The organism is Zobellella denitrificans (assembly GCF_002407485.1).
GTDB classification, from domain to species: Bacteria; Pseudomonadota; Gammaproteobacteria; order Enterobacterales; family Aeromonadaceae; genus Oceanimonas; species Oceanimonas denitrificans.
This window is the reverse complement of record NZ_CP012621.1, coordinates 2,894,420-2,949,113: the sequence shown is the minus strand read 5'-3', so window position 1 is coordinate 2,949,113 and position 54,694 is coordinate 2,894,420. Positions and strand designations below refer to the sequence as shown.

The following is a 54,694-nucleotide window of genomic DNA, read 5'->3' as shown; positions in this document are numbered from 1 at the left end:
TCGCCGTGGGAGATGTCGCGCAGGGCCCGCACCGTGTCGCCCACCGGGTGCAGTATGCTGCGGATCAGGGCCACCGCCACCAGCACCGCCAGGGCGCCGAGCCCCAGCACCACCAGCAGCACCTTGGTGGCGGTGGCCACCAGTTGCTCGTGCACGTCGTCGATATAGATGCCGGTGCCGATGATCCAGCCCCAGGGCGCGAACAGCTCGACGTAGGACACCTTTTCCACCGGCTCGGTCAGGCCCGGCTTGGGCCACAGATAGTGCACGAAGCCGGCGCCGCCGGCCCTGACCTGTTCCACCATGTCGAGGAACAGCGCCTTGCCGTTGGGATCCTTGAAGCCGCTCAGATCCTCGCCGTTGAGCCTGGGCTGCATCGGGTGCAGTATCATGCGCGGCTGGCTGTCGTTGATCCAGAAATAGTCGTTGTTGCCGTAGCGCAGCTCGGCGATGGCGGCCAGGGCCGCCTGGCGGGCCTCGGCCTCGGACAGCAGCCCCTGTTGCTGGCGCTGATGGTAGAAGCCGGCCAGGCTGACCACCGACTGCACCTGGCGCATGGCCTGGGTGCGTTTTTCGTCCACCAGGCTGTGGTAGAACAGCCACAGCATCAGCAGGGTAATCGCCAGAATACCGATGGAGAGCAGCAACAGGTTGAGATAGAGACGTTTGGCAATGGAGAGCGAGCGCAACAGTTTCACGTCCTGGGTTCCTCTGTGAATGACCTCGGCCCTGAGGCGGATGATTGCCCATACTAAAGCAATGGGGAAGGCGTTGCGGCTGACCTGTATCAAAAGTGAGATCTTCCCGGTTAATCCTTTAGTCTAATGGCGGGCCGCCGGCGGGCCCGCGGCAATAAAAAGTTGTAACGCTGGTCAAGAATGGGCGCTATCTCTATAATGCGACCATTGTTTGCTCGTCATCCGGCCAAGGCCGGCACCAGGGCCGGGGCGCGTCGAGGGGGCACCGCCTGCCGGGTACCATGGCGGACGACGGTGGCCAACTTGTCTCGAAAGCCAACATCCAAAGGTTCTGTTTATGTCCAACAAATTCGTCGTCACCTGGGATTCATTTCAGCGCGAAGCGCGCAAGTTGGCCCAGCGTCAGCTTCCCGCCAGCCAGTGGAAGGGCATCATCGCGGTGAGCCGCGGTGGCCTGGTGCCGGCCGCCATCATGGCCCGGGAGCTGGGTATCCGCCATGTCGATACCCTCTGCATTTCCAGCTACGAGCACGACCAGCAGCGCACCGATCTGCAGGTGCTCAAGCAGGTATCCGGTGACGGCGAAGGCTTCCTGATCGTCGACGACCTGGTGGATACCGGCAATACCGCCCGGGTGATCCGCGAGCTCTACCCCAAGGCCAAGTTCATCACCGTCTTCGCCAAGCCCAAGGGCGAGCCGCTGGTCGACGACTTCGAGGTGCGGGTCGGCCAGGACACCTGGATTGAGCAGCCCTGGGACATGAGCGTCACCTTTGTGCCGCCGCTGTGTGAACAGGACAACGGCTGATAAGAAACAAAAAGGCTCCCCAGGGAGCCTTTTTGTTTCTTATCGGTATGTTGAGGATTCAGTCATGGCGGAACAGGACCAGACATTGAGCGAACGTCTGTTCACCCAGGTGGAGCAGGTACAGGAAACCTCCACCATTTCCTTTGCGGGCAGGCGCAGCGAGGCCCCGGTGCAGATCGCTCCCTATGTGGACGGCGCCCACCTGCCCGGTTTCTACCGGCTGCAAAAGCGCGCCTTCTGGCGCTGGCAGGGCACCGACAGCATCGAGATCGAGTCCACCCTGGCCCGTATCGCGGTGGCTGCCGGGCCGCGCAGCGTGGAGCAGTGGCTGGACACGGTGAGCGAGTACAAGAGCGGCAACTGGGTATTCGAGTGGAGCCAGCTGGGGGCCGAGGCCTACCAGGCGGGCATGGCCCTGCTGGCCGCCGAGCCGGCCCTGGCCCGGCAAAAGCTGCTGGCGGCGGCCCGCTATTTTTCCCTGGCGAGCTACCCGCACCTCAAGGGCGACGTGCTCAGCCTGCAGGCCCAGTTGCTGGCCAACAAGGCCTATCGCCAGGCCGGGCAACTGCTGCCGGTACCGCTCAAGGAGCTGCGCATCCCCTACAACGGCAAGGAGGTGCAGGGCTATCTGCACCTGCCGCGCCAGGACAAGGTACTGCCCCTGGTGATCGTCAGCGGCAGCCTGGACAGCCTGCAGCTCGATTTCTGGCGCTTCTACGAGGAGTACCTGGCGCCGGCGGACATCGCCATGCTGACGGTGGACATGCCGGGCATCGGCTATTCCTCCCACTGGCCCCTGGTGCAGGACAGCAGCCGGCTGCACCAGGCGGTGCTGGATTATGTGCCCCAAATTCCCTGGGTGGACGAGCGCCGGGTCGGGCTGGTGGGGGTGCGCATGGGCGGCAACGTGGCGGCCCGGCTGGCCTTTCTCGAGCCGTTCAAGCTGCGCACCGCAGTCAGCATCGCCGGGGCCGCCAACCTGTTCTTCACCGACCGCGACCGTTTCATGCAGACCCCGGCCATGCTCAGGGATACCATCGCCAATCGCATGGGGGTGCGCAGCAACGACTGGGAACAGCTCTATCACCACTGCCGGGGATTCTCCCTGAAGACCCAGGGCCTGATGGGCCACAGGACCACGGTGCCGCTGCTCAGCATCGGCCACAAGCGGGACTTCATTTGTCCGGAATCGGACATCCAGGCCCTGGCGGCCTCCAGCCGGGGCGGCCAGGCCCTGGTGCTGGACAAGCTGCCGCTGTTCGAGGTTTACGGCCAGGCCCTGGCCAAGGCGCGGGACTGGTTGCTGGTCCATTTATAGCGCGGAAAGCGGCCGGCCGGTGTTTTTTCAGGCCAGGTCCCGGGCCGGCCTTTACCCTGGAACGAAAAAACGTTACATATAGGCAAGTTAACAGGGAGGCTGCATGACCACAGACAAGGTTACCCATCACAAGTTGATACGCAAGTTCGCCGCCATAGGTCCCTATTTGCGGGAGCCCCTGTCGAGCGAGGCGGAGTATTTCTTCGATTGCCTGGCGGTCTGTGCCAGCGCCAAGGCGGCGCCGGAGAAACGCGAGTTTTGGGGCTGGTGGCTGACCTTGACCACCGAGGATCAGCAGCTCTTCGAGTTTTATTACCAGCTCGGCTTCTATGATGCGGCCGGGCAATGGCAGCCCCAGGCGCTGCCGAAAAAACACGAAGAAGAAGTGGTGCGTACCCTGCGGGATTTCTACGACAAGCTGGGGCTGTGCATGGAAAGTCTTTCGCTCAGTATCCGACCTTCCCCCTCCCTGGGAGAAAAGCATCTGCTGAGCGCGGCCTGAGGGGCGCGCCATCATGACGGTCCTTGCCTCCGGGCAAGGGCCGGGTTTTCATCCCTTTTCATTATTCTGCCGGCGCTGCCGGCATTGCTGTTACTAAGGAGCCGCAGGGCGTTCCATGAAAGGCAAGACCATAGTCGTAAAACTGGGCACCAGCGTGCTGACCGGCGGTACCCGCCATCTGGACAGGGCGCACATGGTGGAGCTGGTGCGCCAGTGCGCCAGCCTGCACCGGGCCGGCCACCAGATCATCGTGGTCACCTCGGCGGCCATCGCCGCCGGCCGCGAGCACCTGGGCTTTCCCGAGCTGGCCGGCACCATGGCCAACAAGCAGATGCTGGCGGCGGTGGGCCAGACCCAGCTGATCCAGAGCTGGCAGTCCCTGTTCAATATCTACGGCCTGCACGTGGGGCAGATACTGCTGACCCGGGCCGATCTGGAAGACCGCGAGCGCTATCTCAACGCCCGCGACACCCTGCGCGCCCTGCTGGCGCATCGCATCATACCGGTGATCAACGAAAACGACGCCGTGGCCACCAACGAGATCAAGGTGGGCGACAACGACAACCTGTCGGCCCGGGCCGCCATCCTGGCGGAGGCGGATTTGCTGATCCTGCTGACCGATCAGAAGGGCCTGTTCACCGCCGATCCGCGCCATGATCCCAAGGCCCAGCTGATCGAGGAAGTGCAGACCATCGACGACACCCTGCGCAAACTGGCCGGCGGCAGCATCAGCGGCCTGGGTACCGGCGGCATGGCCACCAAGCTGCAGGCGGCGGACGTGGCCCGGCGGGCCGGCATCGACGTGGTGATCGCCACCGGCCAGATGCCGGAGGTGATCGGCCGCCTGGCCGAGGGCGATCGCATCGGTACCCGTTTTCCGGCCCTGGCCACCCCGCTCGAGAGCCGCAAGCGCTGGATACTGGCGGGGCCCCCGCCCCACGGCGAGATCCATATCGACGCCGGCGCGGTCAAGGCGGTCAAGGACAAGGGCTCCAGCCTGCTGCCCAAGGGCATAGTGCGGGTGGAAGGACGCTTTCGCCGGGGCGAGGCGGTGCGCATCGTCAACCCCGAAGGCCGCGAACTGGCCCGGGGCATCTGCCGCTACGACGCCCTCGACCTGAACAAGATCAAAGGACAACACTCGGAGCAAATTGAATCCCTTTTGGGCTATGGCTACGGCAGCGTGGCCATCCATCGGGACGATCTGGTGCTCTTGTAGGAGAAATGACATGAATCTGGAACAAATGGGCCGGGCGGCCCGCGACGCCGCCTTTATCCTGGCCGAGACCCCGACCGCGGCCAAGAACGCCGCCCTGCTGGCCATGGCCGAGGCCCTGGAAGCCAGCGCCGACGCCATACTGGCGGCCAACGAAAAGGATCTGCAGGCCGCCCGGGAAAGCGGCATCGGTGAGGCCATGCTGGACCGGCTGATGCTGAACCCGGCCCGGCTCAAGGCCATCGCCGACGACGTGCGCAACGTGGTGTCCCTGCCGGATCCGGTGGGTGCCGAGCTGGACTCCCGGGTGCTGGAAAACGGCATGCGACTGTCGCGCCGGCGGGTGCCGCTCGGGGTGGTGGGGGTGATTTACGAGGCCCGGCCCAATGTCACCATCGACATCGCCGCCCTCTGCCTCAAGACCGGCAACGCCAGCATACTGCGCGGCGGCCGGGAGACCTTCCACACCAACCAGGAGCTGGTCAAGGTGATCCGCCAGGCGCTGGCGGTAAGCCGGTTGCCGGAAGGCTGCGTGCAGTACATCGGCGAGCCGGGCCGGGAGTGGGTGAGCGGCCTGCTCCGGCTCGACCAGTATGTGGACATGATCATCCCCCGCGGCGGCCCCGGGCTGCACCAGCTGTGCAAGGAGCAGTCCACCATACCGGTGATCATCGGCGGCTTCGGCATCAGCCACACCTTCGTGGACGAGAGCGCCGACCTGGTGCGCGCCATCGAGGTGATCGACAACGCCAAGACCCACAGGCCGAGCGCCTGCAATGCCCTGGACACCCTGCTGGTGCACCGGGCGGTGGCGGCCGGGCTGCTGCCTCGCCTGAGCGAGCGCATGGCGGCGAAAGGGGTGGAGCTGGTGGCCGATGAGGACGCCCTGGCCCTGCTGCAGACCGGCCCGGCCCGGGTGCGGCCTGTCGCCGAAGGGGATTTCGACACCGAGTGGCTGGGCCTGACCCTGGGGGTCAAGCTGGTGAGCGATGTGGGCGAGGCGCTGGCGCACCTGCGCGCCTACAACGCCAGCCATTCCGACGCCATCCTCACCAACAGCCTGGCCAGCGCCGAGCGCTTTATCAACGGCGCGCCCTCGGCGGCGGTGTACGTGAACGCCTCCACCCGCTTTACCGACGGCGCCCAGTTCGGCCTGGGCGCGGAGGTGGCGGTGTCCACCCAGAAGCTGCACGCCCGCGGCCCCATGGGACTGGAAGAGCTGACCAGCTACAAGTGGATCGGTCAGGCGGATTACCTGATCCGCCAGTAACGGCTGCCCCGGCCCGGCCGGGGCGAGATTGAGAGGGGGATGTTATGCCATCCAAGCTGCTGGATGCCCTGCTGCTGGCGATGCCGCTGTCGCCGACGCTGGAGTCGTGGCGACAGCACCTGAAAACCCGTCTGTCCTACCCGGTGCGGGGGGCGCAGACGCTGTTTATCGGTGAGCCGACCCTGGCCATCGTTTCCTTTCAGCACGACAGGGCGGAAGTACTGCTACCGGCCATGGAATGGCGCCATCACGATATCCACACCGCCAAGCCCCGCTCCCAGGGAGTGGTGGAGGAGCATAACGGCAGCCTGGAGCAATTGCTGGCGCTGGTGGAGGACACCATAGCGCTGCGGCTCAAGTCGTTCCGGGAGTGCAGCAGTTGCGGCAAGCACTGTGCGCCCGAAATGCTCGGTTCCCTGCAGGGCGAGCCGGTGTGCCGGGACTGCATCAAGGGCCGGCGGGTCCTGTTTTAAGCGCGGGGGCCTGGGATGTTATTCTTCCCAGCTTCCAGCCTGACTCTTGGTCACAAGTCCGACTGTCTGATTTGACGCAGATAAGAGGCAACAGGGCCACCTCCGCCGACACGCTGTGAATACATCCCTGTACGCTCGCACCTGCCATCCCTGGCAGGTGACGGTCGGCGGAGGCCATCCCTGTTGCCTCTTAGCCCCGCTGCCGCCTGAAGGTGGTGCCAACAGGTGGCTGCGGGGCGACAGGGAGGGCAAAGGGCGCAGCTCCGCCGGCCCTCCGCGCCAGGGAGGGCGCGGCGGAGCCTCCAGGGACGGATTCACGGCGTGCCGGAGGAGCTGTGCGCTTTGGCCGATGTTTTGTCTGATCGAAAGTCAATAGAAACTTGTGACCAAGAGCCAGGCTTCCAGCTTCCAGTCCCTAATCCCGGCCAAGGCGTGCCAGCCACAGCCGCAGGTACATGCCCGGCAGGGTGGTAAAGCCGGTGGTGGCATACTTGAGTTCCCCTTTGGTTGCCACCAGCAGGGTGGGGGTGACCTGGATGCCGAGCCGGCGGGCCAGGATGTTATGCTCGTCGTTGACCACCGCAAAGTCGTAACCGTGGTGGGCCAGGTAGCCTGCCACCCGGGCGTCCGGGCCCGAGGCGATGGCGATGCTGACCACGGGCGCGCCCACCAGGTTGACCATGGGGGAGACGAACCGGCAGACCCCGCACCAGCTGGCCCATACATAGATCAGCACCGGCTCTTCCCGGCTGAGTTCGGCCAGATCCACTTCCTCTCCCTCCAGGGTGGCCAGGGGGCCGAGCACCGCCAGCGCCGTCGGCATGTCCCGGCTGCGCCACAGATCCACTGCCGTCACCACCACCGCCAGCAACAGCAAATAGCCGATGGCGGAGCGCAGCCGCTTTCGCCAAGGCCGGCTCATTGCCGCGCCTCGGCGAGGGCGTCCATCACCTGGTTGGTGGTGAGCAGCACCTCCAGCTCCCGTCCCCGGGGTAGGCCGGGGCCGAATACCTGGTTGAAGGGGATGCCGGCCCGGCCGTGCTGGCGCAGGTAGTCGGTGATCATGCCGTCGGGACGGGTCCAGTCGCCGCGCATCAGCACCATGTCTTCCTGCTGCAGGGCACCATAGACCGGCTCCCGCAGCAAGACTCCTATCTTGTTGGCCTGGCAGGTGATACACCAGTCGGCGGTGATGTCCACGAACACCCGCCTGCCCGCCGCCACTTCCTGCGCGATGCGGGCGGGATCCAGCGGCTGCCAGGCCAGCTCATCCTTGACCGGGCTGACCCAGCGGGACTGGGTGACCAGGGCCAGGCTGCCGCCCAGGGCACCGAGCAGCAGCAGGCCGGCCAGCCCGAAGACGAGCCCCCGGGCGCCGTGGCGGCGCAGCAGGGAGCCCAGCGCCAGCAGCGCCAGCAGCACCAGCAGTGCCAGGCTGGCGGGGGTGCCGATGGCGGGTCTGAGCAGGGACAGCAGCCACAGGCTGGTGGCCAGCAGCATCAGCCCGAACAGCCACTTCACCCTCAGCATCCAGGGGCCTGGCCTGGGCAGCAGCCGGATAAAGCCGGGGAACAGGGCCAGCAGCAGCCAGGGCAGGGCCATGCCCACTCCCAGACCGGTGAAGATGGCGATCAGCACCAGGGGCGAGGAGGCCAGGGCCACCGCCACCGCCGTGCCCAGGAAGGGCGCGCTGCAGGGGGTGGCGAGCAGGGTGGCGAACATGCCTTGCAGCAGGTGGCCGCCGTGGCCATGGCCGGGGCGGGTTGCCAGCCAGGTGTTCATGGTGGCGGGCAGGCGCAGCTCGAACAGGCCGAACAGGTTGAGGGAGAACAGGGCGGTGACCAGCAGCATAAAGCCGATAAAGCCGGGCTGCTGGAATTGGATGCCCCAGCCGAGCTGGGCGCCGGACCAGGTCAGGGCCAGCATAAAGGCGGCCAGCAGCCAGAACGACAGCAGTATGCCGGCGGCGGACAGCAGCAGCGGGCGGCGCACGTCGGCCCGGGAGCGGTGGCCCAGCAACAGGCCGTTGAGCTTGAGTCCCAGCACCGGCAGCACGCAGGGCATGATGTTGAGCACCAGGCCGCCGAGCAGGGCGTAGAGCAAGACCAGGGGCAGGGGAGCCCGGGCGGCGGCGGGCGGCAGCACGCCGGCTTCGATCTGCCCGGCCAGCTCTTCCGCCAGGCCCTCGTCGGTGGCGGTGATCACCACCACCTGGCCATCCAGGTCCAGCGCCGGATCCCAGCTGCCGACCCTGAAGCGGGCTTCCAGCCGTTCGCCCTCGACCTTGAGCCGGGGCTGGCTGAAGATGCCGTTGTCCAGCTCGTCCACGAACACCGCCGGCCGTTGCCAGCCGCGGGGGTTGTGCAGGCTGACCGCCAACTGTTGTTGTGCCTTGTCCCACACCAGCTGCCGTACCTGTACCAGGCTGGCGGGCCTGGGCACCCGGGACACCGCCTGCTGATAGCGGTGGTAGAGGGTTTCGTCGGCAACGACAGCATCCGGATCCAGATCCAGCTGCAGGTGATAGTCGGTGAGCACACAGATGGTGGTGCAGCTCGGCAGGGTGAGGGTAGCGTCGAGTCGCACCGGCAGGGTGCCATCGGCCGGCGTCAGCTGCAGGGGGAAATCCACGTCATGCTGGTAGCCCTGGGTCTCCACCCCGAGCAGGGTGAAGCGTTCGGGCAGGGGCCACTGCCAGTCGAGGCCGAGCAGGTTGCCGGACGACTGCCAGTCCAGCCGGGGGGCGATGCCGCCTTCGCCGGGGGAACGCCAGTAGGTTTTCCAGTCGTCGGCCAGGCGGACCTGCAGCAGGGCCGGGTAGTGAGCGGCGGCGGCATCGAAGGGGCCGGTCTGCACCAGCCGCACCTGCACCGGCGGGTGTTCGGGGGCCTGCAGCCAGCCGGTGTCGGCGGCGAGCAGCGGGGGCTGCGGCAGGAGCAGCAGCAACAGCAAGGCAAGGATTCTGTTCACTAAGGGTCTCCGGTCGGTTAACGCAAGCTTACAAAATAGCGGCGTCAATCGCTATTCCCGACACAGCTAAATAACTGATCCTAATAGTGCTACATCGACCGGGCCCCGCACACAGACACGCCGTGAAGACACGCCACTCACTGTTTCAGCCTGCTGCGAACATTCACTGGATGTTCGGTCAGGCTGAAATAGCTCGTCCTGGCGAGACAAGCTCGCCCCTGGGGGCTCCGCCGCGCCATCCCTGGCGCGGAGGGTCTGCTTAGCAGCACCCGGCCGTTGCCGGCAGTGATTTACTGTTCGGAACAGTTAATGACAACAGGGCCAGCGGCTGTTTCCGCGTCAACCGGCCGCCAGCCACAGGGCCACGCCCAGCATCAGGGAGCCGGCGATGCGGTTCATCAACTGCACCTTGCCTTTCTGCATCAATACCCGGCTCAGGGTCCGGCCGCCGCTGGCGTAGAGCAGCAGGCAGAGGAACTCCAGCAGCAGTATGATGGCCACCAGGGTGACCAGCTGGCCGGCCAGGGGCGCCTGGTTGTTGATAAAAGGCGGCAGCAGGGCAATGAAGAAGGCCCAGCCCTTGGGATTGGCGATGGCGGTGATAAAGCCCTGGCTGACCAGGGTGGGGATTGGGATATGGCGCGGGCCGGCATCCACCGGGCTCAGGGCCAGCTTGCCCTTGGAGCGCCACAGCTGGATGCCGAGCCAGGCCAGGTAGAGGCCGCCGCCATACTTGAGCAGCAGGAACAGCTGGGGATATTGCAGCATCAGGGCGGCCACCCCGATCACCGCCAGGCAGGCCACCAGGCCCACCCCGACCAGCTCGCCCAGCATCATCCACAGCGCCCGCCGCACGCCCACCGTCATGCCGAGCGACAGGGCCAGGGTCATGCACATGCCGGGGGTCACCGACACGAAGAAAAAGGTGGGGATAAACACCATTAATACTGCAGTATTGATAGGACACCTGCCTGTGTATCTTTATCGACTGCCCATAATGTACGCCATTTTGGGAGAAAGACCAGAGATCGGGCTGTGGAAAATCCTGCCAGTCCAGCAACCAGCTAGTCGCTGAAGCGGGGGCTGAACACCAGCCGGCCGGGCTGGATGTCCATGGCCACCGGCACCGTCTTCAGCCAGCCGTAGCGGCTGTCGTCGAGCCGGTAGACCGGCTGGTTCTCGAGCACGGCGCGCACCAGCTGCATCATGCCGGCGGAAGCGGCGGCCATGTCGCCCTGGTAGCCGAAGGCATCCACCTTGCTCTGCAGCAGGTTGAGATCGCGGATAAAGATGGCGTTCTGCTGGCGGTCGTACACCGGCCGGCCCTCTATCGCCAGATCGAGCTGGGCGGGGAAGCGGGCCACCAGGGCGTTGAGGGCGGTTTCCCCCTTGAGGTTCAGGCGCACCACCTGGCGGTTGTCGGGGCCTATCTGCAGATCCAGGTTGTCGACCCGGGTCTGCACCAGGCCCTGGGTAAAGCGCGGCGCCTGCTCTTCCAGCAGGGTGTAGAGGGATCTTTCTATCTCGCTCTCCGCCACGCTGTACTGGCTGATGCCGGCGCAGGCACTCAGCAGCAGGGAAAAGAGGACAACAAGGGGCTTGAACATGGTACATCTCCAGGAGGTTCGGGGTCGGCAGTGTAAGCCCGGCCGGCGAGCGACACAGCCGGCCGGGCGCGGCCTTCAGGCAATTACTGGCGCAGCAGTTGATCCAGTTGGTTGGCGAAGGCCTGGCGGTCGGCGGGGCTCAGGCTGGGCGGGCCGCCGGTCTGGACCCCGCTGGCACGCAGGGTCTCCATAAAATCGCGCATGGTCAGCTTTGCCCTGATGGTGCCCGGGTCGAAGCGCTCGCCGCGCGGGCTCAGCACCCGGGCGCCCTTGTCCAGGGCCTCGGCGGCCAGCGGGATGTCGCTGGTAATGAGGATATCGCCGGGCTCGAGCCGGGCCACGATTTCGTTGTCGGCGATATCGAAGCCCTTGGCCACCTGTACCTGCCTGACCAGCCGGGAGGCGGGCAGGGGCAGGGGGTGGTTGGCCACCAGGATGAGCGGGGTTTGGGTGCGCTCGGCGGCGCGGAACAGAATGTCGCGGATGACCCTGGGGCAGGCGTCCGCATCGACCCAGAGCTGCATCAGTTGCGCCGCCCCAATGCCTGCTTGCGCTCGATGGCCTCTTTCAGCTCGTAGGGGTCGACCACCACCCCGGTGGCGTCGGCGGTGGGGAACACCGCCACCAGCAGTTCGTCCTCTTCCATGCCGGGTACCCAGCGGGCCAGCCACACCTGGAGGCTGATGGCCTCGGGCTTGCACTGGCTCCAGTCGTCCACCGCCCAGTCCCGGGCGTAGTCGGGGTGGGGCCAGACCGGGATGCAGTCCTCGTCGTCGTCCGAGGTCAGCATCATGCAGCCGTGCTCGTCGGTGAGGATCCACAGTTCCTGGTGTTCGCACACCCGGGCCACGAAATGGTTGAAGCGTTCATCGTCCCGCATGGTCTGGGCGGCCGCCTTGTCGGCGGCGCTGAGGGTATAGCTCATGGTGCTGTCTCGTCCGGTGTTTTTCCCGCATGTTCACACCCCAAGGCCCTGGTTGTCCAGCTGAAAGCGGCGACGGCGGCCGAATTTGCTCCACGCCTTTTCATGGAAGAAGTAGGCGACGGTGTTGACCATGGGCTCGACCAGGGCGATGAGGCCGCCGACCAGCACATCGCCGGACAGCAGCCAGGCCACGGTGAAGGCAACGGTAAAGTGCACAAGGGCAAAGGTGATGGTCTTGTACATGATGGCGTTCTCCGGCTGGAATATTATTTAAATGATAATGATTATCAGTATTTTATCCAGAGGTTCTTCGCTATCGAATTTATCGGCCATTCCTATCAGACAATTGGCCTCTGCGGGCAATCGGGCGTTTACAGCCGGCCCTTGCTCGGGATAGATTGAATTCAGTCTTTTCCGATAACAACGAGCGCTGGCTCGACCAAAGCAATCAGGGTTGCCCATGCATTTTCAAACCGACGATATCCGCATCAACGAGATCAAAGAACTGCTGCCGCCGATAGCGGTGCTGGAGAAATACCCGGCCACCGATACCGCCTCGACCACGGTGTTCGAATCCCGCCAGGCCATTCACCGCATCCTCACCGGCGAGGACGACCGCCTGCTGGTGGTGATCGGGCCCTGCTCCATCCACGATCCGGCGGCGGCGGTGGAATACGGCAAGCGCCTCAAGCCGCTGCGCGACAAGTACGCCGACCGGCTCGAAATCGTGATGCGGGTCTATTTCGAGAAACCGCGCACCACGGTGGGCTGGAAGGGGCTGATCAACGACCCCTACCTGGACAACAGCTTCCAGATCAACGACGGCCTGCGCATCGGCCGCAAGTTGCTGCTGGATCTGAACGATCTGGGCCTGCCCACCGCCAGCGAGTTCCTCGACATGATCACGCCCCAGTACGTGGCGGATCTGATGAGCTGGGGCGCCATCGGCGCGCGCACCACCGAGTCCCAGGTGCACCGGGAGCTGGCCTCCGGCCTGTCCTGTCCAGTGGGCTTCAAGAACGGTACCGACGGCACCATCAAGGTGGCGGTGGACGCCATCGGCGCCGCCAGCGCTTCGCATCACTTCCTGTCGGTGACCAAGTACGGCCACTCCGCCATCGTCGCCACCGCCGGCAACCCGGACTGCCATATCATACTGCGGGGCGGCAAGGAGCCGAACTACAGTGCCGAGCATGTGGCGGCGGTGTGCGATGGGCTGGCCAAGGCCGGCCTGCCGCAGAAACTGATGATCGACTTCAGCCACGCCAACAGCAGCAAGCAGTACCAGCGCCAGATGGTGGTGTGCGAGGACGTCTGTGGTCAGTTGGCCGCCGGCCAGCAGGCCATCATGGGGGTGATGGTGGAAAGTCACCTGGTGGCCGGACGCCAGGATCTGGAGGAAGGCAAGCCGTTGACCTTCGGCCAGAGCATCACCGACGCCTGTATCGGCTGGGAAGATACCGAGGCCCTGCTGGCCCAACTGGCGGAGGCGGTCACCGCCCGCCGCCAGGCCTGAGCCGATAGTTGCACATTAAAAAAGGAGCCGAAAGGCTCCTTTTTGTTGCCACTCCTGATTACCGTCGGGAGCAATAAAATCGGCCCAAGGACCTCCTCTTTGGCACTAATGTTGTTTGCCACCAGACATAAAAAGCAAGCGAGTCCCATGCCAAAACAGGCGGACCGAGGGAACGGCTCCGCCGGCCCTCCGCGCCAGGGCCGGAAAATGCTCCTGCCGTTCCGGCATTCCCGCCATCCCTGGCGGTCAGAAGCGCGGCGGAGCCCCCATGGATGGGTTTACGGCGTGCCGGTGGAGTCGGCCCTCTGGCCGCCTCTCCGGGGAGAATCAGACCACATCGATACTAAAAAGGAGCCTTTCGGCTCCTTTGTTGTCGTCAGGCTGGAGGCGATACCCCCTCGCTCCTCACGTATTTATTTCACTTCCACGCCCTGGGCTTGCAGATCCGCGTGGTAGGAAGAGCGGACGAAGGGGCCGCAGGCGGCGTGGCTGAAGCCGATGCTGTCGGCCACGGCTTTCAGTTCGTCGAACTCGGCGGGCGGCACGTAGCGCTTCACCGGCAGGTGGTGGCGGCTCGGCTGCAGGTACTGGCCCAGGGTCAGCATGGTCACGTTGTGCGCACGCAGATCCTTGAGCACCTCCACGATTTCCTCGTTGGTTTCGCCCAGGCCCATCATCAGGCCGGACTTGGTGGCCACCTGGGGATGCATTTCCTTGAACCGGCGCAGCAGCTCCAGCGACCACTTGTAGTCGGCGCCGGGGCGAGCCACCCGGTACAGGCGCGGCGCGGTTTCCAGGTTGTGGTTGAACACGTCCGGCGGGGTGTCCTTGAGGATCTCCAGCGCGGTGTCCATGCGGCCGCGAAAGTCCGGGGTCAGGATCTCGATCTTAGTGTTGGGGCTCTGCTCGCGGATGGCGCGGATGCAGTCGGCGAAGTGCTGGGCGCCGCCGTCACGCAGATCGTCCCGATCCACCGAGGTGATCACCACGTATTTCAGGCCCAGCTCCTTGATGGTCTTGGCCAGCTTGGCCGGCTCTTCCGGATCCGGCGCCAGCGGGCGGCCGTGGGCCACGTCGCAGAAGGGACAGCGACGGGTACAGATGGCGCCCAGGATCATAAAGGTGGCGGTGCCGTGGTTGAAGCACTCGGGCAGGTTGGGGCAGGAGGCTTCCTCGCACACCGAGTGCAGCTTGTTCTCGCGCATGATGTTTTTGAGCCCCTGTATGCGCTGGTTGCTGGGAGGAAGCTTGATCTTCATCCACTCCGGCTTGCGCAGCACTTCCTCTTCCGCTTCCGGCATGTACTTGACCGGGATCAGGGCCATCTTGTCGGCGTCACGCAATTTTACGCCGGGCTCGACGCGTACAGGTTTGCTCATAATTTCAGTTTCTCTGTGGTGTAGTAGAGATGTTGATAGCCAAGCTGCTCTGCCAGCAAGGGTACCAGCCGGGATTGGGCTTCTTCAAGGCTCTGGGGACCGCCGAGGGCGCAGCACTGGGTCATGGCCATGCCCGCGTAACCGCAGGGGTTGATGCGCAGGAAGGGCGTCAGATCCATGTTGACGTTGAGGGCCAGGCCATGAAAGGAGCAGCCGCGCCGTACCCGCAGGCCCAGCGAGGCGATCTTGCTCTCGCCCACGTAGACGCCGGGGGCGTCGGGCTTGGCATAGGCGTCTATCTGGTAGAGGGCCAGCAGCTTGACGATGGAGCTTTCCATGGCGGTGACCAGGTTGCGCACGCCCAGCTTCTTGCGGCGCACGTCCAGCAGCAGGTAGAGCACCAGCTGGCCGGGACCGTGGTAGGTGACCTGGCCGCCCCTGTCGGTCTGGACCAGGGGGATGTCGCCCGGGTTCAGGATATGTTCGGGTTTGCCGGCCTGGCCCTGAGTGAAGACCGGCAGGTGTTCCACCAGCCAGAATTCATCCTCGGTGTGTTCATCCCGGCGGTCGGTAAAGAGCCGCATGGTATGCCAGACATGCTCGTAAGAGGCCTGCCCCCAGTGTCTGACGGTGAGATGATCCTGCTGCATGGCGGCGTCCTAGAGTACGTATTTGACCAGGTCCAGTTTGCCCAGCTCCTGATAGAGCAGCTCGACATGCTCCTTGCTGTGTACCGTGACGTGCACGGTCACCGCATGGTAGTTGCCCTTGCTGCTGGGACGGATCTGGGGACTGTAATCGCCGGGAGCATGCTGCTGCAGGACTTCCACCACCATGTCGGGCAGGCGGGCATCGGCCAGGCCCAGTACCTTGAACGGAAAACGGCAGGGGAATTCGAGCAACTCATCAAATTTGGTGTTCATGGCAACCTTTACAACGTGCGGTGTTCGATGGGCGGAGGAAAGCATTTCCACAACCTGTGTCGCATTTTTATCACAAAACCGGTTGTTCTAAAACCGGCAAGTTGCAGGGTCATGGCGCCAGGGCCAGAAGCAAAAAGCCGGAAGACCTGCGTCTTCCGGCTCTCGGCGTGAAAGTGAGGGCTCAACTCAGCTGAACAGCCCCTGGATCAGCAGCTTGATATAGTCGACGAGGCGGCTGAACAGCCCGCCCTGCTCCACCTCTTCCAGCGCCACCAGGGGCAGGGTGACCACGTCTTCCCCGGCCAGCTTGAGGTGCAGGGTGCCCACCTGCTCGCCCTTGGCCAGGGGCGCCTTCAGCGCCTGGTCGAGGGTAAAGTCGGCCTGCAGGTTCTGGGCCTGGCCGCGGGGAATGGTCACCGCCACCGCCTTGTCCACGCCCAGGGCGACGCTGTTTTTGTCACCCATCCAGATGCGCTGGTCGAGCAGCTTGGTGCCGGCCTGGTAGGGAGTCAGGGTCTGGTAGAAGCGAAAACCGTAGGTCAGCAGCTTCTTGCTTTCGGCGGCCCTTACCCGCTCGTTGGCCGCCCCCATCACCACGGCGATCAGGCGCATGTCGTCCTTGGTGGCGGAAGACACCAGGTTGTAGCCCACCTGGCTGACGTGGCCGGTCTTGATGCCGTCCACGTTCAATGACTGATCCCACAGCAGGGAGTTGCGGTTGTGCTGGGTGATGCCGTTGAAGCTGAAAGACTTCTCGGCATAGATGGCATATTCCTCCGGCACGTCGCGGATCAGCGCCTGGCCGAGCAGCGCCATGTCGTAGGCGGTGGTGAGCATCTCGTCGCTGTGCAGGCCGTGGGGGGTGACGAAGTGGCTGTCCTTCATGCCCAGGCGGGCGGCCCAGGAGTTCATCAGATCGGCGAAGGAGTTGACGCTGCCGGCCAGGTGCTCGGCCACGGCGATGGTGGCGTCGTTGCCGGACTGGATGATGATGCCCCGGTTGAGATCATCGATGCTGACCTGTTTGCCCACCTCCAGGAACATCACCGAGGAACCGGGAAAGTTCTGGGCCCAGGCGGCTTCGCTGACGGTCACCATGTCTTCCCGCTTGACCTTACCTTCCTGCAGCGCCTGGCCGAGGATATAGGAGGTCATCATCTTGGTCAGGCTGGCCGGTGGCAGCTGCTCATGGGCGTTCTGGGACACCAGTACCTGGCCGCTGGCGTAGTCCATCAGCACGTAGGACTTGGCGGCGATGGCCGGCGGCTCGGGGATCATGGGGGCTACCGTCTGGGCCTGTGCCGAGAACGACACCAGGCCGGCCAGAAACAAAGAGGGGAGAGTGTTAACCATGCGCATAACGTCTGTCGGTTCCCTGTTTTTATGGGCAGTATCTGCCGTCTAGGATAAAAAAAGCTCTGTCAGTTCAGGAAATAGGCCTGGGAATAGCCGGCGGCGATCAGCCTGGCCAGGGTGTCCTCGGTCTTGTTGGCCGGTATCGGGCCCATCTGGAGTCGGTACCACTCCGAACGGCGCTCCACCCGGGCGGGGAAACCATACTCCTTGCTCAGGCGGGCGGCAAGCTCCTTGGCGGTATCGGCGGAGCGGGTGGCCAGCAACTGGATATGGCGGCCGCCATGGGCCTGGGCCAGCCGGGTCTCCTGGCCGCTGGGCGCCACCTTGATCAGTTCCACCTTCACCGGCGCCGTGCCGGTCTCCAGCATGCCGAGCTTGTAGGCGGCGGCATAGGACAGGTCGATAACGCGTCCCTCATGAAAGGGACCCCGGTCGTTGACCCGCACCACCACCTGCTTGCCGTTGCTGGTGTTGGTCACCCGCACGAAGGAAGGCAGCGGCAGGTGCTTGTGGGCCGCGGTCATGGTGTACATGTCGTACACTTCGCCGTTGGAGGTATGGTAGCCGTGGAACTTGGAGCCGTACCAGGAGGCCAGGCCTTCGTCCTTGTAGTTTTCCACGTCCCGCCATACCACATAATCCTGGCCCCAGACGTTGTAGTCCTTGTTGCCCTGGCGGCTGTAGGGCTCGTAGCGGGGCACGGCGTCCTTGACATGATCCAGGTTGGGCGGCGCCTTGGGTGCCTTGTCCTGGCGCAGGGCATAACGGCCGCCGGCGGTTTCCTTGTCCCAGGCGGCGTCCTTGCCCTGGTGTTGTTGCGGCTGGCTGCTGCAGGCCGCCAGCAAAAGGGCGGCCAGGGGAACCAGGTGTTTAGTGAGATTGTTCATAAGCCTGCTTGATCTGCTCACTCAGTTGGTAAACCGCCATGGCGTACAAAGGACTGCGATTATAGCGGGTAATGACGTAAAAGTTATGCCTGACCACCCAGTATTCGGGGCCTTCCACGCCGTCCAGCTTGATCAGCTTGACCGGGGTGCCGGCATCCAGCTCCGGCTCGATCAGCACGCCGGCGGCGACCAGCTCGGCCCAGCTGTGCTTGAGCTCCAGGGCCGGGTCCAGCAGCGCCTCGGCGGCGTCGGGCTGGGTGACCATGGCCGGGTAGGCGACATCCTCGCCCCATTGCCAGCGGTGTTCGTGGAAATAGTTGGCCACGCTGCCGATGGCATCGGTCGCCTCGAACAGGTTGATGTGGCCGTCGCCGTCGAAGTCGACGGCGTAGTGGCGGTAGCTGGAGGAGATGAACTGGCCCATGCCCATGGCACCGGCATAGGAGCCCTTGGGTTCATCCAGCGTCCAGCCCTGCTCCTTGGCCAGTTGCAGGTAGTGGCCGAACTCGGAGCGGAAGAAGAGGCCGCGGGGCGGATAATGGAAACCCAGGGTATAGAGGGCGTCGAGCACCTTGTGGCCGCCCATGTGGGCGCCGTAGAAGGTTTCCACCCCGATGATGGCGGCGATGATCTGGGCCGGCACCTGCAGCTCCCGCTCGGCCCGCTCCAGCAGCTCCCGGTGCTCCTGCCAGAAGGCCACCCCTTGCTGCAGCCGTTTCTCGGTGAGGAAGATGGGCCGGTACTGGTGCCAGGGCTTGGCTTCCGCCGGCCGGGTCATGGCATCGATGATGCCCTGCTGGTAGTTGGCCTGGCTCATGGCCTGGGTCAGCTCGGCCAGGGGCAGCTCGAACTTGCCGGAAAGCTCCTCAAGCCATTGCTGCTGCTCGCCGTTGGGCTCGGTGGCGTGAATGGAAGAAGTCAGGAGGACGGCCGCGGAAAAAAGGGCAAGGCGCATTCGGTAATCCTTTTATTTCGCCAACAGGCGCTTATGGGTATGAACGGACATGAGAATGCCAAATCCGGCCATCAGTGTCACCATGGAGGTACCCCCGTAGCTGATCAGCGGCAGGGGCACGCCCACCACCGGCAACAGGCCACTGACCATGCCGATGTTGACGAACACATAGACAAAAAACGTCAGGGTCAGGGCCCCGCCCAGCAAGCGGGCGAAGGCACCCTGGGCCTGGACCGAGATATAGAGGCCGCGGCCGATGATAAAGAGGTACAGCAGCATCAGCAGGCTGACCCCGACCAGGCCGAATTCCTCGCTCAGCACCGCGAAAATGAAATCGGTGTGCCGCTCGGGCAGGAATTCCAGCTGGGACTGGGTGCCCTGCAGCCAGCCCTTGCCCCAGGTGCCGCCGGAGCCGATGGCAATCTTGGACTGGATGATATGATAACCGGCGCCCAGGGGATCGCTCTCGGGGTTGAGCAGGGTCAGAACCCGTCGCTTCTGGTAGTCGTGCATCAGGAAGAACCAGAGCGCGGGCAGAAAGGCGGCCATGGCCGCCGCCGCCGCCAGGATCAGCCGCCAGGACATGCCCGCCAGGAAGATCACGAAAAAGCCCGAGGCGGCCACCAGCAGGGAGGTGCCCAGGTCCGGCTGCTTGGCGATCAGCAGGGTGGGAAACACCACCAGCCCCAGGGCCAGGAACAGGTGCAGCAGGTTGGGCGGCAGCGGATAGCGGCTGATGTAGGCCGCTATCATCATCGGCATCACCAGCTTCATGATCTCCGAGGGCTGGAAGCGGAAAGAGCCCACCTCCAGCCAGCGCTGGGCGCCCTTGCCGATGTCGCCCACCAGCAGCACCAGTACCAGCAGCAGCACCCCCAGGGCGAACACCGGTGGAGCCCAGCGGGCGTAGAAGCCGGGCGGCAGCTGGGCCAGCACCAGCATCACCACCAGGGACAGGCCGATGCGCATGCCCTGACGGGTAACGGCGTCGAGATCCTCACCGGTGGCGGAATAGAGGATGGCCATGCTGGCGCCCAGCAGGAGCAGCAGGGCCAGCAGCAGCGGCCAGTCCAGGTGCAGCAGCTCCCACAGCGGGCGGCGGCGGTGTTTATTCATCTTTGCTGGGCTCCTCGTTCTGCGCCAGGGCGGGCAGCATATAGAGATCGAGCAGGGCGCGGGCCACCGGGGCGGCGTTGGAACTGCCCCCGCCGGCGTTTTCCAGCACCACCGACACCACCACCTCGGGGTGTTCGTAAGGGGCAAAGGCCACGAACAGGGCGTTGTCGCGCAGGTGCTCCTTGGTGTTGTCGTGATCGTACTGCTGGTTCTCCGCCAGGCTGAACACCTGGGCGGTGCCGGATTTGCCGCCGGCCTTGTAGGGGCTGTCGAGGAAGGCCCGGCGGGCGGTGCCCTCGCTGCCGTGCACCACCCGGAACATGCCGGCCAGGCCCACGTCCCAGAAGCTGTCCTGCTTGAGCAGGATGGGCTCGCCCTTGCTGATCGGCATGGGGATCATGCCGTCCGGCCCCTTGATGCCGTGCAGCAGGCGGGGATGCACCGTCTCGCCCCTGTCCACCATGATGGCGGTGGCCCGGGCCAGCTGCAGCGGGGTGGCGGTCCAGTAGCCCTGGCCGATGCCCACCGAAATGGTGTCACCCTGGTACCAGGGCTGCTTGTGGCGGGCCTGTTTCCAGCCCCGGGACGGCATGATGCCGCTGGCTTCCTCGTGCAGGTCGATGCCGGAGAACTGGCCGAAGCCGAAGCGGGTCATGTAGTCGTGCAGGGTGTCTATTCCCAGCCGGTAGGCCAGATCGTAGTAGAAGGTGTCGGCCGAGATCTCGATGGCCCGGTACACGTCCATCCAGCCGTGGCCCCAGCGGCGCCAGTCGCGGAACTTGCGGCTGGTGTTGGGGATCTGGAAGTGGGGCCCGCCGAAGAAACGGGTGCCGGCGGTGAAGGCGCCCTCGTTCAGCCCCATCACCGACAGCATGGGCTTGACGGTGGAGGCGGGAGCGTAGATGCCCTGGCTGGCCCTGTTGATCAGGGGACGGTTGGGATCGTTGAGCAGGGCCCGGTATTCGGGGCCGCTGATGCCGTGCACGAAGGGGTTGGGATCGTAGCTGGGGCTGGACACCAGGGCCAGCACCTTGCCGTCCTGGGGGGTCATGATCACCGCCGCGCCACGCCGGTCGGCCATCAGCTTCTGGGCCTTCTGCTGCAGGCCGATGTCGATGTTCAGGTAGATGTCGCTGCCGGGGACGGGCGGCTGGTACTTGAGGGTGCGGATCACCCGGCCCCGGTTGTTGACCTCCACTTCCTGGTAGCCGGCCTGGCCGTGCAGCAGGTCTTCGTAGTAGCGCTCGACCCCCAGCTTGCCGATGTCCCGGGTGGCGGCGTAGTTGGCCAGCTTGTTTTCTTCCCGCAGCCGCTCCACGTCCCTGTCGTTGATGCGGGCGACATAGCCGATGACGTGGGTGAAGGTGGCGCCATAGGGGTAGAAACGCTTCAGGTAGGCTTCTATCGAGGCGCCCGGAAACTTGTGCTGGTTGATGCTGAACAGGGCCACCTGCGCTTCGGTCAGGCGGCTGACCAGCACTATGGGGTTGAAGCGGCGCTGGCGGCGCACGTCGGCCAGAAAGCGCTCCTTGATCTCCGGATCCAGCTCCAGCAGGGCGATCAGGCTGTCGACGGTACCTTCCAGATCCCGGGCCTGTTCGGGAGTGATTTCCAGGCTGTAGATGGGACGGTTTTCCGCCAGCAGCACCCCGTTGCGATCGTAGATAAGGCCGCGGGTGGGGGCGATGGGCACCACCTTGATGCGGTTGTCGTTGGAGCGGGTCTGATAGGTCTGGTGCTCGTTGACCTGCAGGTGATAGAGGTTGGCGAGCAACACCCCCATCAGCAGCACTATGCCCATGAAGGAGATCAACGCCCGGCGCCAGAACAGGGAGGATTCGGCGCCGTGATCGCGCATCTTTACCCGGCCTTTTGCCATTCTTATTCTCGGTGGTAGGGATGGTTGTTATTGATGCTCCAGGCCCGGTACAGGCTCTCGGCCGCGACCACCCGCACCAGGGGATGGGGCAGGGTCAGTGGCGACAGCGACCAGGACTGTTCGGCGGTGGCCTTGCAGGCCGGCGCCAGGCCTTCGGGGCCGCCGATCAGAATGGCCACGTCCCGGCCGTCGAGTTGCCAGCGGGTCAGTTGTTCGGCCAGTTGCTCGGTGCTCCAGGGCCGGCCCGGAATGTCCAGGGTGACGACGCGGGCCGACTTGCCCACGGCAGCCAGCATCTGCTCCCCTTCCTTGTGCAGGATGCGGTCGATATCGGCATTCTTGCCCCGCTTGCCGGCCGGGATCTCGACCAGCTCCAGTGGCAGATCTCGGGGAAAGCGGCGTTGATACTCCTGAAAACCGTCGGATACCCAGGCCGGCATCCTGGTGCCGACCGCCACCAACTGCAATTTCATCAGGCCAGGGCCCCGACGGCGCTGCCACCCCAGAGTTTTTCAAGCTGGTAGAAGTCGCGGGTTTCTTCCTGCATCACGTGCACTATGGCTTCACCCAGATCGACCAGCACCCACTCGCCGGCGCCCTTGCCTTCCACCCCCAGGGTGTGCAGGCCGGCATGCTTGGCTTCGGTGGCCAGGTGCTCGGCGATGGCGTTGACATGGCGGCTGGAGTTGCCGGAGCAGATGATCATGCAATCGGTGATGGTGGACTTTCCGCTGACGTCCAGGACCTGGATGTCCCGGGCTTTGAGATCGTCGAGCTTGTCGACGATAAAGGCATGCAATTCGTGACCTTGCAAAGGGGTTTTCTCCTCGATTCCAATTGGCGGCGGATTATAACACGGGCCCTTGGTAGAGTCCCTTATCTCGAATATAGACCGCTACCGGATCAGGCAACAAATATTGCGGATTGTTCCCGGCGCGCAGCAGTTCGCGGATCTGGGTGGAGGACACCTCCAGCCGGGGATTGTCCATCAGGTAGATGCAACCGGCCGGGCGGCGGTGCAGCAGCTCCGCGTCCCGGGTGCCGTGGGTCCGGTAGAGGGCGGCGATGTCGTCATTGAAATCGGGCTCCCAGCCGGGCCTGTGGCTGACCACCAGGTGGGTGTGGTCGAGCAGCTCCCGCCAGCGATGCCAGCTGTTGAGCGAACAGAGCGAGTCCATGCCCATCAGGAAGCACAAGGGCGTGGCGGGCAGCTCCCGGCGCAGTTCGATCAACGTCTCTATGGTGTAGGAGGGACGGTCTCGCCTGAGTTCGCGATCGTCCACCACCAGGCCCGGGGTCTGGGTCGCCGCCAGCCGGGCCATGGCCAGGCGGTGCGCGGGGGCGCTGTCCGGAGTGGTCCGGTGCGGCGGGATATAGTTGGGCAGCAGCCGCACCTCCTTCAGCCCCAGCCGCTCCAGCGCGCTGATGGCCGGGCGCAGGTGGCCGATGTGGATGGGATCGAAGGTGCCGCCCAGCAGGCCGATGGGTTTGCTCATGGTGAAATGACCAGGGGGTGATCGTCGAGAAAGCCGACGCAGACAGCGTACAGCCAGCGCCAGGCTTCGTCGTCATCGAAGGCGGCCACGGCCTGGTCGGCGGCGGCCAGCATGACCTGCAGCTGATGCAGCTTGGACGGCGGCAGCCGCCCCAGGGCGGCCTGCAGCAGCGGCTGCCGGCTGGACCAGACATGCAGGGCGGCGGCAGCCTGGTGGAAGGACTGGCCCGCCTGCAGGCCCAGTTGCAACTGCTGCAGCTGATCCAGCTCCCGCGCCAGCAGGTGGCACAACATGCCGGCTTCCACCCCTTCCTGGCGCAGTTGCAGCAGGATGCGGCAGGCGCGCTTTATCTTGCCCTGCAACAGGGGATCGAACAGCTGGAAGGGGTTGAAGTGATGGTGGGGCTGGACCTGCTGCTGCAGCGCCGCCAGGGTCAGCGGCTGGGGCAGGGCGAGCAGGCTCAGTTTTTCAATCTCCCCGGCCAGGGCCAGCAGGTTGCCCTCGAAGGCGTAGGCCAGCCAGTGCAGGGCGTCGGGTTCGGCCTGCAGGCCATGCCGGTGCAGCCGCTGGCCCAGCCAACGGGGCAGGTGGCGGGCATCGGGGGTGGTTACCGGCACCAGGGGGCCGGCCTCGGCCAGGGCCTTGAACCAGGCGGCTTTCTGCTGCTGCTGGTTGAGCCGGGGGCCCGCGATCAGCAGCATCAGATCCGGGTGGCTCTGGCGCAGCAGTTCCCGCAGCCGCTCCGAGGCGGTCTTGTCGAGCTTGTCCGGCAGGTGGAGTTCGATGATCTGGCGGGCACTGAACAGGCTCAGGGACTGGCTGGCATCGAACACGAGGTCCCAGTCCAGGCCCTCGTCGGCGTCGAAACGGTGGCGCTCGTCGAAGCCCTGCTCCCGGGCCGTCCGCCGCAGTTGGTCGAGCGCCTCCATCTTCAGCAGGGGTTCGTCACCGTAGATGAAATAGCAGGGCGCGAGCCCGCCCTTGAGATGCTGCGGCAACTGCTCGGGGTAGAGGCGCATCAGAACGACAGGCGGTTCAGCTGGCGCAGTATCTGCTCGGCGGCCTCGCGCTCCATCTGATCCTGCAACTGCTGCCGCTCACGGCTGGAGGCCAGCGCCTGGTCGGACTTGTCCAGGAAGCTGCGGTTGAAGGCGACGTTGAACACCTGGCGCGGCTCGCCGGGCATGTCCAGGGTAAAGCGGGTACCGAAGCGCATGGCGTATTCCAGGGTATCGGCCCGGGCGTTGACCGAGGCGACGGTATTGCCCTGGCCCAGGGGGGCCAGGGTCAGCACGGGAGTGGCGCCGTCCGGCTCCACCAGTTGGACCCCGGCCCGTTGCAGCCGGGCCGAGACCAGGCGATAGAAGGGGGTCTTGTCGTCCCCGGCCAGCGCCAGCCGCTGCAGCTCGGGCGGCAGGTTGTCGCCGCCCCTGAGCTGGAAGCCGCAGCCGGCCAGCAGCAGGGTCAGGACGATTAGCCCCCCAGCCTTGATTCGAGTGAGCATAACAACTCCTTTAAAAACAGCGATAAGCTTGAAGCCGGAAGCGTGAAGAGAAGGGCTTGAATAATCAAGCCGTTATGCACTCCTTTTCCAGCTTCCAGCTTTTAGTTCGCCACGATATTCAGCAGTTTGCCGGGCACGTAGATCACCTTGCGGATGGTCTTGCCGTCCAGGTGGCGGGCCACGTTGTCCTCGGCCTTGCCGGCGGCTTCCACCGCGGCCTGATCGGCGTCGGCGGCCACGGTCACCTTGCCGCGGACCTTGCCGTTGACCTGCACCACCACCAGTTTTTCGTCCTCCACCAGGGCTTCGGCGTCGGCCACCGGCCAGCTGGCGTGGTCGATGTCCTCATGGCCCAGGGCCTGCCACAGCGCGAAACAGGCATGGGGCGCTATGGGATGCAGCATCACCACCACGGCTTCCAGCGCTTCCTGCAGCAGGGCGCGGTTCTGTTCGTCGTCCATGTCCACCCGGGCCAGCTGGTTCATCAGCTCCATGATGGCGGCGATGGCGGTGTTGAAGGTCTGGCGGCGGCCCACGTCGTCGCTCACCTTGTTGATGGTCTTGTGCAGCTCCCGACGCAGGGCCTTCTGACCGTTGTCGAGGCGGGCCAGATCGAGCGCCGCCACCGGGCCGCGGGCCTGGTGCTCGTACACCAGCTTCCACAGCCGCTTGAGGAAGCGCTGGGCGCCCTCGACGCCGGAGTCGGACCACTCCAGGGTGAGATCGGCGGGGGAGGCGAACATCATGAACAGGCGCACGGTGTCGGCGCCGTAGCGGTCCACCATCACCTGGGGATCGATGCCGTTGTTCTTGGACTTGGACATCTTGGTCATGCCGGTGTGCACCAGCTCGCGGCCTTCCTGGTCCACGGCGCGCTTGATACGACCCTTCTCGTCCCGCTCGACGGTCACGTCCAGCGGGCTGACCCAGGTCCGGCCGCCCTTGTCATCGGTGTAATAGAAGGCGTCGGCCAGCACCATGCCCTGGCACAGCAGGCGCTTGAACGGCTCGTCGGACTCGACCAGGCCGGTGTCGCGCAGCAGCTTGTGGAAGAAGCGGGCGTACAGCAGGTGCATGCAGGCGTGCTCGATACCGCCGATGTACTGATCCACCGGCAGCCAGTAGTTGGCCTTGTCCACGTCCAGCATGCCCTGATCGTAGTCGGGGCTGCAGTAGCGGGCGTAGTACCAGGAGGACTCCATAAAGGTGTCGAAGGTGTCGGTTTCGCGCAGGGCCGGCTGGCCATGGTAAGTGGCTTTGGCCCAGCCGGGATCGGCCTTGATCGGACTCTTGATGCCGTCCATCACCACGTCTTCCGGCAGCACCACCGGCAGGGTCTCTTCCGGGGCGCCGACCACGGAGCCGTCTTCCAGGTTGAGCATGGGGATGGGCGCACCCCAGTAGCGCTGGCGGCTCACCCCCCAGTCGCGCAGGCGGTAGTTGACCGTTTTGCGGCCCAGGCCTTTTTCCGCCAGGGCGCCGGCGATGGCGTCGAAGGCCTGCTCGAAGGTCAGGCCGCTGAACTCGCCCGAGTCGAACAGCACGCCTTTTTCGGTGTAGGCGGCCTCGCCGATGTCGAGCTCGCTGCCGTCGGCGGGTTTGATCACCGGCACTATGTCCAGGCCGTATTTGGTGGCGAACTCGTAGTCGCGCTGGTCATGGGCGGGCACCGCCATGACGGCACCGGAGCCGTAGTCCATCAGCACGAAGTTGGCGACCCAGATGGGCACCTGCTTGCCGGTGAGCGGGTGCACCGCGTAGAAGCCGGTGGCCATGCCCTTCTTTTCCATGGTGGCCATCTCGGCCTCCGCCACCTTGTGGTGCTTGCACTCCTCGATAAAGGCGGCGAGCTCGGGGTTGTGCTCGGCGGCGCGGGCGGCCAGCGGATGGGCGGCGGCCACGCCCACGTAGGTCACCCCGAACAGGGTGTCGGGGCGGGTGGTGTAGACCTCGAGGCCCTCATCCTGGCCGTCCACCGCGAAGCGCAGGGTTACCCCCTCGCTGCGGCCGATCCAGTTGCGCTGCATGGTCTTGACCTGCTCGGGCCAGCCGTCCAGCGTCTCGATGTCGTTGAGCAGCTCTTCCGCGTAGTCGGTGATCTTGATGAACCACTGGGGAATTTCCTTCTGCTCCACCGGGGTGTCGCAGCGCCAGCAGCAGCCGTCGTTGACCTGCTCGTTGGCCAGCACGGTTTCGTCGTTGGGGCACCAGTTGACCGAGGAGGTCTTCTTGTACACCAGGCCCTTGTCATACAGCTTGGTGAAAAACCACTGTTCCCAGCGGTAGTACTCGGGGGTGCAGGTGGCCAGCTCCCGATCCCAGTCGTAGCCGAAGCCCAGCCGCTTGAGCTGGTTCTTCATGTAGTCGATGTTTTCGTAAGTCCAGGGGGCCGGGGCCGTCTTGTTGTTGATGGCGGCGTTTTCGGCAGGCAGGCCGAAGGCGTCCCAGCCGATGGGTTGCAGCACATTTTTGCCCTGCAGCCGTTGATAACGGGAGATGACGTCACCTATGGTGTAGTTACGCACATGCCCCATATGTAGCCGACCTGAGGGGTAGGGGAACATGGACAGGCAATAGAATTTGTCCTTGCCCGGCTGCTCGGTTGCCTTGAAGGTCTGCTGCTCGGCCCAAAAGCGTTGCACTTCGGGCTCAATGTTCTGGGGATTGTATTGCTCTTGCATCGGTGACATCCGGTTCCGTGAATTGGGTGCTAACACACAGGATAAATCGGCATAGAATACCCCAGGGGGTAACAAGCAACAATAGCCGCCCCGGCTCGACGGAGGAAACTGCCATGAGTGAAAAAGACGACAAGCACAGGAAGGGTTACGAGGCTTTTGTGGAGGAGCTGCACCGGCAGTGGGAGGCGGCCGAGAACACCACCATCAAGGAGATGGTGGAGAAGACCCAGGCCTACATGGAGGCGGCCGGGGACCTGACCAAGGACGAGCTGGCGCTGATCGCCGAGTACGTGAAGCGGGACCTGGCCGAGTACAGCGGCGAGGAGTTCAGGGACAGCCTGTTTTACCGGCGGATCCGTGAGACGGTGTGGGGGTGGCTGGCCAATGCCACCGACAAAAGCCAGCTGGAATGGCGGGAATTCGTACAGGATCTGGAGCACAACGGCGAATACCGGGCCGGCGAGGTAGTGGGCCCGGGCCTGTACGACTGCACCCTGTGCGCCCACGTCCACGAGATCAGTCACCCCGAGGTGTTGACCACCTGCCTGGAATGCGGCCACGACACCTTCATCCGCCGGCCCCTGCGGCCCTGAGCCGGGCGTGGGGCGGCACGGCCGCCGCCACCGTTCCTACTTGAACAGCCGTCTTCCTTCCAGCCGCCAGGCGGGCTGCCGGCGCCGGCCGTAGGCCCCGGCCAGCAGCAGGCTGAGGGCCAGCCAGGCCACCAGGGGCGCGCTGCCGAAGCGGGCATAGGGGGTGAGGCCGGTCATGCCGGTCACCTCGGCGCGCAGCACGCCCGGCTCGAACTGGGGCAGGCTGGCGGTAATACGGCCCTTCTCGTCGGTGACCAGGGTGACCCCGTTGTTGGTGGCGCGGATCAGCGGCCGGCCCAGCTCCAGGGCGCGCATGCGGGCGATCTGCTGGTGCTGCCAGGGGCCGATGGACTGGCCGAACCAGGTGTCGTTGGACACCGTCAGCAGGTAGTCGGTATCCGGCTTCATGTTGGCCCGCACCAGCCCCGGAAAGGCGACCTCGTAGCAGATGGCCACGCTGAAGTGGCGGCCGGCGGCGTCCAGATCCGGCTGCTCCGGCTCGCCCCGGGAGAAGGACGACATGGGCAGATCGAAGAAGGGCGCGAGCGGGCGCAGCAGGTCGCCGAAGGGCACGAACTCGCCGATGGGCACCAGTTGCTGCTTGTAGTAGCGGTTGCCGTGACCCGGTCCGTAGGGGACCGGGCTCTGACCCAGGGCGATGACCGCATTGTAGACCTCGCCGTCGCCGGGGCGGGAGACGATGCCGGTCAGCAGGCTCTGGCCCCGCTCCCGCATCAGGGCGTCCACCTCGTTCAGCCAGGGTGCCAGGTGCTGCTCGGAGGACGGCAGGGCCGATTCGGGCCAGATCACCAGGTCGGCGTCCTGCTCCGGCAGGGTAAGGCCCAGGTGGCGCTCAAGGCTCAGTTCCAACTGGCCCGGTATCCACTTGAGCGACTGTTCGATATTGCCCTGCACCAGGGCGAAGCGGCTGCTCTGGGTCGGGCTGACCCACTGGATCTGGCCCAGGCCCAGCACGGCGGTCCACAGCGCCAGGGCGGCCAGCCCCGGCCACCACCGGCGACGGCCGAGCAGCCAGAGGGCGCCGGCGGAAAAGCACAGCAGCCAGCTGATGCCCTGCACCCCCAGCACCGGCGCCAGCCCGGCCAATGGCCCTTCCAACTGGCTGTAGCCGAACCACAGCCAGGGGAAGCCGGTCATCACCCAGCCGCGCAGCCAGTCGGCCGCCACCAGCAGGGCCGGCAGCACCAGCAGCACCCGCAGGGCCGGCGAAGGCACCAGGCGCTGGCCCAGCCAGCAGGCGGCAGCGGTATAGAGGCTGAGGTAGGCGGCCAGCAGCGCCACCAGGAAAAAGGCGGCCGGCAGCGGCAGGCCGCCGAACATGGTCATGCTGACATGGATCCACCACAGTCCCGGCAGGAAGAGCCCTAAGGCCCAGGCGAAGCCTCGCCTGGCGGCGACGGCCGGGGTGGCGCTCTGGGTGGCGAGAAAGAGGCCGAGCAGCGACACCAGGGCCAGCGGCCAGAGGTCGAAGGGGCTGAAGGCTAAAACGCCGAGGGCCCCGCTGAGCAGGGCCCCGAAGGTTGGCAACAAGGTGCGCACTATGCTGGCTCCGAGGAGGAGGTTTCCTGACTGTCCGGTATCTTAACCTGCAACTGCAGCAGGCGTCGACGATCCGCGTGGGCGACCTTGAACACGAAGCCCTCGATCTCGACCTGTTCGCCCTTGGCCGGCAGGTGGCCGAAGGCGTGCATCACCATGCCGCCGACGGTGTCGGCCTCTTCGTCGCTGAAGTGGGTATGGAAGAATTCGTTGAAGTCCTCGATGTCGGTGAGCGCCGCCACCGCGTAGACCCGCTTGCTGATCTGGCGGATTTCGGCGCTTTCCTCGGCGTCGTACTCGTCTTCGATGTCACCGACGATAAGCTCGAGGATGTCCTCGATGGTGACCAGGCCGGAGACGCCGCCGAACTCGTCCACCACTATGGCCATGTGGTAGCGTTCTTCCCGGAATTCCTTGAGCAGCTTGTCGAGCCGCTTGCTCTCGGGCACCACCACCGCCGGACGCAGCACCTTTTCGATGGCGAAGGGCTCGTCGGTGAGGCCGAAGCCGTATTGCAGCAGGTCCTTGGCCAGCAGTATGCCTTCGATGTGATCCTTGTCTTCGTTGACCACGGGAAAGCGGGAGTGGGTGGACTCGATGATCATGGGCAGGAAGCTGGACACCGGCTGGGACTTTTCTACCGTCACCATCTGGGAGCGGGGGATCATGATGTCCCTCACCCTGAGCTCGCTCACCTCCAGCACCCCCTCGATCATGTCCTGGGTGTCCTGGTCGATAAGCTCGCGCTCGCCCGCATCCATAATCACTTCCACCAGTTCTTCACGGCTCTTCGGTTCGCCCTGAAAAAGCTGGCCGAGTCGCTCAAGCCAGTTTTTCTTGCTGGACGAACCGTTTTCTGAGTTCGAATTGTCGTCGCTCATGGACTTCGTTAACCTTCCTCGTCGTCTTGATAGGGATTGGCGATGCCCAGACCGGCCAGTATCGCTATCTCTTTGGATTCCATTATCTCGGCTTCGTCATCCTTAATATGGTCAAAGCCGAGTAAATGCAAGCAGCCGTGCACCACCATGTGCGCCCAGTGGGATTGCAACGGTTTGTTCTGCTCCACCGCCTCCCGCTCCACCACCTGGCGGCAGATCACCAGATCGCCCAGCAGGGGCAGATCGATGCCCGGCGGCGCCTCGAACGGAAAGGACAGCACATTGGTGGCATAATCCTTGCCGCGATAGTCCCGGTTGAGTTCGCGGCTTTCCGCCTCGTCCACCAGCCGTACCGTGACTTCGGCATCCATGCGCTCGCCGGCCAGCGCCGCGCTCAGCCAGCGTTCGAATTCCTGCTCGCCCGGCAGGCCGGGGGCCTCATCGCAGGCGATTTGCAGATCCAGCCACAGGGTCATGCTTTCTTGTCCTCATCGGGATGACGTTCGCGTTTCTGCTGTTCGTCGAAGGCCTCGTAGGCGCGCACGATGCGGGCCACCACCGGGTGCCGCACCACGTCCTCGGCGCGGAAGAAATTGAACGACAGCCCCTCGACCTCGCTCAGCACCTCGATGGCGTGGCGCAGGCCGGACTTGGCATTGCGCGGCAGGTCGATCTGGGTGATGTCGCCGGTGATCACCGCCTTGGAATTGAAGCCGATGCGGGTCAGGAACATCTTCATCTGTTCGACCGTGGTGTTCTGGCTTTCGTCCAGGATGATAAAGGCGTCGTTCAGGGTGCGGCCGCGCATGTAGGCGAGCGGCGCCACTTCGATGACGTTGCGCTCGATAAGCTTCTCCACCCGCTCGAAGCCCAGCATCTCGAACAGGGCGTCGTACAGGGGGCGCAGGTAGGGGTCGACCTTCTGGCTCAGATCCCCGGGCAGAAAGCCGAGCTTCTCGCCCGCTTCCACCGCCGGCCGGGTCAGCAGGATGCGGCGGATCTCCTGGCGCTCCAGGGCGTCCACCGCGGCGGCCACCGCCAGGTAGGTCTTGCCGGTGCCGGCCGGGCCTATGCCGAAGGTGATGTCGTGGGTCAGGATATGGGCCACGTACTGGGCCTGGTTGGGGGTGCGCGGCTTGATCATGCCCCGCTTGGTCTTGATGGTCACTTCCTTGCCGTACTGGTAGCCGCTGTCGGGCTCGGCATCCTGCTCCAGCACCCGGCTCTCCTTGATGGCGAGATGGACCTGCTCGGGGGTGACGTCGGGCACGGCCTGGCCCTTGACCGGCTGGGTCTCCACATAGAGCCGCTTGAGCAGCTCGCCGGTGACCTGGGCCAGGTGGGTCGGCCCCAGGATCTGGAAGTGCTGGTTGTGGTAGTTGATCTCCACGCCCAGGCGGCGCTCCAGTTGCTTGAGGTTGTCGTCGAAGGGGCCGCACAGGCTGGCCAGGCGCTGGCCGTCCGCCGGTTGCAGTTCGAGTTCCAGATGGGTGACGTTGGGGGTCAAGGTAACTCCTTTCAAAAGCCGGAAGCTGGAAGCTAGAAGCTAGAAGCTAGAAGCTAGAAGCTAGAAGCTAGAATAGCTTTTGATGTCAGGAAGCCGTTGTCAATCGCTATTCCTGCGCCAACGGCTTCCAGCTTCCAGCTTCCAGCTGTCGTTAAGGGGTAAAGGTCGCCACGCCGACCTCGTCGGCCACGCCGTCGGGGCGGCGGGAGAGGATGCTTTGGGGTGACACCTGCACCCGCAGATCCATCTCGTCCTCGCCGCGCAGCAAGGTAGCGCGCAGGCTGTGGGGCATCACCTCGGTGATCTCCACGTCGGCGAAGCCGCCGATAAGGCGATGGGGCCCTTCGAAGTTGACCACCCGGTTGTTCTCAGTGCGGCCGCGCAGCTCCATGGGGTTGAGCTTGGAGGGGCCTTCCACCAGGATGCGCTGGGTGGACCCCAGCATCTGCCGGCTGATCTGCTGGGCCTGGTTGTTGATCACATTCTGCAGCCGGTACAGCCGCTCCTTTTTCTCCTCCATCGGCACGTCGTCGGGCAGATCGGCGGCCGGGGTGCCCGGGCGGGGGCTGAAGATAAAGCTGAAGCTCATGTCGAAGCCCACGTCCTCGATGAGCTTCATGGTCTTCTCGAAGTCTTCCGCCTCTTCCCCGGGGAAGCCGACGATAAAGTCGGAACTGATGGTGATGTCGGGCCGGGCCGCGCGCAGCTTGCGGATCTTGGACTTGTATTCCAGGGCGGTGTGCGGCCGCTTCATCAGGGTGAGGATGCGATCCGAGCCGCTCTGCACCGGCAGGTGCAGGAAGCTGACCAGCTCGGGGGTGTCCTTGTACACCTCGATGATGTCGTCGGTGAATTCGATGGGGTGGCTGGTGGTGTAGCGGATGCGGTCGATGCCGTCGATGGCCGCCACCAGGCGCAGCAGCTCGGCGAAGCTGCAGATGTCGCCGTCATGGGTCTCGCCCCGGTAGGCGTTGACGTTCTGGCCCAGCAGGTTGACCTCGCGCACGCCCTGCTCGGCGAGCTGGGCGATTTCATAGAGCACGTCGTCGAGCGGCCGGCTCACTTCCTCGCCGCGGGTATAGGGCACCACGCAGAAGGAGCAGTACTTGGAGCAGCCTTCCATGATGGACACGAAGGCGGTGGCGCCTTCGGCCCTGGGCTCGGGCAGGCGGTCGAATTTTTCGATCTCGGGGAAGCTCACGTCCACTTGGGCGCCGCGGCCCTCAAGCACGGACTTGATCATGGCCGGCAGCCGGTGCAGGGTCTGGGGCCCGAACACGATGTCCACGAAGGGCGCGCGGGAGCGGATGGCTTCACCTTCCTGGGAGGCGACGCAGCCGCCCACGCCGATCACCAGACGCGGGTTGGCTTCTTTCAGCGGCCGCCAGCGGCCGAGCTGGTGGAACACCTTCTCCTGGGCCTTTTCGCGGATGGAGCAGGTGTTGAGCAGCAGCACATCGGCCTCTTCCGCTTCCTCGGTGAGCTGGTAGCCGTGGCTGGCGTCCAGCAGATCGGCCATCTTGGATGAATCGTACTCGTTCATCTGACAGCCCCAGGTTTTGATATGAAGTTTTTTGCTCATGGCACTCTTTGAATTACGGCAAGGGACATGCGTTTTGGACCGGGGATTCTACTCTTTTCTACCGGCAGTGACCAGATAATATCCAGCGCCGACGGGGCCAGAACGATGCCGAAATGACGCCGCATTTGCGGTAGAATGGCTCAAAAATCCAGAGGTTATACGATGCAACACTGTGATATCGCCATTGTCGGCGGCGGCATGGTCGGCGCCCTGGCGGCGGCCTTGCTGGCGCCCAGCGGCCTGAGCATCCGGGTTATCGAAGCCAGGGCGCCCGCCGCCTTCGAACCCGGGCAGGCGTTTGACCTGCGCATCTCCGCCATCAGCGCCGCCTCGGTGCGGCTGTTGCAGCAGGCCGGCGCCTGGGACGCCATCCTGGCCATGCGGGCCTGGCCCTACCGGGGGCTGGAGGCGAGCGAATGGGAAGGCTTTGCCACCCGCTTCGAGGCCCGGGAGCTGGACTGCGACCACCTGGGCTTTATGGTGGAAAACCGGGTCATCCAGCTCGGCCTCTGGCAGGCCCTGGCCCAGTGGCGCAACGTGGTGTTCGACTGCCCCGATGGCCTGGCCGGGTTGAGCCAGGGGGAGGATGGCGCCGAGCTGGTGCTGGAGAGCGGTCAACGGCTGCGGGCCCGGCTGGTGCTGGCCTGCGACGGCGCCGAGTCGCGCACCCGTGGCTTTGCCCGCATCGGGGTCACCGCCTGGGATTATGCCCAGCACTGCATGCTGATCAGCGTGGCGGGGGAGGGCATCGAGCAGGACATGACCTGGCAGCAGTTCAGTCCTTCCGGCCCGCGGGCCCTGCTGCCGCTTGGCGGGGAGCACGCCTCCCTGGTCTGGTACGACGACAAAGAGCGCATCAAGGTGCTGGCGCAGCTGGACAACGCCGTCCTGGCGGAGCAAATCGCCGTTCACTTCCCGCCCCGGCTGGGGCCGGTGCGGGTGCTGGACAAGGGACACTTTCCCCTGCGCCGCCGCCACGCCAACCAGTATGTGAAGGGCGCCGTGGTGCTGCTGGGAGACGCGGCCCACACCATCAACCCGCTGGCGGGGCAGGGCGTCAACCTCGGCTTCAAGGACGTGGCCTGTCTGAGCGAACTGGTGCACCGGGCGGTGGAGGCGGGCCGGGACTTCGCCGCCCCCGAACTGCTGGCGCGTTATGAATGCCGGCGCCGGCCCGACAACCTCTTGATGCAGGGCGCCATGGATCTGTTCTACCAGACCTTCAGCAACGATCTGCCGCCGCTTAAACTGCTGCGCAACCTGGGGCTGAAGGCGGCCCAGCACAGCGGTCCGCTGAAAAACCGGGTGATGAAATACGCCATGGGGTTGTAAGGGCAGCCGTAAGCCGTAAGCTGGACGTTGGAAGACACGCCAGCGGTGCTGCTGAAGGCTGCGCCATTCTTGTGAAAGCAGGAGTGGGATGTGTTGGTAGGGTCGACTCCAGTCGACCTTATTACGGCAATGGAGCTTATGGGGCGGTAAAACAAAAAGCCGGCACAGAGGCCGGCTTCTTGCTTTCGATATGGCTGGGGTACCAGGATTCGAACCTGGGCACGGTGCCGGGATCAAACCCCGTGGCTCCTGATGTCGATAAACAAAAAGCCGGCACAGAGGCCGGCTTCTTGCTTTCGATATGGCTGGGGTACCAGGATTCGAACCTGGGAATGGCGGGATCAAAACCCGCTGCCTTACCGCTTGGCGATACCCCAATTTTGAATGGTGCGGGAGGCGAGACTTGAACTCGCACACCTTGCGGCGCCAGAACCTAAATCTGGTGCGTCTACCAATTTCGCCACTCCCGCTGAGAGTGGTGGCTATGGCGGGATTCGAACCTGCGACCCCATCATTATGAGTGATGTGCTCTAACCAACTGAGCTACATAGCCACATAAGCATTGAGTCGCCTCAATGGTTTTCCTGAAAATGGCTGGGGTACCGAGTTACTAACCTGGGCACTGATGCCGGGATCAAAACCCGCTGTTTATCCAGCTTTACAGTAAAATGGCTGGGGTACCAGGATTCGAACCTGGGAATGGCGGGATCAAAACCCGCTGCCTTACCGCTTGGCGATACCCCAATTTCGACAACAGAGATAATAAAAAATCTCAGCCATCTTGAAAATGGCTGAAGGTGTTGGCCTTGAACCTGGGCACTGAGGCCGGGAGCAAAACCCGCTTTTCTTCAACCACTTCTTAAAAATGGCTGGGGTACCAGGATTCGAACCTGGGAATGGCGGGATCAAAACCCGCTGCCTTACCGCTTGGCGATACCCCAGCAGAGTGGTGGCTATGGCGGGATTCGAACCTGCGACCCCATCATTATGAGTGATGTGCTCTAACCAACTGAGCTACATAGCCACTTTGCTGTCGATGACTGCTCGTCACCGGACGGGGCGCATTATGCGTATCCGGCTCGGGAGCGTCAACCGTTTTTTCCCGAAAAATAGGCCAGCCTCAACCGTTTGGCCAGAAACTAGGCATGGTGGTGCAGGGCTGGCCAGGGCGGCCGGTTTTTTGTGCGAAAAACAAAAAGGCCGGGGATGAGCCCGGCCTTCTGGCAATGGTGGTGAACGGGTCAGACGTTGAACAGGAAGTTCATCACGTCGCCGTCCTTGACGATGTAGTCCTTGCCCTCGGAGCGCATCTTGCCCGCTTCCTTGGCGCCCTGCTCGCCCTTGTAGGCGATGAAGTCCTCGAAGGCGATGGTCTGGGCGCGGATAAAGCCCTTCTCGAAGTCGGTGTGGATCTTGCCCGCCGCCTGGGGCGCGGTGGCGCCGACGGGAATGGTCCAGGCGCGCACTTCCTTCACCCCGGCGGTGAAGTAGGTCTGCAGGTTGAGCAACTGGTAACCGGCGCGGATCACCCGGTTCAGTCCCGGCTCTTCCAGGCCCATGTCGGCCATGAACTCGGCGGCTTCTTCCGCGTCCAGCTCGGCGATTTCCGACTCCATGGCGGCGCACACCGGCACCACTATGGCGTGCTCGGCGGCGGCGATGGCTTCCACCTCGGCCAGGTAGGGGTTGTTCTCGAAGCCGTCCTCATTGACGTTGGCGATGTACATGGTGGGTTTGATGGTCAGGAAGTTCAGGTAGGCGATGGCCGCCTTTTCTTCCTTGGTCAGCTCCACGCTGCGCAGTACCTGGGCCTGCTCCAGGGCCGGCAACAGCTTCTCCAGCACCGTTACTTCAAATTTGGCGTCCTTGTCGCCGCCCTTGGCTTTTTTGGCGTTGCGCTGGATGGCCCGTTCGCAGGTGTCCAGATCCGCCAGCGCCAGTTCGGTGTTGATCACCTCGATGTCGTGCCGGGGTGACACCTTGCCCGCCACGTGCACGATGTTGTCGTTCTCGAAGCAGCGCACCACATGGCCGATGGCGTCGGTTTCACGGATGTTGGCCAGGAACTTGTTGCCCAGGCCCTCGCCCTTGGAGGCACCCGCCACCAGGCCGGCGATGTCGACGAATTCCATGGTGGTGGGCAGGATGCGCTGGGGCTTGACGATCTCGGCCAGGGCGTCGAGGCGCTTGTCCGGCACCGGCACCACGCCGGTGTTCGGTTCTATGGTGCAGAAGGGGAAGTTGGCGGCTTCGATGCCCGCCTTGGTCAGCGCGTTGAACAGGGTGGATTTGCCCACGTTGGGCAGGCCCACTATACCGCATTTGAAACCCATAACAGTGTCCTGAAAATTACTTGGTGGAATCGGCATTGAAGGCATGCAGGCGGTTCATCGCCCTGGTCATGCCGTCACTGAATAACATATCGGTGGCGCGGACGGCTTCGTCCACGGCGGCGTCGAGCAGGCCCTGCTCGGCCGCCGGCGCCTTGGTGAGCACGAAGCCGGCCACCTGGGACTTGTGCCCCGGATGACCGATGCCGAGCCGCAGCCGGTAAAAGTCCTTGCTGTTGCCGAGGCAACTGATGATGTCCTTGAGCCCGTTGTGGCCGCCGTGGCCGCCGCCCTGCTTGAAGCGGGCAGAGCCCGGCGGCAGGTCGAGTTCGTCGTGGGCCACCAGTATCGCCTCGGGCGGGATCTGGTAGAAGTTGGCCATGGCCGCCACCGCCTTGCCGGAGCGGTTCATAAAGGTGGCCGGGATCAGCAGGCGGACGTCACGGCCCGCGATGCGCACCCGGCCGGTCCAGCCGAAAAACTTGGCTTCTTCCTTGAGCTGGCCACCGTGCTGCCGGGCCAGCTCGGCCAGGTACCAGGCGCCGGCGTTGTGGCGGGTATGGGCGTATTCCGGGCCCGGGTTACCCAGCCCGACGATGAGTTCGATAGGGTGCATATGCAGAGTCGGCCGTTAAAATGACGCCATATTCTAATGAAGAGCGGCAATAATGGCCACCTCGGTGACTTCATCCGCCGGAATAGGTATTATGATCGGCATTGTGCACAATGCCATGTGTTATTGTTCGCGCTTTCCCGGGTGTATCGTTGCCCGTCGTTCCTGCACGGATGCCTGTCACAGGATTCTTCTCAAATGTACGAGTTATTCGGCTGGGCCCTGCTTGCCGGGGTGCTCAATGCCCTGGCCGGTGGCGGCCTCTTCCTCACCCTGCCGGCGTTGCTGGCCGCCGGGGTACCCAGCACCGGTGCCGTGGCCACCGCCAGCGTGGCGTCCTGGCCTGGTTATCTGAGCGCCTTCTGGGGCATGCGTCGCCAGCTCGGCAGCGGCCCCTGGCTGGCGCTCACCCTTATCGGCCTGGGTGGCGGTGGCCTGGGGGCGCTGACGCTGGTACAGTTCAACGCCGACAGCTTCAACTACCTGGTGCCCTGGCTGCTGCTGGGGGTGAGCCTGCTCTACGCCCGCCAGTTGCTGAGCCGGTCGGGGTTCGAAGGGCCGCTCAGGATGAAGCGGCGGGCCTGGCCGTTGCTGCTGGCCGGCAGTTTCTACGGCGGCTTTTTCGGCGGCGGCCTGGGGGTGCTGCTGATGGCACTGACCGGCCAGCTGCGGCTGGGCTCCAACCTGCAACAGCACGCCATCAAGCTTTACCTGTCGATGCTGGCCAGTGGCGCCACCATCCTGGTGTATTCCCTGTCGGGGCTGGTGCACTGGCGGGCCTGCCTGCTGCTGGCGCTGGGCTATCTGATGGGCGGCAAGCTGGGCGCCCGGCTGCTGGTGTGCCTCAGGCCCCGGCTGCTGGCCTGGGCCATCGTCGCCTTCGGCATCGGCCTGAGCGGTTATTATTTTGTGCGCTTTTACGGGTAATGTGGTGAGGGGTGAGGGGTGAGGGGTGAGGCGTACCCCCGGTTGCTGTGCACCTCACGCTTTCCGCCTCACCCCTCACGAAATAAAAAAGCCCGCGAATCCGCGGGCTTTCTAGACTTTCAGCTTCCAGCCATCAATGCTCGAACATGGCGGAGATGGACTCTTCGTTGCTGATGCGGCGGATGGCTTCGGCCAGCATGCCGGACAGGGACAGCTGCTTGACCTTGGTCAGGGCCTCGATTTCCGGTGTCAGCGGGACGGAGTCGGTGATGATCACCTCGTCGATCACGGAGTCGCGGATGTTCTGGGCGGCGTTGCCGGAGAAGACGGCGTGGGTGGCATAGGCGAACACCCGCTTGGCGCCATGGTTCTTCAGGGCTTCGGCGGCCTTGCACAGGGTGCCGCCGGTGTCGATCATGTCGTCGACGATCACGCAGTCGCGGCCTTCCACGTCACCAATCAGGTGCATCACCTGGGACACGTTGGCGCGCGGGCGGCGCTTGTCGATGATGGCGATGTCGGTGTCGTCCAGCAGCTTGGCCACGGCGCGGGCACGGACCACGCCGCCGATGTCGGGGGAGACCACCACCACGTTGTCCAGGTTCTTGGCTTTCATGTCTTCCAGCAGCACCGGGGTACCGAAGACGTTGTCCACCGGCACGTCGAAGAAGCCCTGGATCTGTTCGGCGTGCAGGTCAACGGTCAGCACCCGGTCGACACCCACGCTGGACAGGAAGTCGGCCACTACCTTGGCGGTGATCGGTACCCGGGCGGAGCGCACGCGGCGGTCCTGGCGGGCATAGCCAAAGTAGGGGATGACGGCGGTAATGCGGCCGGCGGAGGCACGGCGCAGGGCATCCACCATCACGATCAGCTCCATCAGGTTGTCGTTGGTGGGCGCGCAGGTGGACTGGATGATGAAGACATCGCCGCCACGTACATTTTCGTTGATTTGTACGCTGATTTCGCCGTCGCTGAAGCGGCCGACATCGGCTGCACTCAGTTTGATAAAGAGACGATCGGCGATACGTTGGGCGAGTTCCGGCGTTGCATTACCAGCAAACAGCTTCATGTCGGGCACGGTTGAAAACCTCGGGGTTGTTTCATGGGTGGCGAGACTGGACGGGGCCGTGAACCCGTATTACGGAAGCGAGTTCCGTTATCCAGCCCGTTTTTTAGAATTCTGAGCTGAGCGTGTCTTGCAGGCACCGGGCCGGATGGTCCGGACGGCGAGCCGGCCGCGGCCGTGTCGTCCTGCAGACATCGCCCGGCAGCGGATCGGCCCTTGGGATAAGGGAGAAAGCGGGCCCACCCCCACTCTCTTGCAAGCGCTGCCTAGGATGCCGTAATCGATGACGGGGCCGCCTCCTTGAGTTGCCGCAGGGCGGTAAACAAGGGCGACTGGTTGCAGCCTTTGGCAACGAAGCCGGCGCTGTCCGCCGGGGCCGCTGCCAGGGCCTTTTCGGCCGCTTCCCGGTTGTCGAAGCTGGCGAAGATGCAGGCTCCGGTGCCCGTCATTCTTGACGGCGCGTATTCTAGCAACCAGCCAAGGAGCTTGGCAACCTCGGGGTGGCGCTTTTTGACCAGGGCCTCGCAATCGTTTTCCCAGGGCTGGGCGAGCCGTTGTTCCAGGGATAAAACCGGGCTCGAACGGGGCAGATCCGGGTCGCTGAAGATAGCGGCGGTGGCCACATTGATACCCGGATGGAGCACCAGGTACCAGGGCTCGGGCGGGGCCGCCGGCGTCAGGATATCGCCAATGCCTTCGGCGAAGGCGGCCCGGCCGCGCACGAACACCGGCACGTCGGCGCCCAGCCGGCGCCCGAGCCTGGCCAGTTGCTCCTGGCCCAGGCCCAGTTGCCACAGCCGGTTGAGTGCCACCAGGGTGGTGGCGGCGTCGCTGGATCCGCCGCCCAGGCCGCCGCCCATGGGCAGGCGCTTGGTCAGGTGGATACGTGCGCCCTTGGTGCAGCCGGTCTTGCTCTGCAGCAGGCGAGCGGCCCGAATGATGAGATTCTGCTCCGGCGCGACCCCGGGCAGGGCCGGGCTCAGGCTGAGCTCGCCGTCGGGGGCCGGCTCGAAGCCGAGTTCGTCGCCGTGATCCAGAAACTGGAACAGGGTCTGCAGGTTGTGGTAGCCGTCGTCGCGGCGGCCGGTAATGTACAGGAACAGGTTCAGCTTGGCGGGGGCGGGCAGGACTATCATGGTTTCAGCTCCCACTGGTTGATGGCCAGGCGCAGGGTGGTGGTGTCGTGGCTCAGGTCGAGCCGGCTCGGCAGCCAGAGGCCGTCGATGCGGGTATAGCCCAGGTAGTTGAGCCGCCAGCCGTGGGAGCGCAGGCTCTGCGGCCGGCCGTCGGCGTCGTACTCCACCTGGTCCGCCTCGCCGGGCAGGCCCTTGATCCAGTGGGCCAGCTGCTCCACCGGCAGATCCCAGCCGGTCAGGCGGAACACCAGATCCCGGGCATTGCCGGCGGAGTGCAGCTGTCCCTCGCTGTCGGTAAGCTGGATGGCGCCCCGGCGGCGGCTGAGGTCGAACACCCGCCGGCCCACCACGTTGGTCAGGTTCATCCGGTAATCGTCCTGTTCCTGGCGCCAGAACAGGCTGAGGCTGCCGCGCTCGTCCGGGGTGATGATGCCGAGCCGGGCCGACAGCTGCCAGTCCTGCAGCCGGGCCAGGGTGGCCTGCTGGGCCTGCCAGGAACCGGGGGGCGCTTCCTGGGCGCGGTAGGCACAGCCGGAGAGAAACAGCAGAAGGAAAACAGTGACTAAGGCGCGCACGGGAGACTCCCTGGTGAGATTTGGGCCCAGTATAAGGGCAAGGTCGGCGCCTTTTAAAGCCTTACCCTTTCTCGTACAATAGCCGGCTACACGTAAAGATGTTGTGAGCCGCAGAAAACCCTCATGAGCCTGCTGGTACTGGGAATCAATCATAAGACAGCCACGGTCGCCCTGCGCGAGCGGGTGGCGTTCGGGCCCGATATTGCCCCCAAGGCACTGCAGGAGCTGATGCACACCCGAGGGGTGGAGGAAGCGGTGATCGTTTCCACCTGCAACCGTACCGAACTCTACTGCTGCCTGGATCAGCGGGGGGAAAGCGACGCCGTGCGCCACTGGCTGCAGCACTTCCACCACCTGGACGAGGACGAGCTGACCTCCTGCCTGTACCAGCACCAGGGCGAAGAGGCGGTGCGTCACCTGATGCGGGTGGCCTGCGGCCTGGACTCCCTGGTGCTGGGCGAACCACAGATCCTGGGCCAGATCAAGCAGGCCTACAACCAGTCGCACCAGGTGGGCAGCCTCAAGGGCATCCTCGAGCGGCTGTTCCAGAAGTCGTTCTCGGTGGCCAAGCGGGTACGCACCGAAACCGAGATCGGCGCCAGCGCGGTGTCGGTGGCCTTTGCCGCCGTCAGCCTGGCCAAGCGCATCTTCTCGGATCTGGGGCGCACCAAGGTGCTGCTGGTGGGGGCGGGTGAAACCGTGGAACTGGTGGCGCGCCACCTGAAGGAACAATCGGTTTCGCGCATCATGGTGGCCAACCGCACCCTGGAGCGGGCCCAGAACCTGGCCCGGGAGTTCGAGGCCGAGGTGATGACCCTGGAGCAGATCCCCGACTACCTGCCCCAGGCCGATATCGTCATCAGCTCCACCGCCAGCCCCCTGCCGATCATCGGCAAGGGCATGGTGGAGCGGGCGATCAAGGCCCGCCGGCACAAGCCCATACTGCTGGTGGACATCGCGGTGCCGCGGGACATCGAACCCGAGGTGGACGAGCTGAGCGATGCCTACCTCTACACGGTGGACGATCTGCAGGGCATCATCGAGCAGAACCTGGAGGCCCGCAAGCGCGCGGCCGGCCAGGCCGAGCGCATCATACTGGAAGAGCGGGACCAGTTCATGGGCTGGTTCCGCTCGCTCAAGTCGGTGGATCTGATCCGCGACTACCGCACCCAGGCCAACGCCGTGCGCGAGCAGGAGCTCGGCCGGGCGCTGCAGGCCCTGGCCCAGGGCGAGGACCCGGCCAAAACCATGGGGGAGCTGGCCCGGCGCCTCACCAACAAGCTTATCCATACTCCCACCCAGGCGCTGAGCCAGGCGGGCAAGGACGGCGATCAGGAAATCCTGGCCGTGCTGGCCCAGAGCCTGGGCCTCGGCCAGCGCTGACAAGGCCATAGCGGCGAGACACAGATGAACGAATCCATACTGAAGAAACTGGAAGGCCTGCAGGAGCGCTACGAAGAGGTGCAGGCGCTGCTGGGCGAGGCCTCCGTCATCAACAACCAGGACCAGTACCGGGCCCTGACCCGGGAGTACGCCCAGTTGGAAGACGTGGTGGGCTGCTTTCGCCGCTACCGCCAGGCCGAGGCGGATCTGGCCGGTGCGCGGGAAATGCTGGCGGAAGACGACGCCGAACTCAGGGCCATGGCCGAAGAGGAAATCGACGCCGCCGAGTCCGCCATCGAGGAACTGGGCCGCGAGCTGCAGATCCTGCTGCTGCCCAAGGATCCCAAGGACGACAACAACTGTTTCCTGGAGATCCGCGCCGGGGCCGGCGGCGACGAGGCGGCCATCTTCGCCGGCGATCTGTTCCGCATGTACAGCCGCTACGCCGAGACCCGGCGCTGGCGCATCGAGATCGTCAGCGCCAGCGAAGGGGAGCATGGCGGCTTCAAGGAAATCATCGCCCGCATCGAGGGGGCCGGCGCCTACGGCAAGCTCAAGTTCGAGTCCGGCGGCCACCGGGTGCAGCGGGTGCCCGAGACCGAGTCCCAGGGCCGCATCCATACCTCCGCCTGCACGGTGGCGGTGCTGCCCGAGATCCCCGAGGCCGAGGTGCCCGAGATCAACGCGGCGGATCTGAAGGTGGACACCTTCCGCGCCTCCGGCGCCGGCGGCCAGCACGTCAACAAGACCGACTCCGCCATCCGCATCACCCACCTGCCCACCGGCATGGTGGTGGAATGCCAGGACGAGCGCTCCCAGCACAAGAACCGGGCCAAGGCCATGGCGGTGCTGGCCTCGCGCCTGGCCCAGATGGAGCAGGACAAGCGCCAGGCCGAGGAGCAGAACACCCGCCGCAACCTGCTCGGCAGCGGCGATCGCTCCGATCGCATCCGCACCTACAACTATCCCCAGGGCCGGGTGTCGGACCACCGCATCAACCTGACCCTGTACCGGCTGAGCGAAGTGCTCGAAGGCCAGCTCGAGATGCTGACCCAGCCGATACTGCAGGAGCACCAGGCCGACTTGCTGGCCGCCCTGGCGGGACAGTAAATGACCCTGGCCGAGCTGCGCCAACGACTGCGCGAACAACTGGCGGGGGGCGAGTCGCCCGCCCTGGATGCGGACGTGCTGCTGTGCCACGTGCTGGGCAAGCCGCGCAGTTTCCTGCTGGCCTGGCCGGAACACGAGATCACGCCGGCCGAGCAGGCCGAGCTGGCCGCCCTGGTGGTCCGGCGGCAACGAGGCGAGCCGGTGGCGCACCTCACCGGCCGACGCGAGTTCTGGTCGCTGGAGCTCGAGGTCTCCCCCGACACCCTGATCCCCCGGCCCGATACCGAACTCATGGTGGAGGCGGCCCTGGCGCGGCTGCCGGCCGGCCCCGCCACCCTGGTGGACCTGGGCACCGGTACCGGCGCCATCGCCCTGGCGCTGAAGAGTGAGCGCCCGCAAGACGTTGTGCTGGCGGTGGAATTCAACCCGGCGGCGGCGGCCCTGGCGCGGCGCAACAGCGAACGGCTGGGGCTGGCCATAGAGGTGCGCCTGGGCGCCTGGTTTGCGCCCCTGGCCGGCCTGCGCTTTCATATGATCCTCTCCAACCCGCCCTATATCGATGCCGCCGATCCCCATTTACAATGGGGGGATGTACGCTTCGAGCCGGCCTCGGCCCTGGTGGCGGAGGAAGAAGGGCTGGCGGATCTGCGCCATCTGGTCGAGCAGTCGCCCGTCTACCTGGAGGAGGGGGGCTGGCTGCTGCTGGAACACGGTTGGCGGCAGGGGGAGACGATCAGGGCCCTGCTGCGCCGTCGTGGTTTCGAACGGGTCGAGACCCTGCGCGACTACGGCGGCCAGGAGCGGGTTTCATTGGGCCGCTGGCCCGGGAGGCAAGATGCTGAAAACCAAGATCAGTGACGATTGGCTGGGGGCCGACAAGAGTCCCATGACCCTGGCGCTGGACGTGGTGGAAAGCCTGCAGGGAACGGCGGCGCGGCACCGGGCAGAGCACGACCTGCTCATCCTGGAACGGGAACTGGCCGAGGTGCTGGCCGGCCAGGACGCCACTGCCCAACTGCTGCCGGCTCTGTTCGGCCCCCTGGGGCTGGCCGGCGACTGGGAGCGGTTCTTCTCGGTCGACAACTGCCTGCTGGACCGGGTGCTGGCGCGGCGCCGGGGCATTCCGGTGACCTTGGGGATCCTTATCCTGCACCTTTGCGAACGGTTCGGGGTGCGGGCCGAGGGCATCTGTTTTCCCGGCCACTTCCTGCTGCGGCTCTGGCTCGGGGACGCGGAGGCGATCATCGACCCCTTTACCGGGCGCGAGTTGTCCAAACGGGAAATAGAGCAGCTGCTGCGCGGCGCCAGCGGCAACCTGGCCCGGCTCAAGCCCGAGCACCTGCAGCCGGCCGGGGCCATGGACATTCTGACCCGGCTGCTGAACGTGACCAAGGCGGTGTTCATCCGCCACAAGCAGTTTTCCCAGGCCCTGGCCTGCAGCCAGCTGCTGTTGAAAATCAAGCCCGACTGCCCGGTAGAGCGGCGCGACCGGGGCTTTCTGTTCGAGCAGCTCGACTGCGATCGGTTCGCCGCCGAGGATTTCGAATTCTTCATCCAGCACTGCCCCGAGGATCCGGTGGCCGACGTGCTGAAAGCCCAGATAGCGGCCCTCGACCTGGGCCCCAAAACCCTCCACTAGGAGCAGCGATGAAAACCGTCAAGATCAATCAGATAAGTGTGGCCAACGATCAGCCCTTCGTGCTGTTCGGCGGCATCAATGTGCTGGAATCCCGGGATCTGGCGCTGAAAGCCTGCGAGCACTATGTCGAGGTGACCGCCCGGCTCGGCATCCCCTATGTGTTCAAGGCCAGCTGGGACAAGGCCAACCGCTCCTCCATCCACTCCTTCCGCGGCCCCGGCCTGGAAGAGGGCATGAAGCTGCTGGCGGAAATCAAGGACACCTTCCAGGTGCCGGTGATCACCGATCTGCACGAGCCCTGGCAGGCCGCAACCGTGGCCGAGGTGGCGGACGTGATCCAGCTGCCCGCCTTCCTCGCCCGCCAGACCGATCTGGTGGAAGCCATGGCCAGAACCGGCCGGGTGATCAATATCAAGAAGCCCCAGTTCCTGAGCCCGGGGCAGATGAAGAACATCGTCGACAAGTTCATCGAGTGCGGCAACGACCAACTGATCCTGTGCGAGCGCGGCGCCAACTTCGGCTACGACAACCTAGTGGTGGACATGCTCGGCTTCGGGGTGATGAAAAAGGCCACCGCCGGCGCCCCCATCATCTTCGACGTGACCCACGCCCTGCAGTGCCGGGACCCGCTGGGCGAAGCCTCCGGCGGGCGCCGGGAGCAGGTGGTGGACCTGGCCCGGGCGGGCATGGCCACCGGCCTGGCCGGCCTCTTCCTCGAATCCCACCCGGATCCGGAGCACGCCAAGTGCGACGGCCCCAGCGCCCTGCCGCTGGCCAAACTCGAGCCCTTCCTGGCCCAGATCAAGGCCCTGGACGAACTGGTGAAAAGCTTCGAGCCGCTGGACACCCAGGGCTGAACCGGGTTTGAGCTCTTGTGCTTAACAAAGGCGGCCGGGGGGCCGCCTTTGTGTTTCTCAATGGTTGAGCCGGATCGCCGAGTTATTTAGAATAGCCGTCCAGCCGTATTTATGGCTTCAACCATCCGACGGGATCCAGCCGGCAATGAGTTACAACCTCGACCAATTCGATCGCAAAATACTCGCCATCGTGCAGCGCAACTGCCTGACCCGCAGCGAAGTCATCGCCGAAGAGATAGGGCTGTCGCCGTCGGCGGTGCAGCGGCGGCTGAAGCGGCTGCGCCAGAGCCGGGTGATCAGCGCCGACGTGGCGGTGGTCGACAACCGCAAGCTCGACAACCTGATGACCTTTATCGTCGGCCTGGAAATCGAGCGGGAAAACTACCCGGTGATGGACAGGTTCATGCGCTGGGCCCAGGGCCAGGACGCCTTTCAGCAGATTTTCTACGTGACCGGCGCGGTGGATCTGGTGGCGGTGATCCTGGCGCGGGACGTGACCGAATTCGACGCCATCGCCGAAGCCACCATGAGCCAGTTCCCGGAAATCAAGCGCATGAACACCAATGTGGTGCTCAATGTGCTGAAATCCGGGCTGCACCTGCCGCTCTGACCCTTATCCCGCCGCCGGGCGCAGCAGGGCGGCCACGGCGGCGATGTCCGCCGGCGAGGTGCGGCAGCAGCCGCCGATAAGGGCGGCGCCTTCCCGCTGCCAGCGTCCGGCGGCCAGGGCGAACTGTTCGCTGTCGGCCGGGCCGTGCCAGCACTTGTGGCCGGCGTCGTACTGCTCGCCGGAGTTGGGGTAGACCAGCAGCGGCTTGGCGGTGGCGCCCCGCACCGATTGCAGCAGCCCGGGCACGTGCTCGGGGGCGGTGCAGTTGAGGCCCAGCGCCACCACCGAGTCGAAGGGGGCCAGGGCCGTGACGCAGTCGCGCAGCCGCTCGCCCTGGCTGTTGTGTTCCCCATCCCGGCAACTGAAGCTGATCCAGCCGCAGGCGCCGGGATGGGCTTCCATCAGCCGGGCCAGGGCCCGGGCCTCGCTCAGGCAGGGCAGGGTCTCGCAGGCCAGCAGGTCGGCGCCGGCCGCCAGCAGCACCTCCAGCCGGGGGCGGTGAAAGGCCATCAGGCCGGCTTCATCCAGCTCGTAATGGCCCCGGTATTCGGAGCCGTCCGCCAGCATGGCGCCGTAGGGGCCGACCGAGGCCGCCACCAGGGGGCGGGGACGCAGGGCGCGCTGTTCGGCGCTCAATCCTTGCCAGAAGTCGTCCCGCGCCGCCACCGCCAGTTGCACCGCCCGCTGCATCAGGACGGCGGCCTGTCCGGCGTCCAGCCCGCGGCGGGCGAAGGCCTCGAAGGTGGCCTGGTAGCTGGCGGTGATGGCCACATCGGCGCCGGCGGCGAAATAGTCGTGGTGAACGGCGTAGATAAGCTCGGGCTGCTCGATCAGCACCTTGGCCGACCACAGCGGATCCTTGAGGTCGCAGCCCCGGCTTTCCAGCTCGGTGGCCAGGGCGCCGTCGAGGATGGCCAGGGGAAACTGCGCGAGCAGGGTTTCAATAGGATTGGTCATACACACCTTGAACAACACCGGCGAGGCGGTGGATGGGTTAGAGGATCTGCGATAAGAACTGCCGCAACCGCGGGTGGGCGGGGCGGTTGAAAAAGCCGTCCGGGGTGTCTTCGGCCAGCAACAGGCCGTCGGCCATAAACAGCACCCGGTCGGCCACTTCCCGGGCGAAGCCCATCTCGTGGGTGACCACCACCATGGTCATGCCGTCCCGGGCCAGGCTCTTCATCACCTCCAGTACTTCCCCCACCATTTCCGGATCCAGCGCCGAGGTGGGCTCGTCGAACAGCATGATCTGCGGCTGCATGCACAGGGCCCGGGCGATGGCCACCCGCTGTTGCTGGCCGCCGGACAGCTGGGCGGGGTAGTGGTCCATGCGCTCGGCCAGGCCCACCTTGGCCAGCAGGCCCCGAGCCTGCTGCTCGACCTCGGCACGGGGACGCCGGGCCACCTTGAGCGGAGCCAGCATCACATTTTGCAGGGCGGTCTTGTGGGGGAAGAGGTTGAAGCCCTGGAACACCATGCCCACCCGCTCCCTGAGCCGGTTGACGTTGGTGCTGCGGGCATGAATGTCGATGCCTTCGAGTTCGATGCGCCCGGCGCTGATGCTTTCCAGCCGGTTGAGGGTGCGCAGGAAGGTGGACTTGCCCGACCCCGAGGGGCCGACGATCACCACCACTTCCCCGCGGCGAAGGGTCACCGACACCTGGCTGAGCGCCCGGCAGCCGTTGTCGAACACCTTGTCGACCCGGTGGGCGTGGAGCATGGTTTCTGCGTGTTTTATCTGCATGGGGCCTCCTAGTGTCCCGCCGACAGGCGCCGTTCCAGCCGTTGCACCAGCCAGGACAGGGACGCCGTCATCACCAGGTAGAGCAGGGCCACGGTGAACCACACCTCGAAGGGGGCGAAGGTGGAGGACACCACTTCCCGGCCGGCCTTGGTCAGGTCGGTGAGGGAGATCACCGACACCAGGGAGGAGTCCTTGATCAGGTTGATGAACTGGCCGGCCAGGGCCGGCAGGCTGCGCCTGAGCGCCTGGGGCAGCACCACCTCGACCATGGCCCGGCCGTAGCTCATGCCGAGGGAGCGGGCCGCCTCCATCTGCCCCACCGGCACCGCCTGGATGCCGGCGCGGATGATCTCCGCCACATAGGCGGCGCTGAACAGGGTGAGGGCGGTGGCGCCGGCGGTGAAGCGATCCAGGGACAGCACGGTGCCGACGAAAAAGTAGATGATGAAGATCTGTACCAGCAACGGGGTGCCGCGGATGATCTCGATATAGAGGATGCACAGCCGGCGCAGGGCCGGGTTGGCGGACAGCCGTCCCAGGCCCAACCCCAGGCCGAGCAGGATGGAGCACAGCAATGACACCACCGACAGTTGCAGCGTCATCACCATGCCATGGAGGATGGGGCCGGCGCGCAGGCTGTCGAGCCTGGCGACTTCGTCCCCTTCGAACAGCAGATCGCCGTCCGCCACCAGCAGGGTACTGAAGCTGTCCAGCACCAGGGGCGCGTCGCCGTGATCGGACACCAGGGTCAGGGTACGGCCGTCGTCGCCCAGTTCGGCCTGGCCGTCGAAGGGGGCGCGGATGGACTGGGGCGAGCTGTCCACCACATAGGGCAATACCCGCTCCCAGCGCCAGTGGTAGTCGATGCTCTGGGTGGACCAGTAGAGGGCGCCGGCCAGCATGAGCACCACGCCCACAAAGACCCCGTTCCACAGCCAGCGCTGTTTGGCAGTCTGCATATTCGTTCCCGTCAAACCCGCCGGCGGCCCGGGCCGCCGGCAACAACCAGAGGATTACTGTACCCGGCCGACCCAGGCGTCGCTCTTGAACCACTTGTGGTAGAGCCGGTCGTAGCTGCCGTCTTCCCGGATCTGGCGCAGGTAGTTGTTGAGGAAATTGAGGAAGTCCCCGTCGCCTTTACGCACCGCCCAGCCCAGCGGGCCGTAGGTGAAGGCCTGGTCCAGGTGCACCAGCCGGCCCGGGTTCTGGGCGGCGTAGACGGCGTTGTAGCTGATGTCGTAGACGAAGGCGTCGGCCCGGCCGTTGGCCACTTCCTGGGCGGCGTCGGCGGAGCTTTCGAACAGCCGCACCTTGGCCCGGCCCAGGTGGCGCTTGATGGCGTATTCGCCGGTGGTGCCGAGCTGGGCGGTGACGGTGTAGTTTTCATCGTTCAGCTGGCGATAGGAGTCGATGCCGTCGGCCAGTGCCGGGCGGATTAGTACCGTCTGGCCGGCGTCGAAATAGGGCTCGGCGAAGTTGACGCTGAGGTTGCGCTCGGGGGTGACCGTCATGCCCAGGATCAGATCGCACTTGTTGGTCTGCAGGGCGGGGATGATGCCGTCCCAGCCGGTGTTGACCGGCACGAACTCGACGTTGACCGACCTGGCCATGGCCTTGGCGATATCGATGTCGAAGCCGATAAAGTCGCCGCCCTTGTCGGTCATTTCGAAGGGCATGTAGCCGGATTCGAAGCAGAAGCGGAATTCACCGGAGCGCTGGATCTGCTCCAGGGTGGAGCCCTGGGCACCGGCGGCGAACAGGCCGAGGCCGCTGCCCAGCAGGAGAAGGCGGAGGGTTGTTTTCATGAGACAGTCCCTGTGGCGAACGAGGCATCGAGGGCGAGGACCCCGATGGCGATTAACGGAGCCCCGTATTCTAGCGGCTGCGCACGGGGATATTCCGCGTTATCGGGGAAAAAAGCGGGGAGGAACGGCGCCGGCCGGCACCGTTTCCGGCAGGGGGCTCAGTCCCGGGTACGACAGCGTTCGGCGGGCACGGCGAGGGCGCGCAGCAGATAGGCCTTGAAGTCGTCGGCGTAGTCCTGAGTCGCCAGCGCCTCGGCCATGCAGGCCAGCCAGGCGTCCCGCTCGGCGGGGCCTATGTCCAGGTGGGCGTGGGCCCGGGGTATGCTGATGGGGCCGTATTTCTCCCGGTAGCGGGGCGGGCCGCCCAGCCAGCCGCACAGGAAGCGGGCCAGCTTGTCGGTGCTCTCGTCGAGGTTGTCCGGATGCATGGCACGGATCAGGGCGGCGTCGGGGCGACGTTCCATGGCGGCATAGAAGGCTTCGGCCAGGCGGCGCAGGCCGGCTTCGCCACCGGCGGCCTGGAAGGAAGTGTCACCCTGCCCGTAGGCGGAAGGCAATAACATGGCGCCTCACCAATGATTCATCTGAAATGCCGGTTATTCTGGCCCAAAACACCCGCGGTGTGAAGTGTCGGGCGCCGTCCTCAGGTCATCTCGCTCGGCGACTTGGGATCCGTCGGATTATGCTGCCCCGCCAGGCGCTGCAGTATCTGCCCCAGCTCCATCGGCAGGGGGAAGACGATGATCTTGCTGTTCTCGCTGCTCACCTCGGTCAGGGTCTGCAGGTAGCGCAACTGGATGGCCTCGGGCTGCTGGGCCAGGATATGGGCGGCTTCCAGCAACTGCTTGGACGCTTCCAGTTCGCCGGTGGCGTGGATCACCTTGGCCCGCCGGGCCCGCTCGGCTTCCGCCTGGCGGGCGATGGCGCGGATCATGGATTCATCGAGATCCACGTGCTTGATTTCCACCGCCGTCACCTTGATGCCCCAGTTGTCGGTGCTCTGATCCAGGATGCGCTGCAGATCCGCATTGAGGGTATCCCGGGCCGAGAGGATCTCGTCCAGTTCGTGCTGGCCGAGCACGGATCTCATGGTGGTCTGGGCCAGCTGGCTGGTGGCCTCCAGGTAGTTTTCCACGTTGATGATGGCCTTCTGCGGATCCAGCACCCGGAAATAGAGCACCGCATTGACCCGCACCGTGACGTTGTCCTTGGAGATCAGATCCTGGGAGGGTACGTCCATGGTGACGATACGCAGATCCACCCGGACCATTTGCTGCACGAAGGGGATCACCAGGATAAGGCCGGGCCCCTTTATCTTGTAGAAGCGACCGAGCAGGAAGATCACGCCCCGTTCGTACTCGCGCAGGATGCGGAACATGCTGCTGAGCAGCATGACCACCAGGATCACGATCAGCAGTTGAAAATACAGAAAATCGATCATCATGACTGGGTCTCCTCCAGGGGGGCCACGTTGAGGGTAAGATCTTCCACCGCCAGCACGACGATCGCCTGGTGCGGGGCTATGGGATGCCGGCTGTGGGCCTGCCAGCGTTCGCCCTGCACCAGCACGGTGCCGGTGGGGTCGATGGGGGTGAGGGCGATGCCCTGCTCGCCGACCATGGCGGCGGTGCCGGACACGGGGGCGGCCCGGCGCTGCTTCACGATAAGCCGCACCACCACCAGGACCAGGGTGAGCGAGAACAGGGTGAATGCGGCCACGAAGGGCCAGGCGACCCGGAACGCCTGATCCGGGGTATCGAACAGCAGTACCGAGCCGATGGCGAAGGCCACCAGGCCGCCGCCACCGAGAATGCCGAAACTGGGCGACAGGGCCTCGCCCACCATCAGCGCCAGCCCCAGCAACAGCAGGGCCAGGCCGGCGGTGCTCACCGGCAGCATCTGCAGCGCCAGCAGCGCCAGCAGCAGGCAGATGGCGCCGGTCACCCCGGCCACCCCGAAGCCGGGGCTGTAGAATTCCAGCAGTATGCCGTACATGCCCACCAGCATCAGCAGGTAGGCGATATTGGGGTTGGTGATGATCATGATGAAGCGCTGGCGCCAGTCGGGCTGGCGCTGCTCGGCCAGCAGCCCCTTTGTGGCGAAGGTATAGGGCTTGTCGTGGAGCCTGATTTCCCGTCCGTCCAGGGCCTGCAGCAGTTCGGGAATGTCCACCGCCACCAGCTCGATGACCCCCTGCTCCAGGGCCTCGGAGGCGGTGAGGGTGGCGGCTTCGCGCACCGCCTGTTCGGCCCAGTCGGCGTTGCGCCCGCGCAACTGGGCCAGCGACTTGATATAGGCCACGGCGTCGTTCAGGGTCTTGCGCTCCATGGCGCCGCCGTCGGAGGCGGGGCGCCCCTCTTCTTTTTCCTTGTCTTCCGCCTGGTCCCGTGGCCGCTCGGTGCTGCCGGGAGGGCCTATCTGCACCGGGGTGGCGGCGCCCAGGTGGGTGCCCGGGGCCATGACCGCCACATGGCTGGCATAGAGGATATAGGTGCCCGCCGAGGCGGCCCGGGCGCCGCCGGGGGAAACATAGACCACCACCGGCAGCCGGGATTCGAGCATGGCGCTGATGATGTCGCGGGTGGCGCTGTAGAGGCCGCCGGGAGTGTCCATGGTCAGCAGCAGGAAGGCGGGACGGTCCAACTGGGCCTGTTGCAGTTCGGTCACGATAAAGTCCGAGGTGCCGGGGCCGATGGCCCCCTTGATGTCCAGTTGCCAGTAGCGTTCCTGGGCCAGGGCCGGCATGCCCAGCAACAACAACAGCAGTAACAGGCCGCGCCAGTTCATCATATCCAGCTCCAATACAGTCTCTATTAGAGCTTAGTGCATGGGGCCGGAGTGGTGGTTTTTTAGCCGGAAAGGGCGAGGGCAACGGCCGTATTGCACCGTTGCCCGGGAGAAGGCACCATCGGCCCTTTTGGACCAGCCGCCAGTGCGGCCATTAGACTTTACGGGAGTGCATATGTCGGTCAGAACGGCAACCAGGGGGGATCTCGCGGCCATTGATGCCCTGGAGCGAGCCGCCTTCGGCAGCCACTGTTATCCGGATTTTTTCTTTCGCCAGGCGCTGGATCTGTGGCCGGCCTATCTGCTGGTGGCGGAAGGGGAAGAGGGCGAACTGGCGGGCTACTGCCTGGGCGGGACGGGGGCGGCCCCCGGCGAGGGCTGGATACTGTCCCTGGCGGTGGCCGGATCCTGCCGGGGGCGGGGCCTCGGCAAGGCGCTGTTGCAACAGGCCCTGGCGGCGCTGGAGGCGGGCGGTTGCCGCTCGGTGCGGCTGACGGTGGCGCCGGACAACCCGGCGCTGGGGCTTTACCTCGCCCTGGGTTTTGTGGAGGAACGCCGGGACGAGGCCTATTTCGGCCCGGGCGAGCCCCGGCTGGTGCTGCGGCGGGGGTAAGCCTGGCGAAGGGAGCGCCTTTCCTCCGCGCTCCGCTGGCCTGCACGGTATTTTTGAGTACAATGTAAAAATATTTTTAATACAATTTACTTACAGGTCTGGCACATGGACGTAAAACCCCGTATCGCGGCATTGATTGAACAGTTGCAGCAGGGCTTGCTGGAGCGGGACACCCCGGCCCGGCTGGCGCTGCTGGCGGCGCTTTCCGGCGAGCACTTGCTGCTGCTGGGCCCGCCCGGCACCGCCAAGAGCGAGCTGTCCCGCCGGCTGCACACCCTGCTCGCCGACGGCGCCTACTTCGAACGGCTGCTGACCCGCTTCTCGGTGCCCGAGGAGCTGTTCGGCCCCCTGTCCATCAAGGCGCTGGAGCAGGACCGCTACCTGCGCCAGACCAGGGGCTACCTGCCCGAGGCCTCCATCGCCTTTATCGACGAGATCTTCAAGGCCAACAGCGCCATCCTCAACAGCCTGCTCACCCTGCTCAACGAGCGCCGTTTCGACAACGGCAACGAGCGGCGGGAGGTGCCCCTGGTGTCGGTGATCGCCGCCAGCAACGAGCTGC

At 65.0% G+C, this 54,694-nt stretch carries 56 protein-coding genes, 6 tRNA genes and 1 pseudogene (2 of these 63 cut by a window edge); 18 read left to right on the top strand and 45 right to left on the bottom strand.

The window, feature by feature from the left end; all coding sequences use genetic code 11:
• On the bottom strand, positions 1-698 hold the start of the coding sequence (locus AN401_RS13950; protein ID WP_096779695.1) for a methyl-accepting chemotaxis protein. Its footprint begins 937 nt before the window's first position; 698 of the gene's 1,635 nt are visible here — the first part of the coding sequence; it begins with the start codon at positions 696-698; the stop codon falls past the left edge of the window.
• A 337-nt stretch (positions 699-1,035) separates the two neighbouring features.
• Between AN401_RS13950 and gpt the strand changes: the two genes are divergently transcribed.
• The 6 genes from gpt to AN401_RS13920 all read left to right on the top strand — a co-directional run bounded on the left by gpt (position 1,036) and on the right by AN401_RS13920 (position 6,285).
• Entirely contained in the window at positions 1,036-1,506 is a 471-nt protein-coding gene (gene gpt, locus AN401_RS13945) for a xanthine phosphoribosyltransferase (protein WP_094038320.1), read from the top strand.
• A gap of 64 nt (positions 1,507-1,570) precedes the next feature.
• Positions 1,571-2,824 carry an esterase FrsA gene (gene frsA, locus AN401_RS13940; RefSeq protein ID WP_096779694.1) on the top strand — a complete coding sequence of 418 codons (1,254 nt, stop codon included), beginning with the start codon at positions 1,571-1,573 and terminating at the stop codon, positions 2,822-2,824.
• A gap of 103 nt (positions 2,825-2,927) precedes the next feature.
• A complete protein-coding gene (gene crl, locus AN401_RS13935; RefSeq protein WP_094038318.1) occupies positions 2,928-3,326 on the top strand; it encodes a sigma factor-binding protein Crl in 399 nt (132 codons plus the stop codon).
• Positions 3,327-3,441: 115 nt separating this feature from the next.
• Entirely contained in the window at positions 3,442-4,545 is a 1,104-nt protein-coding gene (proB, locus tag AN401_RS13930; RefSeq protein ID WP_094038317.1) for a glutamate 5-kinase, read from the top strand.
• Positions 4,546-4,555: 10 nt separating this feature from the next.
• On the top strand, positions 4,556-5,812 hold the full coding sequence (locus AN401_RS13925) for a glutamate-5-semialdehyde dehydrogenase (RefSeq protein ID WP_232513319.1): 1,257 nt from the start codon (positions 4,556-4,558) through the stop codon (positions 5,810-5,812).
• 44 nt (positions 5,813-5,856) lie between these two features.
• Positions 5,857-6,285, top strand: a complete 429-nt coding sequence (locus AN401_RS13920) for a hypothetical protein (protein WP_094038315.1) — start codon at positions 5,857-5,859, stop codon at positions 6,283-6,285.
• A 415-nt stretch (positions 6,286-6,700) separates the two neighbouring features.
• On the opposite strand, the gene AN401_RS13915 is transcribed toward AN401_RS13920, so the two are convergent.
• The 7 genes and pseudogenes from AN401_RS13915 to AN401_RS13885 form a co-directional block, all read right to left on the bottom strand.
• Positions 6,701-7,207 (bottom strand): protein disulfide oxidoreductase, encoded by a 507-nt coding sequence (locus AN401_RS13915; protein WP_096779692.1) that lies wholly within the window; start codon positions 7,205-7,207, stop codon positions 6,701-6,703.
• Positions 7,204-9,255 carry a protein-disulfide reductase DsbD family protein gene (locus AN401_RS13910; RefSeq protein ID WP_232513318.1) on the bottom strand — a complete coding sequence of 684 codons (2,052 nt, stop codon included), beginning with the start codon at positions 9,253-9,255 and terminating at the stop codon, positions 7,204-7,206. Before AN401_RS13910 ends, AN401_RS13915 begins: the two co-directional genes overlap by 4 nt.
• 339 nt (positions 9,256-9,594) lie before the next feature.
• Positions 9,595-10,197, bottom strand: a complete 603-nt coding sequence (locus AN401_RS13905; RefSeq protein WP_094038313.1) for a LysE family translocator — start codon at positions 10,195-10,197, stop codon at positions 9,595-9,597.
• Between the two features lie 122 nt (positions 10,198-10,319).
• Positions 10,320-10,862: a DUF1439 domain-containing protein gene (locus tag AN401_RS13900; RefSeq protein ID WP_094038312.1), complete on the bottom strand. Its 543-nt coding sequence runs from the start codon at positions 10,860-10,862 to the stop codon at positions 10,320-10,322.
• Between the two features lie 83 nt (positions 10,863-10,945).
• Complete coding sequence (locus tag AN401_RS13895; RefSeq protein WP_094038311.1) at positions 10,946-11,386, bottom strand: YaiI/YqxD family protein; 441 nt, start codon at positions 11,384-11,386, stop codon at positions 10,946-10,948.
• The gene (locus AN401_RS13890) at positions 11,386-11,787 is read right to left on the bottom strand and encodes a DUF2750 domain-containing protein (RefSeq protein ID WP_096779691.1); all 402 of its coding nucleotides are present in this window, start codon (positions 11,785-11,787) and stop codon (positions 11,386-11,388) included. The genes AN401_RS13895 and AN401_RS13890 overlap by 1 nt, the downstream gene beginning before the upstream one ends.
• Before the next feature lie 81 nt (positions 11,788-11,868).
• Positions 11,869-12,030: pseudogene (locus AN401_RS13885) on the bottom strand (DUF2061 domain-containing protein); the annotation flags it as partial.
• Positions 12,031-12,247: 217 nt separating this feature from the next.
• Here AN401_RS13885 and aroG point away from each other — a divergent pair.
• On the top strand, positions 12,248-13,303 hold the full coding sequence (gene aroG / locus AN401_RS13880; RefSeq protein ID WP_096779690.1) for a 3-deoxy-7-phosphoheptulonate synthase AroG: 1,056 nt from the start codon (positions 12,248-12,250) through the stop codon (positions 13,301-13,303).
• Between the two features lie 413 nt (positions 13,304-13,716).
• Here aroG and lipA read toward each other — a convergent pair whose 3' ends face one another.
• The 14 genes from lipA to leuS all read right to left on the bottom strand — a co-directional run bounded on the left by lipA (position 13,717) and on the right by leuS (position 27,479).
• Complete coding sequence (gene lipA, locus AN401_RS13875; RefSeq protein WP_094039790.1) at positions 13,717-14,682, bottom strand: lipoyl synthase; 966 nt, start codon at positions 14,680-14,682, stop codon at positions 13,717-13,719.
• On the bottom strand, positions 14,679-15,332 hold the full coding sequence (gene lipB, locus AN401_RS13870) for a lipoyl(octanoyl) transferase LipB (protein WP_094039789.1): 654 nt from the start codon (positions 15,330-15,332) through the stop codon (positions 14,679-14,681). The genes lipA and lipB overlap by 4 nt, the downstream gene beginning before the upstream one ends.
• 9 nt (positions 15,333-15,341) lie before the next feature.
• On the bottom strand, positions 15,342-15,605 hold the full coding sequence (ybeD, locus tag AN401_RS13865; protein WP_094039788.1) for a DUF493 family protein YbeD: 264 nt from the start codon (positions 15,603-15,605) through the stop codon (positions 15,342-15,344).
• Positions 15,606-15,791: 186 nt separating this feature from the next.
• Complete coding sequence (locus AN401_RS13860) at positions 15,792-16,958, bottom strand: serine hydrolase (RefSeq protein WP_408645715.1); 1,167 nt, start codon at positions 16,956-16,958, stop codon at positions 15,792-15,794.
• Between the two features lie 68 nt (positions 16,959-17,026).
• Positions 17,027-17,848, bottom strand: a complete 822-nt coding sequence (locus AN401_RS13855) for a septal ring lytic transglycosylase RlpA family protein (protein ID WP_096779689.1) — start codon at positions 17,846-17,848, stop codon at positions 17,027-17,029.
• Complete coding sequence (gene mltB / locus AN401_RS13850; RefSeq protein ID WP_096779688.1) at positions 17,832-18,803, bottom strand: lytic murein transglycosylase B; 972 nt, start codon at positions 18,801-18,803, stop codon at positions 17,832-17,834. Before mltB ends, AN401_RS13855 begins: the two co-directional genes overlap by 17 nt.
• A 12-nt stretch (positions 18,804-18,815) precedes the next feature.
• Positions 18,816-19,919: a rod shape-determining protein RodA gene (gene rodA, locus AN401_RS13845; protein ID WP_094039784.1), complete on the bottom strand. Its 1,104-nt coding sequence runs from the start codon at positions 19,917-19,919 to the stop codon at positions 18,816-18,818.
• Entirely contained in the window at positions 19,912-21,798 is a 1,887-nt protein-coding gene (gene mrdA, locus AN401_RS13840) for a penicillin-binding protein 2 (protein WP_096779687.1), read from the bottom strand. Before mrdA ends, rodA begins: the two co-directional genes overlap by 8 nt.
• 2 nt (positions 21,799-21,800) lie before the next feature.
• Complete coding sequence (rlmH, locus tag AN401_RS13835; protein WP_094039782.1) at positions 21,801-22,271, bottom strand: 23S rRNA (pseudouridine(1915)-N(3))-methyltransferase RlmH; 471 nt, start codon at positions 22,269-22,271, stop codon at positions 21,801-21,803.
• Entirely contained in the window at positions 22,271-22,612 is a 342-nt protein-coding gene (gene rsfS, locus AN401_RS13830; protein ID WP_094039781.1) for a ribosome silencing factor, read from the bottom strand. Before rsfS ends, rlmH begins: the two co-directional genes overlap by 1 nt.
• Before the next feature lie 34 nt (positions 22,613-22,646).
• Positions 22,647-23,294 (bottom strand): nicotinate-nucleotide adenylyltransferase, encoded by a 648-nt coding sequence (gene nadD / locus AN401_RS13825; protein WP_094039780.1) that lies wholly within the window; start codon positions 23,292-23,294, stop codon positions 22,647-22,649.
• Complete coding sequence (gene holA / locus AN401_RS13820) at positions 23,291-24,313, bottom strand: DNA polymerase III subunit delta (protein WP_094039779.1); 1,023 nt, start codon at positions 24,311-24,313, stop codon at positions 23,291-23,293. Before holA ends, nadD begins: the two co-directional genes overlap by 4 nt.
• Positions 24,313-24,798, bottom strand: a complete 486-nt coding sequence (locus AN401_RS13815; RefSeq protein WP_096779686.1) for an LPS-assembly lipoprotein LptE — start codon at positions 24,796-24,798, stop codon at positions 24,313-24,315. Before AN401_RS13815 ends, holA begins: the two co-directional genes overlap by 1 nt.
• Positions 24,799-24,899: 101 nt before the next feature.
• Positions 24,900-27,479 (bottom strand): leucine--tRNA ligase, encoded by a 2,580-nt coding sequence (gene leuS / locus AN401_RS13810; RefSeq protein ID WP_096779685.1) that lies wholly within the window; start codon positions 27,477-27,479, stop codon positions 24,900-24,902.
• 113 nt (positions 27,480-27,592) lie between these two features.
• Between leuS and AN401_RS13805 the strand changes: the two genes are divergently transcribed.
• Positions 27,593-28,072: a zinc ribbon-containing protein gene (locus tag AN401_RS13805; protein WP_094039776.1), complete on the top strand. Its 480-nt coding sequence runs from the start codon at positions 27,593-27,595 to the stop codon at positions 28,070-28,072.
• Between the two features lie 36 nt (positions 28,073-28,108).
• Here AN401_RS13805 and lnt read toward each other — a convergent pair whose 3' ends face one another.
• The 5 genes from lnt to miaB form a co-directional block, all read right to left on the bottom strand.
• Positions 28,109-29,632 carry an apolipoprotein N-acyltransferase gene (gene lnt, locus AN401_RS13800; RefSeq protein ID WP_096779684.1) on the bottom strand — a complete coding sequence of 508 codons (1,524 nt, stop codon included), beginning with the start codon at positions 29,630-29,632 and terminating at the stop codon, positions 28,109-28,111.
• Positions 29,632-30,513, bottom strand: a complete 882-nt coding sequence (corC, locus tag AN401_RS13795) for a CNNM family magnesium/cobalt transport protein CorC (protein ID WP_094039774.1) — start codon at positions 30,511-30,513, stop codon at positions 29,632-29,634. Before corC ends, lnt begins: the two co-directional genes overlap by 1 nt.
• Before the next feature lie 8 nt (positions 30,514-30,521).
• Entirely contained in the window at positions 30,522-30,989 is a 468-nt protein-coding gene (gene ybeY / locus AN401_RS13790; RefSeq protein ID WP_094039773.1) for an rRNA maturation RNase YbeY, read from the bottom strand.
• Complete coding sequence (locus tag AN401_RS13785; protein WP_096779683.1) at positions 30,986-32,020, bottom strand: PhoH family protein; 1,035 nt, start codon at positions 32,018-32,020, stop codon at positions 30,986-30,988. The genes ybeY and AN401_RS13785 overlap by 4 nt, the downstream gene beginning before the upstream one ends.
• Positions 32,021-32,171: 151 nt before the next feature.
• Positions 32,172-33,602, bottom strand: coding sequence for a tRNA (N6-isopentenyl adenosine(37)-C2)-methylthiotransferase MiaB (gene miaB, locus AN401_RS13780; RefSeq protein ID WP_096779682.1), 1,431 nt, complete (start codon positions 33,600-33,602; stop codon positions 32,172-32,174).
• 162 nt (positions 33,603-33,764) lie between these two features.
• Between miaB and AN401_RS13775 the strand changes: the two genes are divergently transcribed.
• On the top strand, positions 33,765-34,934 hold the full coding sequence (locus AN401_RS13775) for an FAD-dependent monooxygenase (protein ID WP_096779681.1): 1,170 nt from the start codon (positions 33,765-33,767) through the stop codon (positions 34,932-34,934).
• A gap of 302 nt (positions 34,935-35,236) precedes the next feature.
• Here AN401_RS13775 and AN401_RS13770 read toward each other — a convergent pair.
• The 8 genes from AN401_RS13770 to pth all read right to left on the bottom strand — a co-directional run bounded on the left by AN401_RS13770 (position 35,237) and on the right by pth (position 37,880).
• Positions 35,237-35,311 (bottom strand) — tRNA-Gln (locus tag AN401_RS13770).
• Between the two features lie 8 nt (positions 35,312-35,319).
• Positions 35,320-35,404, bottom strand: a tRNA-Leu gene (locus tag AN401_RS13765).
• A gap of 6 nt (positions 35,405-35,410) precedes the next feature.
• Positions 35,411-35,487: transfer RNA gene (locus tag AN401_RS13760), tRNA-Met, on the bottom strand.
• 116 nt (positions 35,488-35,603) lie between these two features.
• Positions 35,604-35,678 (bottom strand) — tRNA-Gln (locus AN401_RS13755).
• Between the two features lie 122 nt (positions 35,679-35,800).
• A tRNA-Gln gene (locus AN401_RS13750) sits at positions 35,801-35,875 on the bottom strand.
• A gap of 6 nt (positions 35,876-35,881) precedes the next feature.
• Positions 35,882-35,958 (bottom strand) — tRNA-Met (locus AN401_RS13745).
• 217 nt (positions 35,959-36,175) lie between these two features.
• Positions 36,176-37,267 (bottom strand): redox-regulated ATPase YchF, encoded by a 1,092-nt coding sequence (gene ychF, locus AN401_RS13740; RefSeq protein ID WP_094039769.1) that lies wholly within the window; start codon positions 37,265-37,267, stop codon positions 36,176-36,178.
• A gap of 16 nt (positions 37,268-37,283) precedes the next feature.
• Positions 37,284-37,880: an aminoacyl-tRNA hydrolase gene (gene pth / locus AN401_RS13735; RefSeq protein WP_096779680.1), complete on the bottom strand. Its 597-nt coding sequence runs from the start codon at positions 37,878-37,880 to the stop codon at positions 37,284-37,286.
• 195 nt (positions 37,881-38,075) lie between these two features.
• On the opposite strand from pth, the gene AN401_RS13730 reads away from it, so the two are divergent.
• A complete protein-coding gene (locus tag AN401_RS13730; RefSeq protein WP_094039767.1) occupies positions 38,076-38,804 on the top strand; it encodes a sulfite exporter TauE/SafE family protein in 729 nt (242 codons plus the stop codon).
• Positions 38,805-38,937: 133 nt separating this feature from the next.
• On the opposite strand, the gene AN401_RS13725 is transcribed toward AN401_RS13730, so the two are convergent.
• The 3 genes from AN401_RS13725 to lolB form a co-directional block, all read right to left on the bottom strand.
• Complete coding sequence (locus tag AN401_RS13725) at positions 38,938-39,885, bottom strand: ribose-phosphate pyrophosphokinase (protein WP_094039766.1); 948 nt, start codon at positions 39,883-39,885, stop codon at positions 38,938-38,940.
• A gap of 254 nt (positions 39,886-40,139) precedes the next feature.
• Positions 40,140-41,009 (bottom strand): 4-(cytidine 5'-diphospho)-2-C-methyl-D-erythritol kinase, encoded by an 870-nt coding sequence (gene ispE / locus AN401_RS13720; RefSeq protein ID WP_096779679.1) that lies wholly within the window; start codon positions 41,007-41,009, stop codon positions 40,140-40,142.
• On the bottom strand, positions 41,006-41,584 hold the full coding sequence (lolB, locus tag AN401_RS13715; RefSeq protein ID WP_157772278.1) for a lipoprotein insertase outer membrane protein LolB: 579 nt from the start codon (positions 41,582-41,584) through the stop codon (positions 41,006-41,008). Before lolB ends, ispE begins: the two co-directional genes overlap by 4 nt.
• A gap of 123 nt (positions 41,585-41,707) precedes the next feature.
• Between lolB and hemA the strand changes: the two genes are divergently transcribed.
• The 6 genes from hemA (at position 41,708) to AN401_RS13685 (ending at position 47,183) form a co-directional block, all read left to right on the top strand.
• Entirely contained in the window at positions 41,708-42,967 is a 1,260-nt protein-coding gene (gene hemA, locus AN401_RS13710; protein ID WP_096779678.1) for a glutamyl-tRNA reductase, read from the top strand.
• 24 nt (positions 42,968-42,991) lie between these two features.
• The gene (gene prfA / locus AN401_RS13705; protein ID WP_094039763.1) at positions 42,992-44,077 is read left to right on the top strand and encodes a peptide chain release factor 1; all 1,086 of its coding nucleotides are present in this window, start codon (positions 42,992-42,994) and stop codon (positions 44,075-44,077) included.
• Positions 44,078-44,935, top strand: a complete 858-nt coding sequence (gene prmC, locus AN401_RS13700) for a peptide chain release factor N(5)-glutamine methyltransferase (RefSeq protein ID WP_096779677.1) — start codon at positions 44,078-44,080, stop codon at positions 44,933-44,935. It abuts the gene before it with no gap.
• On the top strand, positions 44,913-45,716 hold the full coding sequence (locus AN401_RS13695) for a SirB1 family protein (protein ID WP_096779676.1): 804 nt from the start codon (positions 44,913-44,915) through the stop codon (positions 45,714-45,716). Before prmC ends, AN401_RS13695 begins: the two co-directional genes overlap by 23 nt.
• A gap of 8 nt (positions 45,717-45,724) precedes the next feature.
• Positions 45,725-46,573, top strand: a complete 849-nt coding sequence (gene kdsA / locus AN401_RS13690; protein ID WP_094041124.1) for a 3-deoxy-8-phosphooctulonate synthase — start codon at positions 45,725-45,727, stop codon at positions 46,571-46,573.
• Between the two features lie 145 nt (positions 46,574-46,718).
• Positions 46,719-47,183: an Lrp/AsnC family transcriptional regulator gene (locus AN401_RS13685; protein WP_096779675.1), complete on the top strand. Its 465-nt coding sequence runs from the start codon at positions 46,719-46,721 to the stop codon at positions 47,181-47,183.
• A gap of 3 nt (positions 47,184-47,186) precedes the next feature.
• On the opposite strand, the gene mmuM is transcribed toward AN401_RS13685, so the two are convergent.
• From mmuM to AN401_RS13650, 7 genes are all read right to left on the bottom strand, one after another.
• Positions 47,187-48,140: a homocysteine S-methyltransferase gene (gene mmuM / locus AN401_RS13680; RefSeq protein ID WP_096779674.1), complete on the bottom strand. Its 954-nt coding sequence runs from the start codon at positions 48,138-48,140 to the stop codon at positions 47,187-47,189.
• Positions 48,141-48,177: 37 nt separating this feature from the next.
• Positions 48,178-48,927, bottom strand: coding sequence for an amino acid ABC transporter ATP-binding protein (locus tag AN401_RS13675; protein ID WP_368073559.1), 750 nt, complete (start codon positions 48,925-48,927; stop codon positions 48,178-48,180).
• Between the two features lie 8 nt (positions 48,928-48,935).
• On the bottom strand, positions 48,936-49,886 hold the full coding sequence (locus tag AN401_RS13670) for an amino acid ABC transporter permease (RefSeq protein ID WP_096779673.1): 951 nt from the start codon (positions 49,884-49,886) through the stop codon (positions 48,936-48,938).
• 54 nt (positions 49,887-49,940) lie between these two features.
• Complete coding sequence (locus tag AN401_RS13665; protein ID WP_096779672.1) at positions 49,941-50,732, bottom strand: transporter substrate-binding domain-containing protein; 792 nt, start codon at positions 50,730-50,732, stop codon at positions 49,941-49,943.
• Positions 50,733-50,890: 158 nt separating this feature from the next.
• The gene (locus AN401_RS13660) at positions 50,891-51,295 is read right to left on the bottom strand and encodes a group II truncated hemoglobin (RefSeq protein WP_096779671.1); all 405 of its coding nucleotides are present in this window, start codon (positions 51,293-51,295) and stop codon (positions 50,891-50,893) included.
• 80 nt (positions 51,296-51,375) lie between these two features.
• A complete protein-coding gene (locus AN401_RS13655) occupies positions 51,376-52,176 on the bottom strand; it encodes a slipin family protein (RefSeq protein ID WP_094041130.1) in 801 nt (266 codons plus the stop codon).
• Positions 52,173-53,522 (bottom strand): NfeD family protein, encoded by a 1,350-nt coding sequence (locus AN401_RS13650; RefSeq protein WP_232513317.1) that lies wholly within the window; start codon positions 53,520-53,522, stop codon positions 52,173-52,175. The genes AN401_RS13655 and AN401_RS13650 overlap by 4 nt, the downstream gene beginning before the upstream one ends.
• Before the next feature lie 172 nt (positions 53,523-53,694).
• Between AN401_RS13650 and AN401_RS13645 the strand changes: the two genes are divergently transcribed.
• Both AN401_RS13645 and AN401_RS13640 read left to right on the top strand, forming a co-directional pair.
• Positions 53,695-54,132, top strand: a complete 438-nt coding sequence (locus AN401_RS13645; RefSeq protein ID WP_094041131.1) for a GNAT family N-acetyltransferase — start codon at positions 53,695-53,697, stop codon at positions 54,130-54,132.
• Between the two features lie 105 nt (positions 54,133-54,237).
• Positions 54,238-54,694: the beginning of an AAA family ATPase gene (locus AN401_RS13640; protein WP_096779670.1), read on the top strand. The gene runs 998 nt beyond the window's last position; 457 of the gene's 1,455 nt are visible here — the first part of the coding sequence; its start codon is at positions 54,238-54,240; its stop codon lies off the right edge, out of view.

Coding starts and splice junctions, on each gene's coding strand:
- leuS (WP_096779685.1), bottom strand. CDS start 27,479: ATGCAAGAGCAATACAATCCCCAGAACATTGAGCCCGAAGTGCAACGC.
- AN401_RS13660 (WP_096779671.1), bottom strand. CDS start 51,295: ATGTTATTGCCTTCCGCCTACGGGCAGGGTGACACTTCCTTCCAGGCC.
- holA (WP_094039779.1), bottom strand. CDS start 24,313: ATGCGCCTCTACCCCGAGCAGTTGCCGCAGCATCTCAAGGGCGGGCTC.
- proB (WP_094038317.1), top strand. CDS start 3,442: ATGAAAGGCAAGACCATAGTCGTAAAACTGGGCACCAGCGTGCTGACC.
- AN401_RS13695 (WP_096779676.1), top strand. CDS start 44,913: ATGCTGAAAACCAAGATCAGTGACGATTGGCTGGGGGCCGACAAGAGT.
- prmC (WP_096779677.1), top strand. CDS start 44,078: ATGACCCTGGCCGAGCTGCGCCAACGACTGCGCGAACAACTGGCGGGG.
- pth (WP_096779680.1), bottom strand. CDS start 37,880: ATGCACCCTATCGAACTCATCGTCGGGCTGGGTAACCCGGGCCCGGAA.
- frsA (WP_096779694.1), top strand. CDS start 1,571: ATGGCGGAACAGGACCAGACATTGAGCGAACGTCTGTTCACCCAGGTG.
- AN401_RS13650 (WP_232513317.1), bottom strand. CDS start 53,522: ATGATGAACTGGCGCGGCCTGTTACTGCTGTTGTTGTTGCTGGGCATG.
- AN401_RS13925 (WP_232513319.1), top strand. CDS start 4,556: ATGAATCTGGAACAAATGGGCCGGGCGGCCCGCGACGCCGCCTTTATC.
- AN401_RS13670 (WP_096779673.1), bottom strand. CDS start 49,886: ATGCAGACTGCCAAACAGCGCTGGCTGTGGAACGGGGTCTTTGTGGGC.
- rodA (WP_094039784.1), bottom strand. CDS start 19,919: ATGAATAAACACCGCCGCCGCCCGCTGTGGGAGCTGCTGCACCTGGAC.
- AN401_RS13890 (WP_096779691.1), bottom strand. CDS start 11,787: ATGAGCTATACCCTCAGCGCCGCCGACAAGGCGGCCGCCCAGACCATG.
- lipB (WP_094039789.1), bottom strand. CDS start 15,332: ATGCAGCAGGATCATCTCACCGTCAGACACTGGGGGCAGGCCTCTTAC.
- ychF (WP_094039769.1), bottom strand. CDS start 37,267: ATGGGTTTCAAATGCGGTATAGTGGGCCTGCCCAACGTGGGCAAATCC.
- mrdA (WP_096779687.1), bottom strand. CDS start 21,798: ATGGCAAAAGGCCGGGTAAAGATGCGCGATCACGGCGCCGAATCCTCC.
- nadD (WP_094039780.1), bottom strand. CDS start 23,294: ATGAGCAAACCCATCGGCCTGCTGGGCGGCACCTTCGATCCCATCCAC.
- crl (WP_094038318.1), top strand. CDS start 2,928: ATGACCACAGACAAGGTTACCCATCACAAGTTGATACGCAAGTTCGCC.
- rlmH (WP_094039782.1), bottom strand. CDS start 22,271: ATGAAATTGCAGTTGGTGGCGGTCGGCACCAGGATGCCGGCCTGGGTA.
- AN401_RS13675 (WP_368073559.1), bottom strand. CDS start 48,927: ATGCAGATAAAACACGCAGAAACCATGCTCCACGCCCACCGGGTCGAC.
- AN401_RS13655 (WP_094041130.1), bottom strand. CDS start 52,176: ATGATGATCGATTTTCTGTATTTTCAACTGCTGATCGTGATCCTGGTG.
- AN401_RS13905 (WP_094038313.1), bottom strand. CDS start 10,197: ATGGTGTTTATCCCCACCTTTTTCTTCGTGTCGGTGACCCCCGGCATG.
- AN401_RS13645 (WP_094041131.1), top strand. CDS start 53,695: ATGTCGGTCAGAACGGCAACCAGGGGGGATCTCGCGGCCATTGATGCC.
- ispE (WP_096779679.1), bottom strand. CDS start 41,009: ATGATAGTCCTGCCCGCCCCCGCCAAGCTGAACCTGTTCCTGTACATT.
- mltB (WP_096779688.1), bottom strand. CDS start 18,803: ATGCGCCTTGCCCTTTTTTCCGCGGCCGTCCTCCTGACTTCTTCCATT.
- corC (WP_094039774.1), bottom strand. CDS start 30,513: ATGAGCGACGACAATTCGAACTCAGAAAACGGTTCGTCCAGCAAGAAA.
- mmuM (WP_096779674.1), bottom strand. CDS start 48,140: ATGACCAATCCTATTGAAACCCTGCTCGCGCAGTTTCCCCTGGCCATC.
- AN401_RS13900 (WP_094038312.1), bottom strand. CDS start 10,862: ATGTTCAAGCCCCTTGTTGTCCTCTTTTCCCTGCTGCTGAGTGCCTGC.
- prfA (WP_094039763.1), top strand. CDS start 42,992: ATGAACGAATCCATACTGAAGAAACTGGAAGGCCTGCAGGAGCGCTAC.
- ybeY (WP_094039773.1), bottom strand. CDS start 30,989: ATGACCCTGTGGCTGGATCTGCAAATCGCCTGCGATGAGGCCCCCGGC.
- aroG (WP_096779690.1), top strand. CDS start 12,248: ATGCATTTTCAAACCGACGATATCCGCATCAACGAGATCAAAGAACTG.
- ybeD (WP_094039788.1), bottom strand. CDS start 15,605: ATGAACACCAAATTTGATGAGTTGCTCGAATTCCCCTGCCGTTTTCCG.
- lipA (WP_094039790.1), bottom strand. CDS start 14,682: ATGAGCAAACCTGTACGCGTCGAGCCCGGCGTAAAATTGCGTGACGCC.
- kdsA (WP_094041124.1), top strand. CDS start 45,725: ATGAAAACCGTCAAGATCAATCAGATAAGTGTGGCCAACGATCAGCCC.
- AN401_RS13895 (WP_094038311.1), bottom strand. CDS start 11,386: ATGCAGCTCTGGGTCGATGCGGACGCCTGCCCCAGGGTCATCCGCGAC.
- miaB (WP_096779682.1), bottom strand. CDS start 33,602: ATGAGCAAAAAACTTCATATCAAAACCTGGGGCTGTCAGATGAACGAG.
- AN401_RS13855 (WP_096779689.1), bottom strand. CDS start 17,848: ATGAACAATCTCACTAAACACCTGGTTCCCCTGGCCGCCCTTTTGCTG.
- AN401_RS13920 (WP_094038315.1), top strand. CDS start 5,857: ATGCCATCCAAGCTGCTGGATGCCCTGCTGCTGGCGATGCCGCTGTCG.
- AN401_RS13860 (WP_408645715.1), bottom strand. CDS start 16,958: ATGGTTAACACTCTCCCCTCTTTGTTTCTGGCCGGCCTGGTGTCGTTC.
- gpt (WP_094038320.1), top strand. CDS start 1,036: ATGTCCAACAAATTCGTCGTCACCTGGGATTCATTTCAGCGCGAAGCG.
- AN401_RS13775 (WP_096779681.1), top strand. CDS start 33,765: ATGCAACACTGTGATATCGCCATTGTCGGCGGCGGCATGGTCGGCGCC.
- AN401_RS13730 (WP_094039767.1), top strand. CDS start 38,076: ATGTACGAGTTATTCGGCTGGGCCCTGCTTGCCGGGGTGCTCAATGCC.
- AN401_RS13915 (WP_096779692.1), bottom strand. CDS start 7,207: ATGAGCCGGCCTTGGCGAAAGCGGCTGCGCTCCGCCATCGGCTATTTG.
- AN401_RS13685 (WP_096779675.1), top strand. CDS start 46,719: ATGAGTTACAACCTCGACCAATTCGATCGCAAAATACTCGCCATCGTG.
- AN401_RS13815 (WP_096779686.1), bottom strand. CDS start 24,798: ATGCTCACTCGAATCAAGGCTGGGGGGCTAATCGTCCTGACCCTGCTG.
- hemA (WP_096779678.1), top strand. CDS start 41,708: ATGAGCCTGCTGGTACTGGGAATCAATCATAAGACAGCCACGGTCGCC.
- AN401_RS13805 (WP_094039776.1), top strand. CDS start 27,593: ATGAGTGAAAAAGACGACAAGCACAGGAAGGGTTACGAGGCTTTTGTG.
- AN401_RS13665 (WP_096779672.1), bottom strand. CDS start 50,732: ATGAAAACAACCCTCCGCCTTCTCCTGCTGGGCAGCGGCCTCGGCCTG.